Raw genomic sequence first — 57,671 nt, forward strand, 5'->3', positions numbered from 1 at the left:
GGATTCATCCCGATCTATTTTGCGTTTAAATTTCTTTTCCAAATCAACTCTTATACGGTCAACTTCAATATGATTCTCATGGTTCTGTCTACCGTAGCAACTTGTGGTATCTATTACCTCTTGACCCTCTTTATCACCAAAGACAAAACACTCCACTATGCACTGAACCTTGTACTTGCTAAATTAAAACGAAATTAAAAAATCCCCTACTGATAAATTAGTTGCCAGTAGGGGATTTCTTCTTTATTCTTTTTCTTTCTTATCAAAAGCGTTGGCTTCTAGATTTGAATCTTGTTTAGGTTGTTCAACAATAGAGGAATTAGCTTCTTGTTTCTGTTCTGGCTTGACTGCATCGCTATTTACAGCAGCAACAGCCTGTTTCCAGATACCTTCTTCGTTTACTTTGTAACCATCAGGTGTTGTTGCGTTCTTCAACAAAGAACCATCAGCTTGGAAATAGTACCAATTACCATCAAGCTGTTTCCAACCCGTTTGCATTACTCCTGATTCATCAAAGTAATAATGATCACCATTTACTTTATGAAGGCCAACCAACATGATGCCATCTTCAGGATTTAGATAATACCAGACACCTTTGTCTTTTATCCAACCAGTTTTCATAGCTCCATTTGATTCAAAGTAACGGTAATGATTATCAAACCATTTCCAGCCAGTTTGCATGACTCCAGATTTGCTAAAGTAATATTGCTTACCATCTACTTGATGGGAGCCAACTAACATAACGCCTTCCTTACCTTCAAGATAATACCAGGCATCACCATCTTTCAACCAACCAGTTTGGAGTGCGCCCGACGTAGCGTAGTAATGCCAAGAATCATTTGACCACTGCCATCCAACTTGCATAGTACCTGCAGAGCTGAAGAAATAGTTCTTACCGTCAATTTCTTTAGATCCTACAGCCATGATACCTGTTTCTGGATCCAAATAATACCATGATTCTTTATCTTTCAACCAACCAGTTTTCATAGTACCTGAGTTCGTATAGAAGTACCAGCTATTGTCTTGCCACTTCCAGCCAGTCTGCATGGCACCACTAGCATTCAAATAGTAACGAATACCATTTATATCTTGTCTGCCAGTTAACATGATGCCATCTTTATCCAGATAATACCATGTTTCCCGATCCTTAACCCAGCCGGTTTTCATAGCTCCAGAACTTGCAAAATAGTTCCAGTGACCATCAACAAAGACCCAGCCAGTTTGCATGATACCTTCTTTGTCAAAGTAATAAGTTGTGCCCTTGATGTCTTTTTTACCAACAGTTAGAATACCATCCTCATCATAATAGTACCAATTTGAAGCAATTTTTTGCCAAGACGATGCTTTTCCTTCCGACTGCAGGGCACCACTACTAGCAAAGACCATCTTCTTACCATTATAAACCTGAAGACCTGTCAGCATCTTACCTTCTTTGTCAAATAGATATTTCTGACCATCAATTTCAACTAACTGACTGTAACTTCTTGCTCCACTTGATGTGATATAATACCAAGTACCATCTTGCTTAAACCAACCAGTATCTTGCATTTGTCCATTGTTGTTCAAATAATACCAGTTACCATCTGTTTTTTCACGAGAGTCGTTCAAATGAAGCCATCTACCTGCCTGCATTTGTCCTTGACCATTAAAGAAATAGTAAATACCATTTATTTTGCGCCAACCGATTGCCATCTGATCATCAGACAAGCGATACTTCCAGTTACCATCTTCTTTATACCATGTTTCACTAACAGTGGGGATATTAGGTAGAGAATCGGACACGTTTGTAAAACCATTTTTACTAATTGTAAAGACTGTTGCATCCTTGGTCTGGCTAGAAGCATGAACTACTTCAATACCATGCTTCTTAAGATATTCTCTGGTTGTGGCAAGATTGGCTTCTGCTGCGGATGTATGAACCACCATACTAGGGGATAGGGAGTCTAAGAAAGGAATCGTGTTTGAAATTTTGGCATCATAATGATGGTTCCATTTCATCATATCAACTTTTCCAATCTCAGGACCTAATTTATCCTCTGCCCCCTCAGCATTATCCAAGTCACCACCCAGATAAATCTTTTTCCCCGCCACAGTTACTACCGCCACAAGGGAATTGGAATTATCATCATAGACTCTCTTGAGTTTACCGTCACTGTCATATTCGTTTTTATAGTTATAAAGCTGAATATCCATATCACCTAGAGTGAAATGACTTTCCTTCTCAGTAATGTCTTGCACAAGAGTTACACCGCGCTCTAGAGCCGTCTTGACAGCATTGTCATAATTAAAAAGATTGTCCCACAATCGCCATTTTGATGTGATGCGCTCATCGGAGTATCTCTTCAGATAAAATCTGTCTACAGGATAACGTTTTAGAACTTCATCCGCCGATCCAATATGGTCACTATGGACATGGGTTCCTAGAATAAAATCTAACTTTTGTATCCCAAGGTGTTTCATGTGACGGAAGAGACGATCTTCTAATACATACTCATTGTTTATACTAATTCCTACACGACTTGGATAGCGAGGGTCTTCCCCATCTGGAAAATCATAGTCTTCGCCCATGTCAATCAAGGCATAATGACCATTACTTTCTAGAATAATAGCATCACTTCCTGATACTCCTTTGGTATTGATAAAATGGATTCGGTTGCTTGAAGCATCTGCCTGAACTGCTGGTGTAAATAGTCCAGAGACAAGCAACAAGACTAGGGAAGTAAATACAAGGGTTTCTTTTATCTGTTTCTTTTTCATATAAACCACTTCTTTCTTTGATAGCGGAAGCTAGGATGAGAATTCATCCTGGTAGTAACTTTTCTAGCTCCTTTCCGTCAATATAAGACAAAAAGAGGGAAAGAGAAGCCTGATTGTCACACTAGAGTAGGGACTAGAGTTAACAAGGAAGAACTTCAACATCCCCTCTTTTCTATATTACTAAAGAGATTTCCCTAAAAGGACCTTAGCCAAGCTAGCATCTCTTTGTTTGTAAATTGGATTTTCTTTCCAGTTGTAATGAGTATTAGGGATTTCAAAATCCTCCCCATACAAGTGACTGATGTATTCTCTTGTATTTTCTGGAACTTTTACTAGAATCTCTTTAAAACTACATTCAGTAAGTGCTGCGAACGGCAATTCATAGTGGTAGGCTTCATATCTTGTAGGATTTCCCAAGGCGTTTGTCATGTAGAAAATAGTGTCTGAGGAAATGCTCCCCTCTTTTTTATCATAGACAATAAAATCAACATTGAGGCCCTTGTAACTATAGGATAATTCTACAAGTTTATCATTGTAATAGAACTCTTTTGTTCTGACAAAGCCTTTCTCAAAAAGAACTTTCTCATCCTTTAAAAAGGCTTCGTAGTCTGGGATAATAATCCCAAAGTCCATATCTAAATCATGCGGAATCAGATCATTTTCTCTGTAGAAGCCAAGTAAAGTTCCAAAATCTAACCAGATATCATAGGATTTCAGATTCGATTGATAGATGGCCTTTAGAATATCTTCAAAGTTTTCTTTGAGCAAATTGCTTCTCTTTGAATCTAAGTCGATATTGGCTTTTTGATTTAAATTTTTGATAATTGGTAGGTTTTTAACCAGGTCTTTCTTATCTCCTAAGAGACTGGCTAAACTTCTTTTTAACCATTGTAACACGTTCTATCCCTCCTTTATATAAGCGAGGAAGTCATCATGTTTCACTCGTTTTTCTAGAGGAGGAATTTCCATAAAGTCATCTCCGTAGATGGCAGAAAGGATCGGCTGATAGGCCTCAGGAATTTTGTAAACTCTATCTTCAAATGGACTATCAATCGTCGTATCCAAGAAGGACTTGTCAAATTTCGTAGAAACTCTTTTGTTCTCCATGAGGTAATCAATAAAGTCTCCATCTTTTTCTCGCATAGATAGGATGTTCATCTTACGGTTCCAAGTTTTGACACGAGTCAAACGGAATACAAGTACAAGTAGATATCTGATGATATTCTTGAGTTTCGCATTCTTATTATGGATGCCATAAAGGGTATAGACTGATAAACGACGGTAAGTATCCAGTTTTACCATGTCCTTGTTAACATCAGCATAATAGTCAAATGGGAAAACGTCCACACAAATTCCTAAATCAATATCATTGTCGATATAGTTGTTATCATAGACTGTTCGCGCATCATAGACTCGATAAAATGGGTAAGGGTAGCGAGCGTCATTTTCCCAGGAAACCACTTTGTAGACAGGGTCATTATCTTGCAAAATAGCTTGATACAATTTATCGTATTCATCGCGTTTCAAAGAGATATCAATATCGTCATCCCAAGGAATGTAACCCTTGTGTCTCACGGCTCCCAGCAAGGTTCCATAAGCCAGTGAATAGTTGATATTCTCTTTTTGACAGAGATTGTGGATATAATCCATGACACCTAGTTCAACTTCTTTAATCTCCGCTTCATCTAGTTTTCTATAGCCGTCTCTTTTTTTATAGAGAACAGAGAAATAGTAACCTGAAATCACAAACAAGATACAACCCTGTAGTGAAATTCCATAGAAGGTTGAACTCAAGAACAAGTTAGAGATGAGAATAACTACAGTCATCAAGAGAATGGTAATCAATTCATGATTGCGGCGACCTTCTTGAAGGTCTTTTTTATATTTCTTGAGACTTGAAACAATGAAGGAAAGTATAAAGATGGCCATAGGGATAAAACCTGTGATACCATCATAGAATAACAACTCAAGGTAGCCGTTGTGAGTAAGGTAATGTTGTTTGATGATGTAGGCTGAAGCATCATATTCTTTACCTAACTCATACCAGTTTCCTCCTGAATATCCAAACAGAGGACGTCTAGGGATAAAGGAAGCTGTTGACTGCCAAATGGCAAAACGGTTATTGGAGATATTCTCTTCACTTGTGTCAGTTCTCTCAAGAGAAAGATTATTGTCTCCATTTTGTCCATTTTCTTGGTTCTTTTGGATTTGAGCTGAGTGAGCTTTCAAATATATATCGCTACTATATTTGATACCATTATAACAGACAAATACTAAACCTACAGTTACTAGAACAGTAAGAAGTGACTTGATTTTTTTAGTCCAGTTAGCCGTCATCAAAGCGTATAAAAGGGCAACGACAACCAAACAGATATAGGTTGTTCTGGAACCAGACAGTACAATATAAGCAAAGTTAAGTAGAATTGATGTGATAGCCAGAGTTTTAAGAACTGGTTTGTAGATTGACAAGCGCATCCACAAGTAAATAACCACCATCAGAGAAATAATAGAGAGATAGTTGGGACTGGCTAGAATCCCAAATAGACGAGACTCTACAAATCCTTGGCGGATTAATAACCCCTTGTAATCAAATACGCGGTAACCCTGTAGCATGAAGAATTGCCAAATTGATACAAGCACACCTATAGTATTTGCAACAGTGATAACAGAGAAGAAGACATCAAAGAGGGCACGTGCTTTTTTTACAGTAAAAGATTGAAAGACTGGATAGATTGCAAAGAAATAGATGAAAAAGACAACTAAATTCTTTATGTTAGTTGAAAATCCATACTTGACAACTAAGGCAGCTGTCAGGATATTCATTAGAAAAAAGAGAATCAAATACTCAATTTTTCGGACATTCAGATAGACTTTTTTGATAAAGAAATTATAAAGTCCCAACAAAACACCCATGAGGGTCATTCCAAGAGTGACAAATTTATTGGCCGAGATTGGTTGAAGTGGGACAATCAAGCCTGCCATACAGTAAAAAGATATAACTGATAAAAATAGCAAATTGATTTTAAAATAGTTTTTTTCAATAAATGAAATCATTTTTTCTCCTAACGCTTAGTTTGTGTAAGCAAGATTTTCGTATACAATTTTCGACTCAAGCACAAAGCTAAGAAACTCACTTTTCTTGCTCTTGTAAAACGACTATCCGAAAGAATATTCTTTGTATTTTTCTTTAGATAGGCAATCAAACGGTCTTCTAAAACCTTATCCTTGAAATCTGCATCAACCAAGAGCCTATCCAATACATAGAAGTAAGCCCAATTTAAACGCATGGTTGCAACATCTGTTAGATCTGGATAATTCTCTCTGATAATATTTGCGTTTTGCTCATAAGCTTCAATAACGTTTAAGAATTTCAAGGAGAATTTTTGAGTCGTGATACTATTTTCCCGGTGAACATAGTAGTATTTCTTCTCATTTGTTGCAACAACCTTGCGACATTGATGAATCAAGGCGATCATAATAAAGGCATCCTCTGCTATTTTTCCAATTTCAAATCGTAGCTGTTCAAAGAGTTCTTTTTTATAAAGTTTGTTAACAGCCGTGACGGAGAGGATTTTAGCTTCCATGACCATCTTAATGGCTTCTTGGGGGGTTAATTCCCAAGTCTGAATCGTTGCAACTTGCTTTTCTGGAATTTGGTCATAGACATCATAATGTCCACACATAGAAAGATCAGCATTGGATTCAAGCATTTGACGGTAAAGAGTCTCATACATATCTTCGTCAATGTAGTCATCACTATCGATAAAACCGATCAAATCAGAACTTGCCTCTTCAATCCCTCTATTTCGAGCATCAGACAAGCCACCGTTTTCCTTGTGAATGACACGAATCCGTTGATCTCTTTGTGCTAGTTGATCACACAGTTCCCCGCTCTTATCCGTTGAGCCATCATTGACAAGGAGAATTTCCAAGTTGGTATAGGTCTGTTTTAAAATGGATTCTACACACTTCTCCAGATAGGCTTCTACATTATAGACTGGAACGATAACGCTTATTTTTTCTCCCATCATGCCCCGTATTCTCCCTTGTACTCTGTGTAGCTCTTGTCCATGTCCGCTATAATAGCATCATGATGCGGTACTTGCTTGTCCGCTGGCGGCGGTGTCATATAATCGCCAAAAGCAGTGCTGAGATAGGCATCATAGCCGACTGGGATGGGCATCTCAGTTCCTTCAAATGGCAAGAAAAGATTGTCTTCAAAGGTTGCGATTGGGTACTTGTTTCGCATGTAGCCGGGACCTGAGCATAATTCCGTGATTCCATCGCTCTCAGCCAGACCATACTTGGTCATTTCTTTTTCAGCTTTTTTCCAAATGCGATAACGTAGAGATTTTGGAGTCAGGCCGAGTAAGATACGACTTCCCCATTTCATGACTGCACCATGCTTTTCTGGGATAGTTTGGGCGCAAAAGAGTGAATAAATCAAGGCCCAACGAACCTGTTTCTTACGCTCAGCTGGATTTTTAGGATAATAATCCAATGGTAAAACATCCAAGGCCAAACCGTGTGGCAAATCCAAATCCTTTTGATAAGGCTTAATACAAGTGGTTTCCTTGTCACGAATAGTAATAAAAAGGTTACGGTCTACAAAATCTTTGTTACTCTTTGACAAGAAATAACGCTCGTCTGCATAACGTGGCCACAGCTCTGCTAATTTTTCATAATCCTTACGTGGCATGAAAAAGTCTAAATCATCATCCCAAGGAATGAAGCCTTTGTTACGTAGGGCACCAATGGCTCCTCCACCACAGAGATAGCACAACAAATCATGTTCTTTACAAAATGCGACGAAATATTCAGCCATTTCCAGACTACGAGCCTGAATCGCTTTCAAATCACTCATGTCTCTCCTCTTCTGTCCAATAACGAGTTATATCGTTTTATTATACCATAAAAAAGCCCTAAAAATCCATCAGATACTAAGAAAAATCAAAGCCTAAACCACTTTTTCACTGGTGATTCAAACTTTGATTTTTTTATAGTATTCTATCTCATTCCCATTTGGGCGAGTTTGGTCTGGTATTTATTTTGATCAACTAGAAGTCCTTGTCCACCATAGATATCATAAGCGTCTACCCAGTCACCAAGTTCTGGGACGGTGAGTCTTTCAATGCCATTTTGAGCGCCTTCTAGGACAGATAAACCATTGGTCAACAAGAAGCTATATGGTAGATTTGTTGATGTCATGCCAAAGACTTTTCCAAGTGCCTCTGATCCCGTAAAGAGCTTGGTTGGATCTTTGATTTGCTCAAGAACAGCTGACATCACTTGTTGCTGACGTTTGGTACGGCCATAGTCTCCCTCATCATCATCACGGAAGCGGGCATAGTTCAGTAAGGTAGAACCATTCATCTGCTGTTTTCCAACTTTGATAGTTTGAGTTGGGGACTCTGTCTCTGTTGCATGAAGGTCATCTCCAACTGTCGCTTCTGTTAAAGGTTGACCATTCAATGTTGAGAATTGGGCATCAATCGTTACTCCATCAGGGAATAGGGTATCAATAGCTGTTGCAAAGGCCTGGAAGTCAACTAGGGCATAGTACTTAATATCCAAATCAAAGTTGTCTTTTAGAACCTTGCGGACCATTTCAGCCCCCTTTTGCCCTTCTTGTTCCCCAAGTTCATAAGCAACATTTAGTTTGTTATCCGTTTGTTTCTGACCATTTACAATCTTACTATACCCGTCGATATAAACTAAATTGTCACGCATAAAGCTGACTAGCTTGATCTTTTTATCCGATCCGCTGACATTTAACACCATGATCGTATCGGTACGGGTTTCTGCACTATTTTGACCGATACGGCCATCTGTCCCCATGACTAGGATATTCACACCGTCTTTGGTATCCTGACCGTTAAAGACCTCTACTTGAGCCGCCTTGGCGTCAGCTGGCTTATTTGTTGGATTGGCCGCTGACTGGAACCCTCGAAGAAACATAAAAATCATACCTGCAACTACACATGTAATCAACAGCAAGAACCAAGTCAGTATTCGTTTGAAGCGAATTCTTCTTTTTTTCTTTTTGACTTTAGGCAGAGGAGCTACCTTTTCACGTCTCTTAGATCGACTTCTACTGCCATAAGTCGGAAGATCAATATCTCTACCCCAAGTTTCTTCTTTTTCCTCTTGGTAGAAATGGTGAACTTCAGACTTGGGACCTGTCATTTTTTGTTGCAGATAATCAAACTCCCTCCGTTCACGGTCGTTGAGGTAATGAATATTTTTGAAGAGATAGTCATAACGTAACTGCTCGTGATGACTTAAAGGATTTTCTTTGCTCATTGACTCTCCTTTTCTATATCAGTTATGGTAAAAATCGGGTAGATTCCCAGTATCTTGTGCTGGATTCCAATGGCCTCTAGTTCTTGTCTTGCAAAATGAACCAGCTCTTTGTCACTATAGTCTACATCGATAATGAAAAAGTATTCTCCCAAGGCTGTTTTAAGGGGGCGACTTTCAATCTTTGTTAAGTCAATCCCTCTCCAAGCAAAAGTCGAAAGTGCCTTGTAAAGAGCACCAGGTAGGTTGTCTGGTAAGGTCAAGGCCAAACTCATTTTTTCAGCTTGTGAGTTCAAAGGAATCTTCGGTATCTCTGCCCCTAACACCCAAAAACGTGTGAAATTGGCTTCCATTTCCTGAATATCCTCTGCAATCAATTCCAAGCCATATTCTTCAGCTGAACTTTTAGGAGCAATAGCTGCATAAGGCTGATCTGGATGTTCTGAAATAAAGCGAGCTGCATAGGCGGTACTGGCGGTTACCTCGATTTGAGCCTCTGGATAGTGTTCATCGATGAATTTTTTTCCCTGAGCCAAAGCCTGAGGATGGGAAAAAATCTTCTCAATCTTAGTATGACCAGGAACTGCCATCAACTGCTGGTGAATGGGTTGAACGATTTCTGCCACTGCTTGGATGCGAGCCTGGTGAAAAAGGTAATCCAAACTTTCATGGACACTACCTTCAATGGAGTTTTCAACTGGTACCACAGAATAGTCCACCAAGCCCTGTTCATAGGCCTTGATAACATCTGTGATATTGGCAAAGGCATGCAATTCCTCTTTGGGAAAGGCTGTCTGCACAACATGATGCGAAAAAGATCCCTTGGGACCTAGATAGGCAATTTTCATCTCAGTTCCTCTATAATTTCCTCTGGGCTTAACTTGGTCACATCTAGAATCCGACTGGCTACTTCCTCATACCAAGCTTGTCTTTCATGGAAAATAGCTGCCAGTTCTTCCTTGCTTTTGTTAAGAAAAAGTGGACGCTGATTGTCCTTATCAGCTGCGATACGTTGGTAGAGGGTTTCAAAATCTGCTTTTAGGTAGATGTTATCAGGATTGGTTTTGAGCAAGTCACGATTTCTCTGAGAAATGACAACTCCTCCGCCAGTTGACACAACTCGGTCCGTTTTTAGTAAGTCAGCTAGGACTTCTGACTCTACTTGACGAAAGGCCACTTCTCCTTTTTCAGCGAAGAAATCCGCAATGGACATGCCCAAATGTTCCTCGATTAAGGCATCCATATCGATATAGTCTGGGTCCAAGCCTCTAGCGATTGTCGACTTGCCTGCCCCCATAAATCCAAGTAATACCTTAGCCATGAGTCATGCTCTCCAAATCATCAAAGAAGCTAGGATAGCTAGTGTTGATGGCTTCAGCACGGTCAAGTTCCACTTCTCCATCCGCAACCAAGAGGGCTGCAATGGCTGTCATCATTCCAATTCGATGGTCACCAAACGTATTGACTCTAGCGCCATGAAGGGCTGATTTCCCTTTGATAATCATCCCATCTGCTGTGGGGGTGATGTCCGCTCCCATGCTATTTAAGGCATCAGCCACCACCTGAATGCGGTCAGTTTCCTTGACCTTGAGTTCCTCAGCATCCTTAATGACTGTTACACCTTGCGCTTGTGTCGCTAAAAGGGCAATAATAGGTAATTCATCAATCAAGCGTGGAATCAAAGCTCCACCAATCTCTGTTCCTTTCAGGTCTGAAGATTCGACAGTCAGGGTTGCTGATTTAGCGACTGGATCGATTTCAGTTATTTCTAGTTTTCCACCCATGGCGCGAATGACATCAATAATACCAGTACGAGTTTCATTGATGCCCACATTCTGCAGCACTACACGAGAGTTTGGAACAATCAAACCTGCGACCAACCAAAAGGCTGCACTGGAAATATCTCCTGGAACAACTACCTTTTGTCCGGTCAGTCTTTGTGGTCCTTGGACTGTGATTTTCTTACCTTCCACACTTAAATGGCCACCAAATTGTTTTAGCATATCTTCGGTGTGGTTACGAGTACATTCTTTCTCGATAATAACGGACTCCCCCTGAGCCTGCAAGGCTGCAAATATCAAGGCGGACTTGACTTGAGCAGAGGCAATTGGCAACTCATAGTGAATAGGTGTTAGGTTTTTCATCCCTTTTAAGTGAAGAGGGGGCAGGTCTCGCTCTGTTTGCCCTGAAATGCTAACGCCCATTTTTTTCAGTGGAATCGTCACACGATCCATAGGACGTTTAGAAAGACTATCATCTCCAAACATCTCTACTTCAAAATCCGCACCAGCAAGGACACCTGAAATCAGGCGAATCGAGGTGCCAGAATTACCCATATCCAAGGCATTTTGCGGAGCTTTTAAGCCATCCATTCCAACACCTTTAATGGTAATAACCCCATCTTTGTCCTCAATTTCAACACCAAGGTCACGAAAAACCTGCATGGTTGAAAGTACATCCTCTCCACGCAAAATATCATAAACCTTAGTCTCGCCCTCAGCCAAACTTCCAAAAATAATCGAACGATGGCTAATAGACTTGTCACCTGGAACCCGGATACTGCCATGTAAGTGGCGAATGTTTGTTTTTAGTTTCATAGTTGACCTCATACTTGCAATACTTTTTCTTATTTTATCACAAAAAAGCCAGAAATTCCTGGAATTTCTGGCTTTTATACAGATAAAATACTATTTCAATAATTCTGAAACAGGTTCAAAGACAATTTTTTCAATGTCTGAAAGGTAAATGGACAATTGTTGCTGTTTGGCAAAGAAATCTGACAAAAGAGCGTTCTCTTGGATTTGCTTACTGAAAGACTGCATCTTTTCTTGGAAAGAGGCGTCTGGCATTTGTCCCGTTTGCGCCATGACTTGGATTTCTTGCTGGAAAGCGAGGTAGTCTGCAAAAATCTTGCTAGCTTGTTCATCAGCTTGGATAGCATCTTTGGCTGCCTTGACCGCCTTGTATTCTGGTAATTCGCGTAACCCGCGACTAAGTTCATTTGCACTATCGTAAATATTTGACATGATTTTCTCCTTATTTGATGACGACTGTGTAGTCCGTATTTTCTGTAATTAAGCGCTCAGCTCGTTCTAAATCTTGAGCATTTTTAAATGAAATTTGGAGAATCCCGTGAACATCCTCACGGTTTTCCTCGTTGATGTGGATATTAACCAAAGAAGTCCCACGAAGTAATTCCAAAATTCGCAAGATGACATCTTCTTCATCGGGAACATCGACATAGAGGTCGTAAGAGCTATCCACACCACCACGCTTATGTATTTCCATGGCCTGACGTTGCGCACGCGCTTGGTTGAAAAAGTTCCAGATTTGCTCTTCATCTCCCCTGCTGATGGCCTGACCAATCGCTTCCAAGCGTTCCTTGAAATCCGCAATTCGCTCTAGAATAGTCTCACGGTTAGACAAGAGAATAGAAGTCCACATACCTGGCTCGCTTTCCGCAATGCGAGTCATATCTCGAAATCCACCCGCCGCAAAGCGTCTTGCCATCTCATGTTCTTGAGCATAAACTGCTGTTTGTTCCATGAGACCTGATGCCAAGATATGGGGAAAATGGCTAATCTGTGAAGTTACTTGATCGTGCTCCTTGGCATCAATTTCAATGAAACGAGCATGGAGGCCTGAAAGTAGGTCCTTCATTTCTGAAAGGGTTTCTGGAGTGGTCAAGCTAGATGGAGTAAAGATATAGTAGGCATTTTCAAAGAGATTAACATCGGCAGAGGCAGCTCCTGTCTTGTGGCTACCAGCCATGGGATGAGCCCCGACAAAACGAATTGACTTGCCAGCCAAATATTCCTCCGCCACTTCCACAATGGCAGCCTTGGTTGAGCCTGCATCTGAGATAATGATGCCTTCCTTCAAGTCTAAGTTTGCCAGCTCCTTAATAAAAGCAATGGTCTGTTTGATTGGCAAGGTCAGAATGATAACATCTGCTAGAGGAGCGAAACTAGCAAAATCATCCGTCGCACGGTCTATCATCCCCCGCTCCAAGGCAATGTCTCTCGAAGCCTGACTGCGATTATAACCTAGAATTTCATAATCAGGATGATCACGCTTGATACCGAGCGCCATCGAAGCACCAATCAAACCGAGACCTACGATATAGATGGTTTTTGCCATAAGGACTCCTTAATAGTTCTTTGTATAGTCTCGGTGCTTGGCAACTGCCTCTTTTAATTCTTCAAGATTATCTGATGAGAATTTTTCAAGGATTTCTTGCGCCAGAACCGTTGCCACAACAGCTTCCATGACCACACCTGCTGCTGGAAGAGCGGTCGGATCACTTCTTTCAACAGTTGCCTTGTAAGGTTCGTGGGTTTCGATATCCACACTCATAAGTGGTTTGTAGAGAGTAGGAATAGGTTTCATGACGCCACGAACAACAATGGGTTGCCCATTGGTCATGCCACCTTCGAAACCACCTAGATTATTGGTACGGCGAGTATAGCCGTCTTCTTTAGACCAGAGAATTTCATCCATAACTTGGCTGCCTTTGCGGTAACCAGCTTCAAATCCGAGACCAAATTCCACCCCTTTAAAGGCATTGATAGAGACAACTGCTTGGGCCAATCGCGCATCTAATTTTCTGTCCCATTGGACATAAGAGCCAAGACCAACTGGAACGCCTCCGACGACTGTCTCCACAACCCCACCGATGGTATCACCGTCACGTTTGATTTGGTCAATATAGTCCTTGATTTCCTGTTCCCGCTCTTGGTTGACAATAGAAACTTCTGACTGGGCAGCTCGTTCCTTAATCTCAGCGACTGTTAGATTTTCAGGTACATCGATTTCCTTGCCACCAAAAACCACGACATGGTTAGCAATCTCCATATCTAGCTCAGCTAAGAGACGTTTGGCTACTGCCCCAACAGCAACTCGCATGGTGGTTTCACGAGCTGATGAACGTTCCAAAGAATTTCGCAAATCATCAAAACGGTATTTGATGCCCCCTACCAAATCGGCATGACCTGGGCGAGGATGGGTGATTTTCCGCTTGCTTTTCAGGCGGTCTTCAATGTCCTCAGCAGACATGATATCCAGCCATTTCTGGTGGTCTTTATTGATGACATCCATGGTAATGGGAGCCCCTGTCGTCTTCCCGTGACGAACGCCCGATGTAAAGACAACCTGATCACTCTCAATCTTCATACGACCACCACGACCGTAGCCACCCTGACGGCGTTTCAGATCCTCATTGATATCCTCAGCTGTCAAAGGAAGTCCAGCTGGAATTCCTTCAAGGATAGCCGTCAGACGGGGGCCGTGTGATTCTCCTGCAGTTAAATATCTCATACGTTCTCCTTATTTTACCAAGTAGTCTTTCATCTCTTCCAGAGAAACTGGGTGAATGCTCGCTGAACCAAGCTCTGGTACCAAGACCAATTTCAAGGTGTTGCCACGCGCTTTCTTGTCATGAGTAAGAGCCTGATAAAGCTTGTCAACATCCCAGTTTTCATAGTCAACAGGCAAGCCAAATTTCTGGCACATCTCTCTAATGGACTGGGTTATTCCTTCTGGCATAAGACCTTTTCCCTCAGCAACCTTGGAAATCTGAACCATGCCCATAGCCACAGCCTCACCATGCATGACCTTGCCGTAACCAGCTGTTGCTTCAAGGGCGTGGCCAATAGTGTGTCCAAAGTTGAGGTAAAGCCGAACACCGTTATCCAACTCATCCTCGACCACCATCTTGCGCTTCACCTGACAAGAATGTTCAATCAAAGTCTCCGCATGTTCCAGTATACTCTCAACAGAACCATCCAGGTCCGTTAAGAGAGCCCACAGTTCTGGATCCTCAATCAAGCCGTACTTGATAACCTCACCCATTCCTTCAATCAACTCTCTTTTTCCAAGCGTTTCAAGGACAAGCGGATCAATCAGAACCCCATCTGGTTGAGCAAAGGTACCCACCATATTTTTAGCAAAAGGAGTATTGACACCCGTCTTTCCACCGATAGAAGAATCAACCTGGGCAGTCAAACTAGTCGGAATCTGAACAAAGTGAATGCCCCGCATATAGGTAGAGGCTACAAAACCAGCCAGATCCCCAACAACACCTCCACCAAGAGCCACAATCCCATCGCTACGAGTCAACCCCTGCTTGACTAGAAATTCATAGACTTTCTGAACAGTTGTTAAATTTTTTCGTTCTTCGCCTTCTAAAAAGTCAAAAACAGCTACCTGAAAACCAGCATCTTCTAGGCTGAGTTTAACCTTCTCTGCATAGAGAGAAGCTACATGGTTGTCGGTTACAATAACCACTTTTTGAGGTTGCCAGAGTTCTCGCAACCATTGACCAGCCTGAGCTAGACAACCTTTTTCAATCTGAATATCATAAGGATGATGCGGAATATCGATTCTGATTTTCATAGTAGGGTCTCCTTTTCACTATTTATATTTTTCTGTTAAGGACTGCCAAATCTCGTCTGTCGGCATTTCTTTACCTGTCCACAGTTGAAAAGCTTCAGCAGCTTGATAGAGCAACATTCCCAGACCATTGACAGCTGGATTGCCCTGGCTTCTAGCCCATTTCAAAAATGGTGTCTCAAAAGGTTGGTAAATGATGTCTGCGACCAAGAGAGCCTCTGGCAAATTGATACTTTCTGGAACTGGCGACGACTGGCCATCCATCCCTACACTGGTCGCATTGACCAGTAAATCCGACTCAGCAATCCTTGATTGCAGTTCAGAAGTATCTTCTAAAGCGTACAAATTCACTTTAAAGCCCGTTCGCTCCTGCAACTTGTCTAGATAAGGTCTTGTTTTTTCCGTAGAAACTGAACGAACAAAGACCGAAATCTGACTGACGCCATCCAAAATAGCTTGCGCCAAAATTGATTTGGCCGCGCCCCCTGCTCCCAGAATGGTCATTTTCTTATCCGAGATTGTAAAAGAAGGCAAGCTCTTAAAGAATCCCTTGCCATCTGTATTATATCCAATTAAAGTGCCATTATGATTGACAACAGTATTGACCGCCCCAATCAAACGAACCTCATCACTCAACTCATCCAGATAAGGAATCACTTGCTCCTTGTAAGGCATAGACAGGTTGATCCCAAACATCTGGTAACGGCGAATATTGGCGACTGTTTCTGCCAAGTCACCCGCTTCAATCTCCCAAGCTACATAGGCACCATTAATAGCTGTCGCCTCAAAGGCCCTATTGTGAATGAAGGGTGAAATAGAGTGTTTGATGGGATTGGCAACAACTGCAGCTAAACGTGTATAGCCATCAAGCTTCATCCAAAATCTCCCTGATTTTCTTCATGTTTGATAGCGAAATCTGACCTGGGGCACTCGCTTCATCCAGACTAGCAAATGACCAACTTGAACCCGTCACATCTGAAGTGATACGGGATACCTTGCCCATTTTCCCCATGGAAATGGTCACGTACTCTTGCTCAGGATTGAGTGTCTTAAATCCTCGTGTGTAGTTCATCAGATCTAAAACATCCTGCTCCGTATGGGCCATAACTGATACCTTGACCACTTTGGGAGAGAGACTGGTTAACTCAGACAAAATTTCCATCATATTTTCAGGTGTCTCCTGGAAATTATGATAGCTCAAAACCAGATTTGGAAAATCCAACATTTCCTCAAAAACGTCCTTGTAGCTGAAATACTCAAAATCTACATAATCCGGCTGATAAAGCTGAGTAACTTCCTTGATGATTTGAACATACTCTTCTGAGGAAAGTTCGATTTCTCCTCCCTCAGCGCGAGTCCGAAGGGTAAAGACCAGTTCGCGTCCTGCAAATTTCTCAAAGATAGCGGGTGCTACCTGTAAAATAGCGTCCTTTGTAAGAAAGTCCGCACGCCACTCAATGATATCGGCATCTTCATACCTAGTAGCATCCAGTTCTTGCGCTTCTTCTAAACTTCTTGGCATCACTGAAACGATTAATTTCATCTACTAACCTTCATACTAATCACCTTGAGGTAATTACTGCTTTCATCTTTTTTATTATAGGCAAAGTCTGCTGGAAGACCATATTGGTTCAAGACCTGATACCTTCTTCCTGCAAAACCTTTATCAATTTGTTCTGTAAATTTCTGGCGGGAAACATTGGCAGCATTGGTACTGGCAATGATAATGCCTCCCGGATTTAAAATCTCTAGACTCTGGGAAATCAACTTGTGATAGTCCTTAGCTACAGAGAATGTTTGTTTTTTATTGCGGGCAAAGCTAGGCGGATCAAGAACAATCACATCATAGGATAAGCCTTTTCGCTTGGCATACTTGAAGTACTCAAAAACGTCCATGACAATAAAACGATGATTGTCCGTGCTAAGTCCATTTGCATGAAAATGGGCTTCTGACAGCTCTCTAGACCGTTTGGCCAAGTCGACAGAAGTCGTCTCACTCGCACCTCCCATAGCTGCAGCAACAGAAAAGGCAGCCGTATAGGAAAACATATTGAGCAAGGATTTGCCCATGGCTAGACCGTCAACCAGACTCCCACGAACCTCATGTTGGTCCAGGAAAATCCCTGTCATCAAACCATCATTCATAAAAACTTGATAGAGCACGCCATTCTCAAGAACAGTAAAATCATCTGGCGCTTCCTCACCATAAACATAGGCAGACTCGTAGTCTAGACCTTTAAAACGAATCTTTTCATAAGCACCCAAGACCTCAGGAAAAACTTCCTTAAAAGCCTTTACTATGAGCTCACGAATCTGGTAAACAAAGGAGTTGTACCAAGAAAAAACAGCATAATCTCCATAGAGATCAATAGTCAGACCCCCAAAACCATCCCCCTCTTGGTTAAAAAGGCGAAAAGCAGTGGTCAAGTCATCCTGATAATAAGGCTTTCTAGCTTCCTTGGCCTTACGAAACAGGATTTCAAAAAAGGCTTGATTGAAACCAACCTTTTCCTTGCTGACCAACCAGCCAATGCCCTTGTTCTGCTGAGAAAGATAGGCACTCCCTAAAAACTTCCCGTCTTGACTAAGAACTTCTACTGCCTGATCCGTCAGTTCAATATCTGTTAAATCACTTGCCTCCAAAAGAACTAGACCCTTAGCTAGCTTTTTTTCAACACGTCTGCTGACCCTAATTCTATTCATAGCTACTATTATAGCAAATTTTGTGACAATTCTCAAAAAAGAAACCGTTTAACCATTTGTACTTTAGTTTACTGAGTGTCATTTTTGTTCAAATAAGTATATGCCATTTACTTTCCCACCAAAACATCCTTTCCCTTATAATGGAAAGAGAGATTCTATTCGCTAAAAATAGACAAAAACAGAAATGAGTATAGAATCTTGCGCAAACGTTTGCCTAGTTCTAAACTTTATGGTAGAATAAAACACAACATTGATAAGCAAGAGGAAAAACAATGCAAAATCAGACACTTATGCAATACTTTGAATGGTATCTGCCTCACGACGGCCAACACTGGGCTCGACTGACAAATGACGCAGAGCACCTAGCAAACCTTGGTATCAGCCATGTCTGGATGCCACCTGCCTTCAAGGCAACCAACGAAAAAGATGTCGGCTATGGTGTTTACGATCTTTTTGACCTAGGCGAATTTCACCAAAAAGGGACTGTCCGTACCAAGTATGGGTTTAAAGAAGACTATCTTCAAGCCATTCAAACTCTAAAGGCACAGGGAATTCAACCTATGGCCGATGTGGTGCTCAATCACAAGGCTGCTGCCGATCACATGGAAGCCTTTCAGGTTATTGAAGTGGACCCTGAGGACCGTACCGTTCAACTAAGCGAGCCCTTTACTATCAATGGCTGGACTCACTTTACTTTCGATGGTCGCCAAGATACCTACAATAACTTCCACTGGCACTGGTACCACTTCACAGGTACAGACTACGATGCCAAGCGCCGTAAGTCTGGCATTTATCTGATCCAGGGAGACAATAAAGGTTGGGCCAACGAGGAATTGGTCGATAACGAAAACGGTAACTACGACTACCTCATGTATGCTGACCTAGACTTTAAGCATCCTGAAGTCATCCAAAACATCTATGACTGGGCTGACTGGTTCATGGAAACGACTGGTGTAGCTGGTTTCCGCTTGGATGCCGTTAAGCACATCGACTCCTTCTTTATGGGCAATTTCATCCGTGATATGAAGGAAAAATACGGTCAAGATTTCTATGTTTTTGGTGAATTTTGGAATCCAGACAAGGAAGCCAATCTAGACTATCTCGAGAAAACAGAAGAACGCTTTGATCTTGTCGATGTTCGTCTCCACCAGAACCTCTTTGAAGCCAGTCAAGCTGGAGCAAGTTACGACCTTCGTAACATTTTCACAGATAGCTTGGTTGAACTCAAGCCTGACAAAGCAGTCACTTTCGTTGACAACCATGATACCCAACGAGGACAAGCCCTTGAGTCTACTGTTGAAGAATGGTTCAAGCCAGCAGCCTATGCCCTCATTCTATTACGCCAAGATGGTCTTCCATGTGTCTTTTACGGAGACTATTACGGCATTTCAGGGCAATTTGCTCAACAAGATTTCAGAGAAGTTCTTGATCGTCTCCTAGCCATCCGAAAAGACAGGGCATATGGGGAGCAAACAGACTACTTTGACGATGCCAACTGTATCGGTTGGGTTCGTTCAGGTGCTGAACATCAATCTCCAATCGCTGTCCTCATCTCAAATGACCAAGAAAACAGCAAATCTATGTTTGTCGGGCAAGAATGGGCTGACCAAACCTTTGTTGACCTCCTTGAAAATCATCCAGCACAAGTTACAATCAACGCTGAAGGTTATGGAGAATTTCCAGTAGCAGCGGGTTCAGTCAGTGTTTGGGCAACAAAATAAACCTATCAGTTACAAGTCAAATCCAAGCGGATTTGGCTTTTTAAGTAGGCAAAAAGACCTACCCAAATGGATAGATCTTTATTGTCTTACAATTTACCTGCTACTGCATCCAAGAGTTCTTGAATTTTCGCTTGGTTGCTTCCTCCTGCCATAGCCATGTCTGGTTTACCACCACCACGTCCATCGACGATTGGAGCCAATTCTTTAACCAAGTTTCCTGCGTGTACATCTTTAGTCTTGCTTGCTACGAGGACATTGACCTTGTAACCAATAGCGGCAACTAGGACAAGCACATCAGAGTAGTCTTTTTGTTTCCAGTTATCCGCAAAGGTACGAAGGGCACTTGCATCTGATACAGAAACTTGGCTTGCAATGTAACGGTGTCCGTTGACTTCCTTCACATCCTTAAAGACATCACCTGCCGCTGCAGCTGCTGCTTTTTCCTTCAATTCTGCATTTTCTTTTTGCAATTGACGGAGTTGCTCTTGAAGGCCTTCAACCTTGTGAGGTACTTCCTTGAGTTGAGGTGCTTTAAGAGTTGATGCAACAGCTTTAAGAGCGTCTTCTTGTTCACGGTAGGCTTCAAAGGCTTCTTTACCAGTCACTGCCAAGATACGACGAGTTCCTGAACCAATCCCTTCTTCTTTGACAATCTTGAAGAGGCCAATTTCAGAAGTGTTGCCAACGTGGGTACCACCACAAAGCTCAATAGAGTAGTCACCGATGGTCACAACGCGGACTTCTTTACCATATTTCTCACCAAAGAGGGCCATAGCTCCCATTTCTTTAGCCGTGTCAATATCTGTCTCAACAGTTTCCACTGCGATGGCTTCCCAAATCTTCTCATTGACTTGCTGTTCAATGGCGCGCAACTCTTCAGGAGTCACAGCTTGGAAGTGAGTAAAGTCAAAGCGAAGAAATTCTACTTCGTTCAGAGATCCTGCTTGTGTCGCATGGTGGCCAAGGATATTGTGAAGAGCCGCATGGAGCAAGTGAGTCGCAGTGTGGTTTTTCATAACACGATGACGACGGTTGGTATCGATAGCCAAGGTGTATTCTTGGTTCAAAGCAAGTGGTGCAAGAACTTCAACAGTATGAAGAGCTTGTCCGTTTGGTGCTTTTTGCACATCCGTCACATTCGCTACGACATTTCCTTTAGCATCCAAGATTTGACCGTGGTCAGCTACTTGTCCACCCATTTCAGCGTAGAATGGTGTTTCCGCAAAGATGAGAGAGGCAGTTCCTTCAGAAACAGCTTCTACTTCTGCATTATCCGCTACGATAGCTACCAATTTAGAAGGCAATTGGCTGGCATTGTAGTTAAAGACACTTTCCACTGTGATGTTTTGAAGGGTCTCATTTTGCATGCCCATAGAGCCACCTTTGACAGCTGACGCACGCGCACGCTCTTGCTGTTCTTTCATGGCTGCTTCAAAACCTTCACGGTCTACCGTCATGCCAGCTTCTTCAGCGATTTCTGCTGTCAATTCAACTGGGAATCCATATGTATCGTAGAGTTTGAAGACATCTGAACCAGCGATAACGCTTTGTCCTTTCGCTTTCAAGTCAGATACAATGGTTTCTGCAAAGTGTTGACCTGAGTGAAGGGTACGAGCAAATGACTCTTCTTCGCTCTTAACGATTTTTTCGATAAAGTCCCGCTTTTCAAGCACTTCTGGGTAGTAGCTTTCCATGATTTTTCCAACAGTTGGAACGAGTTTGTAAAGGAAAGGCTCGTTGATGCCCAATTTTTGACCGTGCATAGAAGCACGACGGAGTAGACGACGAAGGACATAACCACGACCTTCATTTCCTGGAAGAGCACCATCACCGATGGCAAATGAAAGGGAACGGATGTGGTCAGCGATGACCTTGAAGCTCATGTTGTCGCCATCTTGGTCGTAGACCTTACCAGACAATTTCTCAACTTCACGAATGATTGGCATGAAGAGGTCAGTTTCAAAGTTTGTCTTAGCCCCTTGGATAACTGCCACCAAACGCTCCAAACCAGCGCCCGTATCAATATTCTTGTGTGGCAATTCCTTGTACTCACTACGAGGTACAGCAGGGTCTGCGTTAAATTGTGACAAAACGATGTTCCAGATTTCGATGTAACGGTCGTTTTCGATATCTTCTGCAAGAAGGCGAATACCTATATTTTCTGGGTCAAATGCTTCTCCACGGTCAAAGAAGATCTCAGTATCAGGTCCAGAAGGTCCCGCACCGATTTCCCAGAAGTTGTCCTCAATTGGAATCAAGTGGCTTGGATCCACTCCTACTTCAATCCAGCGGTTGTAAGAATCCTTATCTTCAGGATAGTAGGTCATATAAAGTTTTTCAGCTGGGAAATCAAACCATTCTGGGCTTGTCAAAAGCTCGTAAGCCCAAGTGATGGCTTCGTCACGGAAGTAATCCCCGATAGAGAAGTTCCCCAACATTTCAAACATAGTATGGTGGCGCGCAGTCTTCCCTACGTTTTCAATATCGTTAGTACGGATAGCTTTTTGCGCATTGGTAATACGTGGGTTTTCAGGAATGATGGTTCCGTCAAAATATTTCTTAAGGGTTGCTACCCCAGAGTTGATCCACAAAAGAGTTGGATCGTTTACTGGAACCAAGCTCACTGATGGTTCTACAGAGTGACCTTTGCTTGCCCAGAAATCTAGCCACATTTGGCGAACTTGAGCACTAGATAGTTGTTTCATAATATCTCCTTATTTACTTGTTTAATTTGATTGGCTTTCCAGCATCTCCACATAGTCAATCGCGACACAAAGGGAAATGACCAAATCTGCATACGAGTCTTCATAGACGGTTACGGTGTAGGTTGAGGTCAAATGGAAAATTTCTTTCCGAATCTCGGCAATCACTTGGTCGCGGTCATCCAGCAATTTGAAATTCAAATCCCAGATATTGCCCTCGATACGAAGCCCTAGATTGTCAAACTCATACTTATCTCGCCAGAAGGTCAACTTCTTGCGAATGACGAAATTGGAACCGTTTCGTAACTGGATAGTAAAGCGAGGAAGCAAAGTGAAAAATTCTTTACTAATCTCACTGACTTGCTCACCATAGGCGTCATAGATGGTAAAGGTCTTAGGAATTTGGAAAAATGATCCCTCCACCTGATAGTTCACTACTCCTCTATCATCCTTGATATCGAAGCGTTCGCCTCCAAGACGAAACTTTTGTTTGACAAGAAATGTCTTCATAAACACCTCCAAAAATCAAAAGACAAGTCCATATCACGAAGGGCGAAAAACCGCGGTACCACCTTCATTCAATGAACTTGTCATTCTCTTATTCTTATGCAATTGTCTGATTGAGTAGCATGATTTCCTAGCTTAGATGGCTCGCAGCACCGCCATTTCTCTGGACTAAGACAACTGAAAATCAATTCTCAACTTTCTTATTATATCGTTTTTTAAAGCTTGCGTCAACTGGAAAAGCCGACAATAAACCAAATCTCCTACTTCCGATACATTTTAAACTGTAAGAAGAGGTCGCTATATTTTCCTGTCCATTTATGGTCAAATTTCTCATAAACTTCTAGGTGTTTCATGGTATCAGCGTCTGGATAGAAGGATTTGTCCTCACGAGTCTCCTCTGGGAGCATTTCCTTGGCTGGTAGGTTTGGTGTTGAGTAGCCTACATACTCGGCATTTTTCAGAGCATTTTCGGGTTTCAACATAAAGTTGATAAAGGCATAGGCTGCATCTTGGTTTTTCACGGTTTTTGGAATGACCATGTTATCAAACCAGAGATTGCTAGCCTCAGTCGGAACGACATACTTGAGATTAGGATTTTTCTCCAACATCTGGCTGGCTTCTCCTGAGAAGGTCACACCAATAGCAGCATTGTTCTGGATCATGTAACCCTTCATCTCGTCCGCCACAATGGCCTTGATATTTGGAGTCAGTTTATAGAGCTTATCCACTGTTTCTTCCAACTGCTGAGGATCCTTAGAGTTGAGGCTGTAACCGAGTGAGTTAAGCCCGAGTCCCAGCACCTCGCGCGCCCCATCAAAGAGCATGATGGAATCCTTGTATTCTGGTTTCCAGAGGTCATCCCAATGCTCAGGCGCCTCATCTATCATGGTTTCATTGTAGACAATTCCCAAGGTTCCCCAGAAGTACGGGATGGAGAATTTATTACCCGGGTCAAAAGACTGGTTGAGGAACTCTGGACCGATATTTTCGATTCCTTCAATTTTTGAATAATCAAGCGGAACTAAGAGGTCTTCGTCCTTCATCTTGTTAATCATGTATTCACTAGGGATGGCAATATCGTAGGTCGTTCCACCCTGCTTGATCTTGGTATACATGGCTTCGTTGGAGTCAAAGGTCTCGTACTGGACTTGGATTCCAGTTTCTTCTGTGAATTTCTCCAAGAGTTCTGGATCAATGTAGTCTCCCCAGTTGTAGATAACCAATTTTTGACTATCTCGACTGTTGATTTTACTATCTAGATGCGTCGCAATTCCCCACAAGACAAGGATAATCGCTACAATTCCTACTAAAAATGAATAGAGTTTTTTCATGCTCGCTCCTCCTTCTCATGTGAGATAAAGTAATAGCCAACAACTAGGATAATACTAAAGAGAAAGACAAGGGCAGAGAGTGCATTGATCTCTAACGAAATCCCCTTCCGAGCACGAGAGTAGATCTCGACTGACAGGGTTGAAAAGCCATTTCCCGTTACAAAGAAGGTCACGGCAAAGTCATCCAGCGAGTAGGTAAAGGCCATGAAATAACCTGCAATGATAGACGGTGTCAGGTACGGAAGCATGATTTCTTTGAACATTTGAAATTGGCTGGCACCCAAGTCATAGGCCGCATGAATCATGTCATCATTCATCTCCTTGAGACGAGGCAAGACCATCAAGACCACGATAGGGATGGAAAAGGCCACGTGGCTAAATAGAACCGTCAAAAATCCAAGTGAAAACTTAAGCTGGGTAAAAAGAATCAAGAAGCTGGCACCAATCATAACGTCTGGCGCAACCATCAAAATATTATTAAAAGATAGAAAGGCTTCTTGATATTTCTTACGAGACTGATAGATATAGATGGCACCGAAAGTCCCGATAACTGTCGCAATCAAGGCTGATAGAAAGGCCAAGAAAAAGGTTTGAGTGAGGATCAACATGAGACGACCATCACCAAACATGGTTTTAAAATGGCTCAAGCTAAAACCAGTAAAGCTGTTCATATCATCGCCAGCATTAAAGGCATAGCCAATCAAGTAAAAAATCGGCAAATAAAGGATGATAAAGACAAAGGCTAGGTAGAGATTGGCAAATTTTTTCATCGTTCTCTCCTTTCCTTGGTCACCCACATGGTGAGAAACATGGTCAGGATGAGAATCACACCGATGGTTGAACCCATACCGTAGTTGTCATTTGTTAGAAAGTTCTGCTCAATGGCCGTCCCCAAGGTGATAACGCGGTTCCCACCAATCAAACGTGTCAGCATGAAGAGACTCAAACTAGGGATAAAGACAGACTGAACACCACTTCTCACACCGTTCATCGATAAAGGGAAGATGACATGGCGGAAGGTTTCCCACTTGGTCGCACCGAGGTCATAGCTGGCATTGATCAGATTATTATCCATATCATCCAAGACATTGAAAATCGGTAAAATCATAAAGGGAAGCTCGATGTAGCTTGCAACAAAGATGAAGGAGAAATCCGTAAAGAGCAACTGCTGCGAACCGATTCCGATGAATTCCAAAAATTGGTTAATAGAGCCATTTTGACCAAAAATCCCGATAAAGGCATAAGCCTTGAGGAGCAGATTGATCCATGTAGGCAGGATTATCAGCATGAGCCAGAGTTGACGGTGCTTGAGACGAGTCAAAAAGAGGGCTGTTGGATAGCTGATAAGAAGTGTCACTAGAGTTACAATCCCAGCATAGAGCACTGAATTGAAGCTCATTTTGAGATAGGTCAAATTTTGTGACGCAAAGTAGGATTTGTAGTTTTCTAAACTAAATTGTCCTTCGATGTTGAAAAAGGATTGACCGAAAATCAAGACCAAGGGTGCGAGGACAAAGAGGGCAATCCAAAGCATGTAGGGCACTACAAAGAGTTTAGAGGTTGTTTTCTTCATCTCTTTCCTCCTCAATCGCATTAATCAGACCTGCTTCTTGCTCTTCGATTTCTACGTATTCTTCGATACGAGCATCGAACTCTTCTTCGGTTTCGTTGAGACGCATAATGTGGATATCTTCTGGTTCAAAGTCCAGACCGATTTCCTCACCAACGATGGCCTTACGAGTTGAGTGGATCATCCATTCATTACCGAGTTCGTCATAGGCAATAATCTCGTAGTGAACCCCGCGGAAAAGCTGGGTATCAACTTTAACTTGGAGCTTGCCTTCTTCAGGAAGGGTAATGCGCAAATCCTCTGGACGAATAACAACCTCAACAGGCTCATTTGGCTTCATCCCACCATCGACCGCTTCAAAGCGTTTGCCATTGAACTCGACCAAGTAGTCTTCAATCATGGTTCCTGGCAAGATATTGGACTCGCCGATAAAGGTGGCAACAAAGTGGTTGATCGGCTCATCATAGATATCAACTGGTGTACCAGACTGAACGATTTCACCGTCATTCATAACAAAAATCCAGTCACTCATAGCCAGGGCTTCCTCCTGATCATGAGTGACAAAGACAAAGGTAATCCCCAATCGTTGCTGCAGTTCACGCAGTTCATACTGCATGTCTGTTCGCAATTTCAAGTCCAGCGCTGACAAGGGCTCATCCAACAAGACCACACGGGGTTGGTTGATGATGGCACGGGCAATAGCCACACGCTGGCGTTGTCCTCCAGAAAGTTTACGGATAGAACGTTTCTCATAACCTTCCAACTGAACCATCTTGAGAACTTCCGCAACTCGCTGCTCGATTTCTTTCTTGTCGACTTTACGCAAGCGGAGTGGAAAGGCAACATTTTCAAACACATTCATATGTGGAAATAAGGCATAGGATTGGAAGACCGTATGGACATCTCGCTTGTTGGTTGGGATGTCGTTAATCCGTACCCCATCCAGTAAAATATCCCCTGTCGTCGCATCCAGTAAACCTGCAATGATGTTTAGAATGGTTGATTTTCCTGAACCAGATGCGCCTAAAAGAGTGTAGAATTTCCCTTCTTCCAACTCAAAGTTAATGTCTTTGAGAACCTTGGTGTTGCTGTCTTCAAAAACTTTAGAGACGTTTTTGAATTCAATAATTGGTTTTTTCAATTGTCATAAATTCCTTCTTTTTCATAAATTAACAGATCAGGGCTCTGTCAGGCCGCTACCACCTCGTGTAGGAGATTGAACTGCCTACATACATCTTCACTCACGATAGGCTTTCACCCCCTTTACAATGGTTATAGCAGCAATTTTTCAACCCCCAACCTTATTCCTTCTCGCCCAAGATTCGGACTTCTCTTTCAAGAGTGACACCTGAGTGTTCCTTGACTTTTTCAATAACAGATTGGATCAAGTCTTCATAGTCTTTGGCCGTTCCGTCAGCAACATTGATCATAAAACCGGCATGCTTTTCAGATACTTCCACACCACCGATTCGATAGCCCTTCAGGCCAGCTTCTGAAATCAGCTGTCCTGCAAAATGCCCAACTGGACGCTTAAAGACTGACCCACATGATGGGTATTCTAGAGGTTGTTTGAGTTCACGTAGGTGCGTCAAGCGGTCCATTTCTTGCTTGATAACCTGATGATTCCCTGGAGCTAGGGCAAATTTAGCTGACAAAACAACAGCCCCAGAATCCTGAATAGCTGAATGGCGGTAACCAAAAGCCAAGTCCTTGGCAGATAAGGTCTCGATTTCCCCTTCCTTGGTCAAAATTTGACAAGACTGCAAGATATGAGCAATCTCTCCTCCATAGGCACCCGCATTCATAAAGACAGCTCCACCGATGCTTCCAGGAATCCCACAAGCAAACTCAAAACCAGTCAAACTATGACGGAGAGCAATACGTGTCGTTTCGATCAAGTTGGCTCCTGCTTCTGCTTCGATGGTATAGCCATCAACCGAAACGTTATTGAGCTTATCGCACAAGATGACAAAACCACGGATTCCACCTTCACGAACAATGATATTGCTGGCATTTCCTAGCACCATCCAAGGAATATTCTCTTGATTGGCAAATTGAACAACACGCGCCATCTCATAGCGATTGCGCGGTAAAACTAGGTAATCTGCTCGACCTCCAACCTTGGTATAGGTATAGGTCTTCAAAGGTTCCTTAAAACGAATATCGATTCCTTCTAGGATTTCAAGCATTTTTTCTTTTACTGACATGTCACTCTTCCTTTTTCAAAATTCATTCCATTATACCATTTTTAGAGACATTTGACGACCATAAAAAGAGCTTGTTTTATCATTACATAAAAAAAGAGGTCACCCCTCTTTTTATGATTTTTTCCAAAATGTAAATTTTGTCAGCCAGATAAAGGCTAGAAGTTCTGCGAGAAGAATAAACTCAACTAAAAGCGGATTTGCAATCCATCCTACCTGAGATAAGGCTGGAGCCAAGTCAAACAAGGCATGCAAACCATAGGCAGCAAGGAGGTAGATCCATTTCTTTTGACGGACACTTTGATAGACCCAGATGGAAAGACCAATTTGTAGAATCAGAGCAAGCACACGTTCAACTCCTAGTAAATAAACCTGCCATACAGAAAGAGACTGAACCGTTTCGAGCGTAGATTTTGGAAGAAGATTGGCTACATCAGTATTTGAAGACTGGATGAGTGAAAAGAGAATCAAAAGACTGATCAAGCTTCCCATTCCGAGATAGAGCATCTCCAAGCCCCCATGTCCCAAACCATAGGCCAAAGCATCTCGATCTTCTAGCTTTCTCTTTTTCTCCAACCATTTAAAAAAGATAAGACGAGCCGTCTCTTCAAAGAGGGCTGCCATAGCGATCCCATAAAGGACGTATAAGAAAGGCTGCTCCTGCATAAGCGGAATGGTTCCATCTTTTTGCGGATGGAGTATCAGAAGGTGAACCATCTTCTCTAACACTTGAGAAGAAACAAAAAATGCGATTGCCCCCAAGCCCATCACTGCAAGAGAGATTTTAAACCGTTTTTTGGCATACCAAGTCCCACTTACTAGAATGAGAACCAAAGCGATCATGGTAAGGATAATATGTACTGTCATCTTTTTCTCCTATTCTGACTTATCAATATCTTTCTTCATCTCGTCAACGTTAAATTTGGCAAATAAATACTGGCGATCTTGGACTGGAAAACGTTGGTCCAACTGGTCGACTGCCCCAACCTCAATCATTCCTTCTTTGATAACAAAGTCCATCACATGCCCACCAAAGGTCAAATCATCTGAGATAAAATGCAAATGGTAGCCTGCAACACTCACCCCATGGAAAATCTCCGGTGTCCAAAATCCAACAATGGTTCCCGATACATTTTCACGGCTATATTCAGGTTGGTGTGTCGCGACATCAGCAAACTTGGTATCAGGTGTGGATTTAGGAATCATACGTACGTGCATTTGTGAAAATTCGCCATGAATCTTGATGGAACGAAAAAGATTTTCCCCATCATAGTAGGACTCAATCCGCTTTTCTAATTCCTTATCAGTCATCTCAAAGCGCTGACGGAAAATCACTTCTGCCTGATGAGGAACCACTGCTGCATAGGGAATAAGGGCATCCGCTGCCACTTCAACGATTTCAGGCGTTTGACCAGACCCCTTGGCTTGATAAGCCTTGCCATCAAGGACGATCAATTCCCCGTCAATCGAATCCAAAGTCCCCAAACCAAGGTCACCATGTTCCAGCAATTCTCCTACTGTCATGGTTCCACCATAGAGACCTGCCATTAGGGCACCTAGAGTATTGTATTGAAATAATTTTACCGGTTCCTGCACTTTTCTATCCATTCTCTTTCTTATCTTCTTTTCAATGAATCATCATACTTTCTAAGTATACCACATTTGCTCCTAGTTGTGAAAGGGAGAAATGCTTTTCCCATTGCAAAGGAGTCAAAAAAAAGGTACAATGTAACAAAATCAACGGAGGTCTGGAATGAAGAAAGAAAGTAAATACCAAGCAGTCGTTTCCTTTCTCAAAAAAGGTATCGAATCAGGAAAATTTCCAACAGGTAGCCGGCTTCCCTCTATCCGTCAACTGAGCCAAGACTTCCACTGTAGCAAGGACACTATCCAACGAGCCCTGCTGGAATTACGCCATGAACAATACCTCTATGCCAAACCCCAAAGTGGCTATTATGTTCTAGAACAGGGGCGGCATCAGGACTTGGAAATCGAAGTCACTGACGAACATGCCAGTGCCTATGACGACTTTCGGCTCTGTGTCAATGAAACACTGATTGGAAGAGAAAACTACCTCTTCAACTACTATGACAACCAAGAAGGACTTGAGGACCTCAGACAATCTGTCCATCAACTTCTTTTCAACCAAGCCCTCTACTGCAAACCCGACCAACTGGTTCTAACATCTGGTACCCAGCAAGCTCTCTTTATCCTTTCTCAGATTAACTTTCCGAGCGAGGGAGCTGAGATTTTGGTCGAACAGCCGACCTATCACCGAATGAACCGCCTCTTGGTCGCTCAGGGATTAACCTACCAGACCATTGAACGCCGTATTGATGGCATTGACCTTGAAGAACTGGAAAAACAGTTCAAATCTGGGAAAATCAAGTTTTTCTATACCATTCCTCGCTTCCACTATCCCCTAGGTCATTCCTACTCTGATCAGGAAAAAAGAGCTATTCTGAATCTAGCAAACCAGTATGGTGTTTACATCGTAGAGGATGACTATCTAGGGGACCTAGATCCTAGAAAGGGCCAAACCTTCCACTATCTGGATACTGAGGAGCGGGTCATTTATATCAAGTCCTTCTCAACAAGTCTCTTCCCAGCCCTTCGTATTACCGCTCTCATTCTCCCAAATGCTCTAAAAGAGGCCTTTGTTTCCTACAAAAATATCCTGGACTATGACAGCAATCTTATCATGCAAAAGGCTCTTTCTCTTTACATCGATAGCCAGTTATTTGAAAAAAATCGATTGGCCAGACTGACCCTTCAAGAGAACTATCAAGCTCAGATTAAGGAAGTACTTGAAAAAAATACCTGTCCCTTGCCCCACTATCCTCTACACGATGGCCTTCTGCTTGATTTGAGACACTATCCTAAGATTGCCAGTTTGAAACACAGCTCACTCAAACTAGACTTTTTTGAGAAGGCTTATTTGGACGCCTGTCCTTATCAGTTCGCCAAAGTCACTCTTGAAAATCTAGAAGAGCTATTAGAATACATAAAAGCAGAGTTAGATTAAAGTCCAACTCTGCTTTTTCTTATTGTTCAACTTCTGTTAGTTTCGCTGCCTTTTCAAGATAAGTTTGATAGGTTCCGTCATCTTTTAGTTTTTGGATAACCTTATCTACTACTGCTTTCAAGTCTGATTGATCCTTCTTGATAGCAACGGCATTGGCTTCGCCATCTTTCATCGTCAAGTTAACAGATGCAACGACAAGGTCTGAGTTTTTACCTGCGTAACTAAGAGCCACTGGTTCATCCATATGAACAGCATCCACTTTTCCAGCCTGCAATTCATTGACTGCTTCCCCCATATTAGTCAAGGATATCAACTGGGCATTTGGCAATTGTTCCTTGACCATGGTTTCTGGAACAGTTCCCTTTTGAGCTGCAATATTGGCACTTGCGAGGCTTGAAAGATCCTTGTATTTGTCTAAATCGGCTTTTCTAACCAAGAAACTCATCTTGTTTTCATAGTAAGGGATTGAAAAGTCAAAGACTTCCTTTCTTTCATCTGTGGCACTAATTCCTGCAATAGCCAAGTCAGCCTTTCCAGTTTGAAGGCTGGTCAAGACATTGTCAAAACTCATACTTGAGATTTCAAGTTTAACCCCAAGCTCGTCCGCAATCGCTTGAGCCATATCAATATCTGCACCAACCACTTGGTTTTTACCATCTACCAAGGATTGGAATTCAAACGGCGCATAGTCTGGGCTGGTCGCAACGACTAGCTTTCCTTTTTGTTTGATAGCGTCCACAGCAGACTGGGAACTATCCGTACCTGACTGGCAAGCTACTAGAACCACACTGGCAAGCATGCTACACACAACTAATATCCATTTCTTAAATTTCATAAATAAACGACCTTTCTGTTAATTCTGAATAATTATAACTCTTTTAAAAATAGTTGTCAACCCTTTTAGAGATTTTGATTGTAAAACAATTCTTTTCATAAAAAAAAGACTGATTTATTTTAATCAGCCTTTTCTTCTGTATATTTAAACCGTTTCTTATAGTTCGACAATCTTACCTGTTTCAAAGTAAACAACCCATTCACAGATATTTTTTGCGTAGTCTCCAATACGTTCCAAGAAAGAAATGACCTGGAAGTAATCACGGCCTGTAACAATAGCTTCAGGATTTTTCTTAATTTCTTCTGTAGCCAAATCACGGATGCTATCAAAGTAATGGTTGATTTTTTCATCCATCGCCGCTACTTCGTAGGCTTGATCCACAGAACCGTTGAGATAGAGATCTAGAGCTGCTTCAACGAAGTTTTTCACGTCGCGTCCCATCTTTTTGATTTCTTCTTCAACAGAAGGGATACGTTGCTCCCCCTTCATACGAATAGTCGCTTCAGCGATAGACACTGCATGATCTCCCATGCGTTCCACGTCTGAAACTGCCTTTAGAACGGTCAAGACGGTACGAAGGTCTTGCGAAACAGGTTGTTGGAGGGCGATCATTTCAAATGATTTCTTTTCCAACTTCACTTCATATTCATTTACTTCTGCATCGTCTTCGATGACTTCTTTTGCCAAATCACGGTCATGCGTGACAAAGGCACGCACTGTACGATTGATCTGCGAGAGCACTTCTTGTCCCATGGCATAGAACTGGTTATGCAATTTCTCCAAATCTTCTTCAAATTGAGATCGTAACATCATTCAACTCCTTATCCAAATTTTCCTGTAATATAATCTTCTGTTTCCTTGTTTTGTGGCTCTAGGAACATCTTCTTCGTATCGTTAAACTCGATCAAATCCCCATCTAGGAAAAATCCTGTTTTATCAGAGATACGTGAGGCTTGTTGCATCGAACGCGTTACCAAGAGCATGGTGTATTTATCTTTCAGACCATACAAGGTTTCCTCAATCTTACCTGCAGAAATAGGATCCAAAGCTGAAGTTGGTTCATCTAAGAGGATGATTTTCGGACTGGTTGCTAAGACACGAGCAACACAAACACGTTGTTGTTGTCCACCTGAGAGACCAATGGCCGAATCATGCAAACGATCCTTTACTTCATCCCAGATAGAAGCACGTTGCAAGGCCTTTTCTACTGCTTCATCCAAAACATGTTTATCCTTAACCCCATTGATACGCAGCCCATAGACAACATTTTCGTAGATAGACATAGGGAAGGGATTGGGCTGTTGAAAGACCATACCGATTTCCTTACGCAATTCAACCGTATCGGTGCGGGGACTGTAGATATTGTGACCATTATAGACTACTGATCCTGTTGTTGTCACTTCAGGATTTAGATCGCCCATGCGGTTGATAGCTTTGAGCAGGGTAGACTTTCCTGATCCAGAAGGACCAATCAAGGCTGTTATTTCCTTAGGTTGGAAAGAAAGGGAAACACTATTCAAGGCCTTCTTTTTATTGTAATAAACGGACAGGTCTGACACCTGTAAAATCGCTTCTGACATACCGTTTCCTTTCTAACCAAAGTGTCCTGTTACATAGTCATTGGTTGACTGTAACTTAGCATTTTGGAAAATATTGGATGTCTTATCATACTCAATCAAATCACCCAAGTAGAAAAATCCTGTGTAGTCACTTGCACGCGCAGCCTGCTGCATACTGTGGGTAACGATGATGATGGTAAAGTCCTTCTTCAATTCCAACATGGTTTCTTCCAGCTGGGCTGTCGCAATCGGATCCAAGGCTGAAGCAGGCTCATCCATCAATAGGATATCTGGCTTGACAGAGATAGCGCGAGCGATACAGAGACGTTGTTGCTGACCTCCAGAAAGCATCAAGGCTGATTTGTGGAGGTCGTCTTTGACCTGATCCCATAGAGCTGCCTGTCTTAGAGAGGTTTCTACAATTTCATCAAGTACTTTCTTGTCCTTAACTCCTGCACGTTCATGAGCAAAAGTGATGTTGCGGTAAATAGACTTGGCAAATGGATTTGGACGTTGGAAGACCATTCCGATATGCTTGCGCATCTCATAGACATTGATTTCTGGACGGTTGACGTCAATCCCTCGGTAGAGGATTTGACCTGTGACCTTGGCAATATCAATGGTATCATTCATCCGATTGAGACTGCGAAGATAGGTAGATTTCCCTGATCCAGAAGGGCCAATCAAGGCTGTAATTTTATTTTTTTCAAATTGCATATCGATGCCCTTGATGGATTCATTTTTACCGTAGTAAACATGTAAATCCTTGGTAGAGAGGGCCACTTTTTCTTCAGGGAAGGTGATGATATGCTTTTCGTCCCAGTTATATTTTGACATGGCTTCTCCTTTAGGCAGCGGTTAATTTCTTGTGTAAATAGCTTCCGAGTTTGCGTGCTCCAAAGTTAAAAATTAAGATAAAGATGAGGAGCACGGCGGCAGAACCTGCTGATACGATAGTAGCATCAGGAATGGTTCCTTCACTGTTGACCTTCCAAATGTGGACTGCCAAGGTTTCTGCTTGACGGAAGATTGAGATAGGACTGGTAACACTGAGGATATTCCAGTTAGACCAGTCAAGGGCTGGAGCGGATTGTCCTGCCGTATAGATAAGAGCAGCTGCTTCACCAAAGATACGACCAGATGCCAAGACAACACCCGTTACGATACCTGGAAGGGCTTCTGGAATGACAACATGAACTACAGTCTCCCAACGAGAAATTCCAAGAGCCAAACCAGCCTCACGTTGCGTATGGTGAACGTGTTTTAAACTGTCCTCAACATTTCGAGTCATCTGAGGGAGGTTAAAGACTGTCAAGGCCAATGCACCTGAAATGATTGAAAATCCATACTCAAACTGGACTACAAAGATCAAGTAACCAAAGAGACCCACTACGACTGATGGTAGAGAAGACAAAATCTCAATACAGGTACGAATAAAATTGGTCACAGGTCCTTTTTTGGCATACTCAGCGAGGAAAACGCCAGCTCCCATAGACAGGGGAACAGAAATGATCAAGGTAATGACCAAAAGGAAGAAGGAATTGTAGAGCTGAATCCCGATACCCCCACCTGCTTGATAAGAGGAGGATTTCCCTGTCAAGAAGGACCAAGAGATATGCGGTAACCCTCTCACCAAGATATAGAGAATCAAGGATGCCAAGATGGCAACGATGATACCCGCGATGGTATAGAGGACAGCTGTTGCAAGTTTATCTAATTTCTTAGCGTGCATAGTTTTTCTTTCCTCTTTCTTTCGTAATCAATTTAATCACACTGTTAAAGGCCAAACTCATCAAGAGCAAGACTAAGGCCAGTGACCAGAGAACGTTATTATCAACCGTTCCCATGACGGTATTTCCGATACCCATAGTCAAAACAGAAGTCAAAGTCGCAGCTGGTGTTGTTAGCGAGGTTGGGATAACTGCTGAGTTTCCGACCACCATCTGAATAGCAAGGGCTTCACCGAAGGCACGCGCCATCCCAAAGACCACTGCAGTAAAAATACCTGAACGTGCTGCTTTCAAGGTCACACGCCAGATGGTTTGCCAACGAGTGGCTCCCATAGCCAAACTGGCTTCACGGTAATGACGAGGAACAGCACGCAAGCTGTCTGTTGTCATAAAGGTTACAGTTGGTAGGATCATGACAAAAAGAACGAAAATCCCTGACAATATCCCAAAACCAGTTCCACCAAAGACGCTACGAACAAAAGGCACCACAACTTGCAAACCGATAAATCCATAGACGACTGAAGGAATACCGACGAGGAGTTCAATGGCTGGTTGCAAAATCTTTGCACCCTTTGGTGAGACTTCTGTCATAAAGACTGCAGCACCAATAGCGAAAGGAGTTGCGATGAGGGCTGATAAAATCGTCACAATAAAGGAGCCCAAAATCATCGGAAGGGCACCAAATTGTTTCCCTGAAGGATTCCAAGTTTGTCCAAAGAGGAAATCAAAGATGTTCACCCCATTGACAAAGAAGGTCGACAAGCCTTTCTGCGCTACAAAAATCAAAATCATCGCCACAATGATGACAATTAAAGAAAGACAGGCGAAGGTCAAACCTTTACCAAACTTCTCAAGGCGAGAGTTCTTTGAAGGAGAGAGTAATTTTTTAGATAATTCTTCTTGATTCATTATTGACCTCCTTCTACTGCTGTAACGGTACCTGAAGCATCCTTTTGGACTTTCATTTCATTGATAGAGATATAGCCCATGCCCTTAACAATTCCATTTTGGGCTTCATCTGAGAGGACGAAATTCAGGAATTCAGCAGCTAACTCATTTGGCTGACCAAGTGTGTACATATGTTCATAAGACCACAAAGGCCAGTTGTTGGTCGTTACATTTTCAGACGTAGGTTCATACCCATTCAGTTTCATGCTTTTCACGGAGTCATCTACATAGGCAAAAGCCAAGTAAGAAATGGCTCCAGGGGTTTGGGATACAATAGACTTGACCATCCCGTTAGAATCCTGTTCTTGGCTCTGCATTGCCGCTTGGCCATTCATAACGACCGTATCAAACGTCGCTCTTGAACCAGAACTTGCTGCTCGGTTGATGATTGAAATTGCCAGGTCTTTGCCCCCAACTTCTTTCCAGTTGGTCACTTCACCTGTAAAGATTTTGCGAAGTTGCTCGGTTGTGAGATTTTCAACATCCACTTCCTTGTTTACAATCACTGCAAGACCAGCCACTGCAACCTTATGGTCTACCAGAGCTGAAGAATCGATTCCTTCTTTTTCCTCTGCAAAGACGTCAGAGTTCCCGATGTCAACTGCTCCAGACTGGACTTGGGATAGGCCTGTACCCGATCCTCCACCTTGAACATTGACTGTTTTTCCGATGTTTCTAGAACCAAATTCATCTGCTGCCGCTTCGACAAGAGGCTGAAGAGCAGTTGAACCAACGGCTGTCATGGATTCTCCACGATCAATCCAGCTAGCGCATCCTGCTAGAGAACCTGCCATCAAAAGAGCTGCAAGAGACATGACGAGCTTTTTTCTTTTTTTCACTGTTATTCTCCTTGAACATAATGATAAATGTTCTGATTTCTTCCGTTTGTCCTGATCATCTAATTATCATCAATGATTGTCCCTCTTCATTTTATCTAGTCATTCTTAGGAGCGGACAATTCCATCGTATAATATAAGTAATAATGAAAGACTATCAGAAAAAACTCATACTTCCACTATAACATAGAATAGGCTCTTTGACTAGCTTTTTCACCTGAATCTGAGTCCTTTTGGATAATAATTTTTCAAAACATTTCCCGTTACCTTGGCAAAGCCTAATCCGTTTCCTTGAACCAGAACTTGGTACCAACCATTTGGTCGAGCTTCAGACAATTGAACAGTCTCACCAGCCACATATTTTACAAAATCCTCATCATTGATTTCGACACTTTGTTTTACTTGACTTGGTTTCAAGGCTAATCCGAGAGCAAAGCTTGGTTCAAAACGTTTCTTCTTAAAAGTACCCAGATGGAGCCCATTTCGGGCAATTTTGAGTTTCCCTAGATCAGGTAGCATCTCTGGTAAGAGATAGAGTTGGTCTCCAAAAGTCTGCAAGATACCAGTTAGATTGACTCGCAAGTGTTTTTGGGCAAATTCTTGCCACAAAGCCAGTTGCTCACGACTGAGATTGCTCTTGCTAGCTTTGAATTTAGGTGCGGGATTTTGTCCCTTAAACTGCAGGTGGGCAACAAACTGACCTTCTCCCTTGAAATGATGAGGATACATCCGCGCCGTTTCAGGAAGGTCCATTCCTTCTACCATACCGTTCACATGCTCGACTGGAAGCAGTTCAAAATCATAAGTATCCAGCAACCAGTGGACGATTTCTTCATTTTCCTCTGGTGCCCAAGTACAGGTCGAGTAGACCAGACGGCCACCCTCAGCAAGCATGGTGACTGCATCTTCTAAAATCTTTCTTTGGAGACTGGCACATTGATTCGGATAGTCGATGTTCCAATAATCCATGGCATCTGGTTGTTTACGGAACATCCCTTCACCCGAGCAAGGAGCATCAAGGACAATCACATCAAAGTATCCTTTAAAGACCTTGGCTAAGCGATCCGCAGACTCATTGGTCACGACTACGTTTGTAGCTCCAAACCGTTCCATATTTTCCACTAAAATCTTAGCTCGCTTGCTTGAAATTTCGTTGGAGACAAGGACTCCTTGATTAGCCAGATAAGCTGCTAGTTGAGTGGATTTTCCACCTGGTGCTGCCGCCAAGTCCAAAACCTTCATACCGGGAAGGGGTTGAGCTACCTGGGCCACCATTTGGGCTGCAGGCTCTTGCGAATAAACGAAACCTGTCACGTGCTCTGGTGACTTCCCAGAAACCTTACCATAATACCCCCAAGGTGTATTGGGAATAGCATCAGCAAACGATAACTGACTTTCTTTTAAGGGATTGACCCGAAAAGCCGAAACCGCTTCTTGTTTAAAAGAGGCAAGAAAGTCTCTTGCCTCATCTTCTAGTATCGCTTCATATTTTTCAACAAATCCTTCTGGAAATTGCATTTAGTTTTCTTTCCTTTCGTAGATATAAGACTGAATCTCTTCTTGCATCTCGATTGGCACCATCATGACAGGCTGACGCGTTTTAAAATCAGCGGGCTCACCTGATACCGTAAGAAGACGATAACCCAGACTTTCCCCTAAGATACTGGCCGCAGCGTAATCCCATGGTTGCAGGTAGGTAATATAAGTCAGAAGACGACCACATAAAACCTTGGCAAAACTAATAGCCGCACTGCCATAGACACGGACTCCCAACGCTGCTCGACCCAAATCCGCCAAGCCCCACTCATTGCTTTCAAACATACCTGAGTTACCGGCAACTAAAAATTCTTGAAGAGGTTTCTTTTTAAAAGGCGGTAAGGGCTCATTATTGCGAAAAGGAGGAAAGGCACCACCACCATGGTAACAATCCCCTTTCATGACATCATAAATGATACCGAATTTCCCAACCCCATTCTCAAAGTAGGCCAACATCACGGCAAAATCTTCCTTCTGGGAGACAAAGTTATTGGTACCATCAATGGGATCAATCACCCAAACATTCCCCTGGCCGACTGCCGTACGCAAACAGCCCTCTTCCGCGCAAATCAAGTCTTCTGGATAAGATGCTAAAATTCTACCAACCAAGAGATCCTGAACTTCCTTATCCAAACGCGTCACCAAGTCGGTAGGTGAAGATTTTCGCTCGACCTGCAAATCTTCTTGCATGTGGGCCAAAATGTAATCTGCAGCTTCCTGCACAATCTGTTTGGCAAATTCAAATTTAGTTTCCAAGAGAAATCTTCCCTTCTCTTTTTTCTTTTGCTAATTGAACTGCATGATAGAAGGAATAACCGCTCGCTGTCTCAAATTCGCGACCTAAGCGTTTTTCTTCGCTTTTGCTCGGAACCACAGACTTAAATTTCTTGTAGGAATCTAGCAGTTTTTTAGCTTCTACCTTGTCTTCATAGGCAGCTTCAACATCATTAAAAAAAGAAAGCACTGAAGCAAGTTCTTCAGTGCTCCACGACAAATCTAGTGGGTAACTATACTGTTTGTTCATCTATCCTATACCAGCTCTCAATGTTGCTTCTTTCAATTCTTGTTTACGGTAACTACGAGGGAGAAAAGCACGAATCTCATCTTCATTAAAACCGATCTGCATGCGTTTTGTATCTATAATAATTGGGCGACGCAAAAGACTAGGATATTGCTCAATCAACTGAAGCAACTCCGATACTGAGATACTCTCTACATCAATATCCAATTTTTGAAAAATTTTTGAACGAGTTGAAATGATGTCATCAGTACCATTTTCGGTCAAGGAAAGAATATGTTGTAATTCTTTTCTTGTTAAAGGACTAGTCATAATATTATGCTCTTGAAAGGGCACTTTATGCGTCTCTAACCAAGCCTTTGCCTTACGACATGATGTACAACTCGGTGATAAAAATAGTGTAATCATGCTTTTCTCTTCTTTTATCTATACTTGCTATTTCTATTATACAAAAAAATAAAGCGCTTGACTAGGTATTTTTAGAAAAAAAGCCTATTTTTTCATAGAAAATAGACTGTTTTCTGCAAAAATCTCCTGCTTTGCAAGTTTATCTTTAGGATAACCTAACAATAAATAGGGAGTCGAGCAACTTCTCTCGTTTTTTATTAAAAATACAGAATTTTTTCCACTATTTCCTTGAAGCTTTAGCAAGAAGGAAACCAAACATTCCTTCATACAAAGCAAAGAAAAGTAAAAAGGCATGGAGAAAGAAAGTCTCTGGCAAAATCCAAATAACGGGATCCTTTGCTGGATCAAAAAGCCAGGTATCATCTCCCACAAAGAGAATCTGATGGAAAAGAGTAAAGAATTGCTCAAACCCAATCAACACTCCTACAAAGCCAATGACGAGAGGCAATAGCACTAAAGTCAAGATACTTTTACGATATAGGGGCAAAAAGCCTTTTTTCACAATCTTTCCAACAAAGAAATAGAAACTTGGAAGTGTCACTAGGGCAACTAGCTGAACTAGGTGAAAGAGATTCTTCACCACCGCAAAATGGTGTAGCCCTGCCGCTGATGAACGAAAATCCGGCATCTCTAAGACCTGACTAAAGGGATTGGTCAGGTAATTCATCAAGATGTGAAAGTTGTACTGAATGGTTTCTGGCTTTAGATAGACTCGATTCGCTAAGTTCAGCCACTGAATTTCCAAAGGATAGAAAATCCATGCCAGATAAATAGTTAAGAGAATAGACAGGGAGAGGAGAAAGAGCATACTTCCCCAAAAGGTCAGTTTAGTTTTCATCAAAATTCCACTCCGCAAGGCTAGAAACTACATGAGTTGGTGCAATTGGCAGGTCCGCCACTTCTTCTGCTTTGGTAAAACCTGTCGTCACCAAGAGCGTTGGAATGCCATTGTCAATCCCTGCTCGGATATCTGTCAGGTAGTTGTCCCCAACCATGAGCAATTCTTCTCTTTTCAAGCCTAAGTGCTCAACCGCCTTGTCCATGATGATAGCATTTGGTTTCCCGATATAAACTGGTTTTACCCGTGTTGCTACTTCAAGAAGTGTAATTAGTGAACCAGCACCAGGCAAGAGACCACGTTCCGTCGGGATATTGAGGTCAGGATTGGTTCCGATAAAGTGAGCACCTTTTTGAATGGCTAGAGTTGCTGTGGCAAATTTTTCATAGTCAACTTGCCAGTCCAGTCCAACGACCACATAGGCTGGATTTTCCTTGTCTTCGACATAACCTGCCGCCTGGATAGCACCCTTGAGCCCTGCTTCACCAATGACATAGACTGTCTTTTCCAGTCCCAAGTCGTTCATATAGTCGATGGTTGCCAGAGTTGCTGTATAGACAGTTGATAGAGGGGTATTAATGTTAAAATTCTGAGCCAACATCTCTTGAACGCTCTCAGGAGTACGGGTTGTATTATTGGTCACAAAGAGGTAGGGAATTTCTCTTTTTTGTAACTCATGGACAAAAGCCTCTCCTGCCGGGATTCTGTCTTTCCCCTTGTAAATGGTTCCGTCTAAATCAATTAAATAACCTTTATAAGCCATATCGTCCTTTCTAATTGCCTTCAATTTCTTGCCACGTAATCATAGCTTGGGCATTGATCTCGCCATCACTGATAATCTCATGCTTGCTTTCTAGTCCCTTGAGTTCATAAGCTGAGGCAATCATGCCACCTGGTCGCACTTCTTTGACATACTTGAGATTGATTTTCTTTGGAATATACTTGGTCAAAAAATCTGCTCCCATGACTTCAAAAATCCAATCCAGGTATTTGCTGTTATTAACATGACCATTCATATCCAAGTCGTAAAAACGAACATGGTAGTCTTTACTGATCGGGTCTTCTAGGTTAGCATACTTTGGCCCACGGATGAGTTTTTTATCAAACTCAGACTGATAAGGAGCAACAATCTCCGGTTCGACAGCATGAACTTTACGACTGTCCCTGTCCATGAGAACAAAGGTTGCTACCATGCGAATGATTTCTTGACCTGCTTCATCATAGAGAGTGAAACGACGGTAGCAAAAAAGACGATTGTAAGTCAATGCTTCTGTTTCAATCGTAATCTCTTCAGCAAAGCGAGGCAAGCGAACCACGTCAATCGCATAGTCTGTAATAATCCAGACCAGATTGTAACGTTCTAACATATCCTTGTCACTAACTCCCAGTTCGATCGACTGCATACCTGATACTTGCAAGGACAGCAAAATCACATCTGGAAGTTTGATATGACCGTTCATGTCCGCCATATCAAAAGGAATTTTCATTTTCATTTGATAAGTTAAGCCCATTGTTCTACTCCAAAATAAATCGTTCTGCTACAGTGTCTCCCAAGAAGAGACCCCTCTTTGTCATTCGGACACGATCACCGTCGATCTGCATAAGTCCTTGTTGAACCAAATCTCTGATGATTTCGCCATAAAGTCCATCAAAGGATCGTCCAAATTTTTCCTCAAATCGCGCCATAGAAACCCCGGATTTTTTCCGGAGGCCTAGGAACATTTCTTCTTCCATCTGCTCCTTTTGAGTCAGGTTTTCTTCTGTTATCCGTGCATCTCCTGCCTCTACTGCATTGAGATAGTGGCGGATAGGACCGTGGTTTTTATAGCGCACCCCGTTCACATAACCTGAAGCACCCGCACCGATACCATAATATTCAGCATTGTCCCAGTACATGAGATTATGGCGACTTTCAAAGCCTGGTTTGGAGAAATTCGAAATCTCATAATGCTCAAAACCAGCTCGCTCAAGCTCTGAAATGATGTACTCAAACATCTCCGCTTCTAACTCTTCCTTGGGTAGGGGCAACTTCCCTCGTCGCATGCGGTTCATAAAGACCGTATGATTTTCCAAAATCAAGCTATAAAGGCTCATATGAGGAATATCAAGCGAGATAGCCTTAGCCACATTGTCCTTGACCTGAGCCATAGTTTGACCTGGAAGAGCATAGATTAGATCAATGGAGATATTGTCAAAACCAGCCAGTTTGAGACGGTCGATATTCTCATAAATATCCTTCTCCAAGTGACTACGCCCGATCTTTTTCAGCATTTTGTTATCAAAAGTCTGCACACCTAAGGAAACACGATTGACTGGCGACTGTTTCAAAACCGCAATCTTATCCGCGTCCAAATCGCCTGGATTGGCCTCAATGGTCAATTCTTCCAAGACAGATGAGTCTAGATTTTTAGTCAAGCCATCTAAGAGCAACTCTAATTGCGGAGCGGACAGAGCTGTTGGCGTCCCACCTCCAATATAGAGAGTTCGCAACTTTTGGATATCATAAGAATGGAACTCCTCTAGCAGATGCTCCAGGTAACTATCTACTGGTTGATTCTTGATAAATACTTTTGAAAAGTCACAATAATAACAAATCTGTGTACAAAAGGGAATATGCACATAGGCGGACGTTGGTTTTTTCTGCATAGTATTTATTATACCACAAAGACAGACTTGCAGATAAAAATCACCATCTCCAAAAACCAGAGATGGTGATACCTTATACTTCAGTAATATCGATGATGATTTCTTCTTGGTCTTCAGCGACGTCTGGAGTTGCTGACTGTTCTTGCCATTGCTCCTTGAGATTGTTAAAGGTTTCCTTGGATGCTTCCGTCGCTTGTCGAGCACAGTTTTTAGCTTGGTCAAGGACACTATCAAAAGTGATTTCACCAGATTCTACTTGTTCCTTTGTTTTCAGAACAAAGTCCGTTGCCTGTTCCTTCACTTCAGTTAGTTTCTCACAAACCTGCTCTCTAGCATACTCTGGATCTTCTCTCAAATCATCTAGAAAATCCTGAGCTTGACTACAAACTTGCTTACCCTTGTCACTCGTCAAAAACAAAGCAAGAGCAGCACCTGAAACTGTTCCTAAAAGGATAGAGGATAGTTTTCCCATAAGATTTCTCCTTTTTTATTTTTTGAAAAATTTACTTGCGACACGAAGAGCGGACAAGCTTGCACCTGTTTTAATGGTCTTTGAACCAGCAGATGAAGCCTTTTTACCTAAAACACGTGCATGTTGGTTGAGATCAGATACTGACTCAGATAAGTCAGCCACAGCCGTAAAAAGTGGATCAATCGTCGCAACTTTTATATTGATATCGTCTGCTAACACATTGACCTTAGCCAACAATTCATTGGTCTGATGCAAGGTAACGTTCACATCTGAGCTCAACGTTTTGATGGTTTTCTCTGTCTCATCAATCATACGACCTGCTTTTTGAATCGTGATTGTCAAATAGACTAAACAGACAATCAAAGCAATCGCAACAAGAATATATGCAACTTCTAACATTTATTTTTCCTCCTCTGTATGATAGAAAGGGGCTTTCTTTCGATTTTGATAAAGTATGATAAAAATACCGAGTCCAATAAGGACAACTGATAACCATTGGGAAACTCGCAGACCAAAGAACATGAGACTATCCGTCCGCATCCCTTCGATAATCATACGACCAAAGCCATACCAAATCAAGTAGAATGCCGTAATATGACCACGTCTGATTCCCTTTAATTTTCGTCTAAAAATCAGAATCAAAGCAAATCCAATCAGATTCCAAACCGACTCATATAAGAAGGTCGGCTGACGGTAGCTACCGTCAATATACATCTGGTCACGGATAAAGCCTGGCAAATAATCCAAACTATCTACTGCTGCACCGTAGGCTTCTTGGTTAAAGAAGTTTCCCCAGCGCCCTAAACTCTGGGCAACCATGACGCTCGGTGCTGCAATATCTAAGAAATCCCAAGTATTGATCAGCTTTCTATCCGCAAAGATATAAAGGACAATAGCCCCTGCTATCAAACCCCCATAAATGGCCAAACCACCATTCCAGATGGCGATGATTTCACCTGGATTTTGCAGATAATAATCTAAGCGAAAGAGTACGTAGTATAGCCTAGCACCTAAAATAGCTACTGGAAAAGCAATCAGAATAAAATCCAAAATATCATCTGATAGAATTTTCTTTTTAGGAGCTTCTTTCATGGCAAGATAAACTGCTAAAACCAAACCAGCTACAATACACAAAGCATACCAACGAATAGCAAAGGGGCCAATTTCAAATGCGACTGGATTAATCATGTTTCACCTCATTTTGAGCGATTAGATTTGTCAAGCGTTCTTCAAATAAACGCGTCGCATCAAAGCCCATTTCTTTAGCACGATAGTTCATGGCAGCTGCCTCAATAACAACGGAGATATTGCGTCCTGTTTTTACTGGGATGCGGATACGCGGAATCGTTACACCAGAAACTTCGAGTTCTTCGGCATTGTTTCCTAGACGGTCAAAGGTCTTATGCGTATCATAATTTTCCAAATAAACTGCTAGCTGAACTTGTGAAGAATCTTTTACAGCACTTGCACCATAGAGACTCATGATATCGATAATCCCAACTCCACGAATCTCAAGTAAATGCTTCAAGATTTCAGCAGGTTCGCCCCAAAGAGTCATCTCATCCTTAGAATAAATATCTACACGATCGTCTGCTACTAGACGGTGTCCACGTTTCACAAGCTCAAGACCTGTCTCGCTCTTACCGATACCACTATCCCCTTGGATCAAGACACCCATGCCATAGATATCCATCAAGACACCATGCACGCTAGTACGTTTAGCCAAACGGGAATCAAGGTAGCTAGAAAGTTCTCCAGATAAACGACTGGTTGCAGTTCGACTGGTTAAAATCGCAATCTTGCATTCCCTAGCAGCCCTCAACATTTCCTCTGGCACTACCAGACCACGAGCCACGATAACCGCAGGTGTTTCAGGTAGAAACATTTTCTTCAAAACTTGATAACGGTTCTGGGCAGGCATGGCAACTAAATAGGACCACTCCTTCATCCCTAACAGCTGAATCCGTTCTGGTGTATAGTAATCAAAATAGCCCGTCATTTCAAGACCAGGTCTCATAATGTCCGCAGTATTGATTTCTTTTTCAAGTAATTCGCCTTCACCATAGACAATATCTAGTCTGAGTTTTTCAATGACATCTCTTACTAAAACCGACATAATTTCCTCCTTCAATCGAGTTCTCCCTACTATTATATCAGATTGTAGGTGGAAGTTTCCTTTTTTTGCAGGATTTACAGTATTTATTTGATGTTGCTTGGAAAAAGATTTGACTAGGAAGTCTTTTCCTACTCTTTTAAATCAACCGAGACAAATCTACTGCAAATCGGTCAACGTCTATCACCAAGTCCCTTCCAGATTTTTCTAAGTAAATCCTTGGAAGACCTTTTGTTAACATTCTGTTTGCATCAGCCATATCTTGAGGATAGGTATAGAACTGTTGACCTTTTGGAAACTGATTTTGGACTTGCCATTCTTCAAACTCCTTCAAAAAAGTCTTATGAGATGGCATGCTGACTTCTTCAAACAAAGAATAGTCAAAAAATCGTACCAAACGATATAGACCATGGATCTCATCCGCAAAGCACTTATCAATCTTTTCATAGGGGTAACCTCGTCTCTGATAAGCTTGGCATAAGTTTTGTAAGGACTCGCTTAATGCAACTGCATCTTTTTTTGCCAAACTTATAAAATACCGAACAGAAAATTCTTCCATACCAGTTCGTTTTTTCTTCCCTAAAAACTGTTGTGCACGCAAGAGCGACTCGGATAATCTTTCTTCATCTTGATAATAAAGAGCGTATAAAAGATTCATCACATTTTCTGGATAATAGGTTCCTTTCAACAAGGGTAAATCTTTGGGGACGAATGATGGAATGGCTGAAAAATCGTTACAAGCAAAAGAGGTAAACAAGCCTTTCAAAATTCCATCTGTGTAAATAGTTCCACTTGCCAACAAACCGCCTCTCATCAACTCAGTTCTTCCTGTTTGCCATAGCGCGTTGTTTAACTGTGTATAATCCCCATCTAAAAACGCAGCATAATAGGCAAAATATTTAGTATCATCTAGTAATAAGCTACTGTATAATTTTACCCTTAAAACCTTGTCAGACAATACTTTTGAATCGGTCAAATACTTTTCAAAAATTCTTTTGTTTGACTCTTCAAATTCCTTCCAATCGATCGGATCAGCACAATAACCCCAATCTTCCAAGTGATTTTCACGCATCTTTTGATATTCTTTTATATACTCTCTCATAACAATTTCTTCCTCTAAACATTGTGCAAAAAAAGACTAGACAAATCTAGCCTTTCATTTCAAATTAGAATTTTTTACGTTTACGAGCTGCTTCTGATTTACGTTTACGTTTTACAGAAGGTTTTTCATAGAATTCACGTTTGCGTGTTTCTTGAAGAGTACCAGCTTTAGTAACCGCACGTTTAAAACGACGAAGTGCATCGTCAAGAGATTCATTCTTACGTACTACTGTTTTAGACATTTTTTTCACTCCCTTCAAGTTCAAGATCTATTCTATTTTACACGCAAAATGAATAAATGTCAAGAGAAAACTAAGTTTTTTATTTTTCATAATGACTAATAATATAGTCCACCATCTCCTCCATCTCTGCTTCAGATAAAGGTAGTTCCCAGTTTGTTGTTTCCATTTTAAGAAAGGCATCACTGACCTCAGATTTATTATCTGGCAACAAAATGTTGCCGTCTTTTTCAAACATAATACCTATCCGATCATATAAGACATGAAGATTATTAGTTTTATTTTTATTTTTATTTGGATCAATATCAAAAGACTGTAAAGAGATTAATATATCATTTCCTTTATAAGACAAATCAATCCACATATGATTTGATAAATCATATGGTCTAGATAATCTACTACCCGAGGTGTACTTTTTATTCCCCATACCTCCTGAATATTGATTTCTTGTGTTATATGGTTTATCTTTTGACTTAGTAAAAAGAGAATTCCCTTCCTTATCTTTCTTCTTTGTAATGAATTTTATTATTTTTTTTCTCTCTTCCGTTCTAGCGCTCTTATATGCTTCTTTTACTTTTAGAAATTCTTCTTTATTCATGTTATCCTCCTAACGTCATGTTGCAGTTTTATATGTCTAAAAACACTCACTCCAATGAGCAAGTGATTCTGAATTTATTTTTCAAGTAAGCTTAGCGCTTCTGCATCTGCGATAATCGTCACGTCAGGGTGGTTTTGTAGACTACTTGCTGGTAAACTTTCAGTTACTGAACCTGATACTGTCCCAGCAATAGCTTCTGCTTTCGACTCACCGTAAGCAAAGAGAATAATTGACTTAGCATCCAAGATGTTTTTAATCCCCATCGAAATGGCTTGGGTTGGAACGTCTTCAATCTTGTCAAAGAAGCGAGCGTTAGCTTCGATGGTAGACTGGTCAAGTTCGACTAGATGCGTTTGACTGTCAAATGGAGTACCAGGTTCATTAAAGCCGATATGTCCATTGCGACCGATTCCCAAAATTTGCAAATCAACAGGATGGTCAGCCAAAATTTGATTATAGCGTTCTACTTCTTCTTCAGCATTGTCCTTAACCCCACGAGGCAAGAAGCTTTCTTTAAATGGTTTTTGGTTGAACAAGTTTTCCTGCATGAAGTAACGATAAGATTGTGGATTGTCCCCATCAAGCCCTACATACTCATCAAGGTTCACACTGGTTAGATTTGAAAAATCAAGGTCACTCTCAACGATTTCCTTGTAAAATTCAAGTGGACTGCTTCCTGTCGCAAGTCCTAATGTTTGAGCACCATTGGCCAATTTTTCCTTCAAAATCTCAAAAGCTACTTTTCCACCCTCGACTTGATTCTCAACTTTTATAACTTTCATTTTATATCCTCCATGTTTCTATATTCATTATATGGTATAGACCAATTTTTGTCAAGTGAAAACGATTTATTTTCCAAAAAAAGAGCGTCCAAACTTGAAACATGTTATAATGGATAAGATTAGAAGTTAGAAAGAATGATGAAAAAATGAATACAGCTGATTTTGATTTCCACTTGCCTGAGGAATTGATTGCCCAAACGCCCCTTGAAAAACGAGATTCCTCCAAACTCCTCATCGTCAATCGTGAGACGGGTGAATTTCAGGATAAACACTTCCACTCTATTATTGATATGTTGGAACCAGGTGATGCTCTTGTTATGAATGACACCCGTGTTCTCCCTGCTCGTCTCTATGGTCAAAAAGAGGAGACAGGAGGCCATGTGGAACTTCTCCTCCTAAAAAACACTGCTGGAGATGAGTGGGAAGTGCTGGCTAAACCTGCCAAACGCCTCAAGGTCGGTACTCGCGTCAGCTTTGGTGATGGTCGTCTCAGCGCTGTCGTTACAGAAGAACTAACTCACGGGGGCCGTATTGTCCGCTTTGAATACCAAGGAATTTTCCTAGAAGTCTTGGAAAGTCTGGGAGAAATGCCGCTGCCACCGTATATCCACGAAAAATTGGATGACCGTGAACGTTATCAAACCGTCTACGCCAAGGAAAGTGGCTCTGCTGCAGCACCGACTGCTGGATTGCACTTCACCAAAGAACTGCTAGCAGAAATCCAAGCCAAGGGTGTCCATTTGGTTTATTTGACCCTCCACGTTGGTTTAGGAACCTTTAGACCTGTTTCTGTTGACAATCTGGACGAACATGAAATGCACTCGGAGTTCTACCAACTTTCTGATGAAGCAGCTGCCACCCTTCGAACTGTCAAGGAAAATGGAGGTCGCGTCATCGCTGTTGGAACCACTTCGATCCGCACACTGGAAACCATCGGTTCCAAGTTTAATGGGCAAATCCAAGCAGATTCTGGCTGGACCAATATCTTTATCAAACCAGGCTACGACTGGAAGGTTGTAGACGCCTTCTCAACCAACTTCCACCTACCCAAGTCAACTCTTGTTATGCTAGTTTCTGCCTTTGCTGGTCGTGACTTAGTCCTAGATGCTTATCACCATGCCATCCAAGAACACTACCGCTTCTTCAGTTTTGGAGATGCCATGTTTATCTATTAAGAAAATCCCTATTAGGAAACCTAATAGGGATTTTTCTAATTATTCCATACTAAACTTTGGATCTTTCAAGCTCTGAACACTGGCATTGATAACTGCTCCGATAATCAAAATCTTTGCAATGAGAATAAACCAGAACATCATGACTACCACGATAATGGAACTGAAAAATCGGACATCAACCAGATGATTGACATAACTATTGACGTAGACAGAAAAGATATTCAATAAAAAGATAAGAGTTAGCAAGACAAAGACACTTCCTGGTAAAACATAGCGGATTCGTGGTGCTTTTACTTTTGGAAGGAAGTAATAAATCATGACTAGAATGGCAAAGATCAAGGCATAGACCAGAGGGCCTGTAAAATCTTGCAGGTAGGAAAATAGCGGACTGTCTGATTGCCAGTAAGTTTTGAGGAGGTTGAGCAACATACGACCAAACATACTCAAAAACAAGGCCAAGGCAAAAAGAATCTGCAGGCCAAAACTAACAAGTAGACTCATCAACTGATGGGAGATAATTCCTCGACTCTTGGTCACCCCATAGGCTTTGTTAAAGGCTTTTTGGAGGAAATCCATTGATTTCGAAAAGGTCCAGAGTGCAGATAAAACGGCAAAACTCAGCAAACCAGTTGATGGTTGAGTCAGAACTTCTCGGACAATCTTGGCAACCACATCATACACCGTATCAGGCAAGAATTCCTTGATCGTCAGTAAGAAATTTGAGACTGGAATCTGAAAATAAGGCAAAATATTGACCATTATCATTAGCAAAGGAAAGATTGAAATCAACCAATAGTAGGCAACCGCAACACTGGTCAACTCGCTATCAGATGCTTGATAATAATGCAAAAAAGCTTTCAATAAGGGCCTGTCCATCAGCTCTTTCCACCACTTTTTCATGTTCCATCCTCCGTCATTTTCTTCATCATCTAAGTTCTTCTGATTAAATCTAGCATATCATAAGGTAAAGTATTTGCGGCTTCTTTCAGAGAATAATTCTCTAAATTATTCACATTTTGTCGTAGTTTTTTGGCATACTTGGCTGTTATCAGTTTAGCTTCTTCGTATTCAAAGATTGCCTTACGTTCGAGATAGTAGCCTCGTAGCATTTCATCGATATTGTTTGGCTTGATGCGATTGATAACCCGCTCAACAAAGGCACCACTTCCAATAATGGCCGTCTCGCGTAGACGAGACTCTTGCATAAAGCTAATCAGAGAACTCTTGTAAACCCCTTTGAGGTTTTCCAAACTCTCGATAATCAGCTCTGTATTTTCCAAATACAACTCTGAAATCTGATCATAGTCAACTGCTAGTAGTTTACGAGATTCTTCATTCATCCAACTACGGAAAGTTTTGCCAAAGGTAAACATTTCATGGAGTAGAAAGCGCAGTATCCGTAAGGAAACTAGGAAGTAATAAGTCACTCTAGAAGCGAAATTCCGATTGATACTCTGCTCCATGTTTTTTAGGTAACGTTGGTAAACTCGATAGCCACGTTCGCTGATTCTATTTTCTTCGTAGGCTTGCTCCAAACCATCACTCTCAATACTCAAGATAAGAAGCTTGAGGGACTCCCAGTCCTCTTGGACTCTCTTATTTTCCAGACTAAGGATGAGGTTTTCAATTCGACCATGATAATTATCAATAGCTGCATAAAGAGGAAGTTTGTTCTTGTGATGGTCTAGCTCTTTTTCTAATTCTGCAGCCACATCATTCAAAATCGCAATATGCATCAAATGGTCCTTGCTTTCCTCTTGTTCCTCAGATAAGTGAGGGAGGACCAGTAAACCCGTTAAAAAGCTCAACAGTGTAACACCTGCTACTAGGAAGAGCAACAGAGGATACTCCTGCTCCAAATGACTTGGTATGAGGAGAATAGTCGCGATAGATACTGTCCCTTTGACACCAGAGAAGGTCAAAAGAAGCATATCTTTCGTGTACTTATGAATTTTTTTCTTAAGTCGACGCGTCCTCACAAAGTAAAAACCAGCAATCATGACAAAGCGGATCGCAAAGAGTAAGAAGGTCAGAACGACAACTGAAAGCAGTAAAAGAAGGGGATTGTAGAGAGAATTAGACAAGATCGGCTCTGCTATCAACTCTAATTCCATTCCCAAGAGAACAAAGACTGATCCATTTAGCATAAAGGTCACGGTGTGCCAAACGGTCTCCGTCACGGTGTCTACCTGAGCCTCAAGGAGCGTAATTTTCTTAAAGCGACTGGCCTTCAAAATACCTGCAACCACTACTGCGATAATCCCTGAAACATGAAACTCTTCTGCGATGAAAAAGGTCATGAGCGGCAAACTTAGCTCTAGCAATAGTTCACTGGCTATATCTATCGCTCGTACACTCAGTAAAAAGCTATGCAAAAAACGATTGACCATAGCCGTCACAAAACCGACTACAAAACCACCAAGTATAGAAAGTGCTAGGGAAGTTCCAGCTTTGCTGAAAGAAAAAGTTCCTGTTGTCCAAGCAGCAAGAGCCATCTGAAAGGCAACTAAACCAGAAGCGTCATTTAAGAGTCCTTCCCCTTTTAGGATATTAGAAACACGTTTTGGAAAACGAAAACGTTCAGAAAGAGATGCGAAGGCAACCAAATCTGTTGGCCCAAGTGCCGCTCCAACTGCTAAACAGGCAGCCAAAGGAAGAGTCATCCAAAGGAAGTGAGCCATGCCCCCCAAGCTTAAGGTCGAGATAAAAATCACAGGAAAAATCAGAAAGACAACAATCCGCCAGTGCTTCAAAATGGACGTAATATCCGCTTCTTCTGCCTCCCGGAAAAGTAAGGGACCAATAACCATGGCCAGAAACAGCTCTGTATTGAGATGAAAGTCCGCATCGGGAACAAATAATCCAATCCCAATCCCCAAAAGAATTTGTACAAGAGGAAGGGGCAAAAAAGGGAGAAGTTTATTGGTCGTAGTTGAAATGATTAAGACAAATAAAAATAGAATCAAGTAAATGAGTAATTCCACACAATTCCTCCTTAATCTTTTTTACAACAAGATTCAAAAATCTCCTTTTGTTCTTGAATTTTCTGATCAATCTTAGAACAGTCTTTGTGCTCAATTTTTTTCTGGCATCGTTCCATTTCAAGAGCCACTAATTTTTTCTTGATTTTAAGCATCTTTTTGCTCATATGTGCTTCGTCGAGCACCCCGACTGCTCGCTCGTGATGCGTTGACTCGACAAAATTTTGGCGCATTGCCTCAAGCTTCTCACGAAGGTATTGTTTATCCATGTCTATACCTTTCTAATTTTTCAATCATAACTAAAAACGGTGGATTATTAACTTGGTTAAGAGTCCGATAAATGGCAGCTGTATACTCTTGTTGGTTCAACTGGCTAACAAACTCCAATACAGCATCCCTCTCAGTATCTCCTCCTTCATGACCATAGTAGATCATAATGGCAATCCGTCCTCCTTTGACAAGCAAGTGACATAGCTTTTCTAAGGCTTTGATAGTAGTCTGAGGTTGGGTGATGACGGACTTGTCAGCAGAAGGTAAATAACCCAGATTAAAAATCCCTGCCTTAGCTTCTGTCACAAATTGGTCCAGTTTCTCATGACCTTGCAAGATTAACTGGGCATTTGTCATTCCAGCCTGATCCAAACGCTCTTGCGTCTTCTCCAAAGCCTTCTCCTGGATATCAAAGGCATAGACTTTCTTAGCTAGCTTGGCTAGGAAAAGGGTATCGTGGCCATTGCCCATGGTCGCATCCACTACAATATCCTCTTTTGTCACAACCTCAGCCAAAAAATCATGTGCCATCTCAAGTGGTCTTTTCATTTTTAAACTCCTGTTTTACAGCCTTGCATCCTTGCACACTTCCACGACGGCGCATCTCAGTTTCAATAGCATTCAGCACTTCCCATTTATTGAGGCTCCACATAGGACCAATCAGCATATCTCTCGGTGCATCTCCTGTAATTCGATGGATGACGATATGCTTGGGAATGATTTCCAGTTGATCACAGATAACTTTGACATACTCATCCTGACTCATCAGTTGCAAGCGTCCTTCGTGGTAATCTCGCTGCATCCGTGTATTGGTCATGAGGTGAAGCAAGTGCAACTTAATTCCTTGAATATCATTATCCGTAACACAACGGCGTACATTTTCAATCATCATCTCATGAGTCTCACCGGGCAGACCATTAATCAAATGGGAAACAATCTCAATCTTGGGATATTTCCTCAAGCGTTTTACTGTTTCAACATACAATTCATAAGAATGGGCACGGTTAATCAGGTCAGAGGTTGCTTCAAAGGTTGTCTGTAATCCCAATTCAACCGTCACATGCATGCGTTCCGATAACTCAGCCAAATATTCGATTGTTTCATCAGGTAAGCAATCCGGACGTGTTCCGATATTGATTCCCACTACACCTGGCTCGTTGATAGCCTGCTCATATCGCTCCCGAATCACTTCCACCTTTTCATGGGTGTTGGTAAAGTTTTGGAAATAAACCAAGTACTTCTGAACATCTGGCCACTTGCGGTGCATAAAGTCAATTTCCTTATAAAATTGCTCACGAATAGGAGCATCCGGTGCCACGATGGCATCTCCAGAACCTGAAACCGTACAAAAAGTACAACCACCATGAGCTACAGTTCCATCACGATTTGGACAGTCAAATCCCGCATCAATAGGAACTTTGAAAGTCTTTTCTCCAAAAAGTTTTCGATAATAATCATTCAAGGTATTATAAGATTTCATAACTTTCATTATAACAAAAAACACCTACAATCTCAAAAGCCTGACTTTCCAACAAATTCCCTTGTTTCTCATTTCCTTTAGCGTTTTTTTATGATACAATATGGGTATGATTTTAATGAAAATAGCATCTATTTTATTATTGATATTAACCTTGGTGGTTTGCTTTATTGTCACCAAGCTTTTCGGACTTAGGAAAATAGGATTTAATTTCGCGGATCTAGCTTTTCCACTTTTGGTATTCGAGTACTATCTGATCACTGCTAAAGCCTTTACCCACAACTTTCTACCGCGACTTGGAGTCGCACTTTCTCTCCTAGCAATCCTCCTTGTAGTCTTTTTCCTTGTCAAAAAACGAAGTTTTTATTACCCTAAATTCATCAAATTCTTCTGGAGAGCCGGTTTTCTCCTTACCTTAATCATCTACATTGCTATGATTGTCGAATTGATGATGCTCCCATAAAAAACATTCCCTCAGACAGCAGTCTAAGGGAATGTTTTTATCTTCATACTTACTTTCTAAGCTCTACCAAAATACTTTATCTTATTTCCTAAATGTCAAGGAGTAGAATTTGCCATCCCAAAGAAGTTTCATTTCCTTTTCCTTAACTTCGCTTGGAACAACATTCTCAATTTCACTCAAATCAACAGTAGCATCTTTAAAATAATCCTTACTAAAATGATTTTTCTTATATTGCTGATCCACATAGTCAGCCGTCTCATCTGCAATTAAAATCTTAGTCCCTGGCTTCGCCACTCGTAGCATTTCCTGCATAGCCTTGGCCTTATCATTGAAAAAATTGATTCCGCCAATATGGTAGACAATGTCAAAACTATTATCCGCAAAGGGTAGATCCTCCGCGCAAGCATGGAAAAGTTGCAAATTAGTCTTTTTAGCGCAAGATTTCTGGCATTTTTCTAGCATACTGATAGAAATATCTACCCCTACAAAGTCTAAACTTTTCAGGTCAATTGTCTCAGGGATATAACGGAGGTCTTGACCAGTCCCGATAGAGACATAAAGAACAGATAAATTATCCTTCCATTCGATTTCTCCCATCAGATCCCTTCTCAACTTATCAATTGCCTTGCCGTGGAGAAGTGGTCCTATCCATTTCTCACTCATATCGTACCAGCGAGCCATACGGTTATACATGGTCATGTATTTAGCATTATCTCCAGATAGATAATCTGGATTAAGAGACAGATAGATATCGCCATCTTTTTGAAAATTTTCTACCTCTAAACCTGACTTCAATTTATCTTGTAATCTTGTTTCAATCATATACAACATCTCCTTTTCTATTTGTCACCTATTATAGTGGAATTCATCGCAAAAACAATAGCTTTTCAGTAAGTGGCAACTATCCACTTGTATCCGGTAGTAGAACCAGGGTCAGTTACAAAAAAACAAGTGCCAATTTCCATTGACACTTGTTTCCACTTTTAAACTGTCTTGCAAAATTTCGTGAAAGATACCGTTTAAAAAACTTAATCTTCTTTTTTGCGTCTTGCCAAGAATCCTGTTCCCAATCCAAGAAGGGCGATTCCAGCTACTAGAGTCGCTTGGTTAGACTCGCTTCCTGTATTAGGTAATTCCCCACCCTTTTTAGGCTTACCTGGTTCATTTGGTTTGCCAGGTGTTGGTTTTTCAGGAGTGTGCGTATTTGTAATGTTGTAACCTTCTACTGAAGCTGTATAACCATCTGGAACATTCACTTCTTCAACAGTGTAGGCAATCTCCTTACCTTCTTGATAACGATCAAGACCTGTAAACTCATAAGTCCAGCCACTTGTTTCTGACACTATAGCTGTCTGACCAGTTTCCTTACCATCTGCAAGAAGTTTTACGGTGATAGATGCTGGACGGATGCCATCTTTGTTATCTTCATCTTTCCAGATCTTCTTACCTTTTACAGATGTTTTCTCTGGTGTGTGGGTGTTGGTAATGGTGTACTTGCCATCCTTATCTGTAGTGATGGTTGCTTTGTATTCTGTCATAGCAGTTTCTTTGACAGTATACTTGATTTCTTTACCATTTTCATACTTAGGAAGTGCTTTTGATTCGAACTTCCAGCCAGTTGCTTCTGAAACTTCAATTTCTTGAACAACCTTGTCGCCGTTAAGAATTTGAACTTTCACAGATCTTGTTCGTTTGCCGTCTTGGTTGTTGTTATCTTTCCAAATCTTAGTTCCTGAAAGAACAACTGTTTCTGGGTTATAGGTGTTTGTCACTACTTGACCAGTCACAGAGGCTTCGTAACCAGCTGGTACATCCACTTCCTTGATAGAATAGGTGATTTCTTTTCCAGCTTCGTATTGTGGAAGATTGGTGAAGGATGCTACCCAAGTGTTATCATCAGTCTTCTCCTTAGCTGTTAAGGTCAATTTCTTACCTTCAACGGCTACTGGATCTGCATTTCCTACTTTTTTATAAAGTTGAACCGTTACGGACTCAGGACGTTTACCGTCTTGGTTGTTCGCATCATTCCATACTTTTGTTACCTTGTAGTCAATTTCTTTAGGAGCATATTTGTTTGTGATGGTAAAGTCTGTAATAGTCGCTTCGTATTCTGCTACGGCTTCTTCTGTTACAGTGTATTTGATTTCTTTACCAGCTTTATATTTTGCTAATTTCGTGAATTCGACAGTCCAAGTTCCATCTGCGGCTGCTTGAACTTCTTTCGAATCAACTTTCTTACCGTCTGCTAAAAGATTGATTGTAATCTTAGTTGGACGTTTGCCGTCTTGGTTATTAGCGTCATCCCAGTTCTTAGTTGCTTTTACATCAACTGTTTCTGGTGAATAGCTATTTGTGATGGTGAATCCAGATGCAGCATCACCAGTAATTTCAGAAGTGTAACCAGGAACAGTTACTTCTACTACTGTGTACTTAATA

The 57,671-nt window shown here is 41.7% G+C and carries 60 protein-coding genes (2 of these 60 running past the window's edge); 5 read left to right on the plus strand and 55 right to left on the minus strand.

Features of this window, described 5'->3' with window-relative positions; translation table 11 throughout:
- Window positions 1-198 carry the final stretch of an oligosaccharide flippase family protein gene (locus EL140_RS05965; protein WP_000789703.1) on the plus strand. It extends 1,281 nt beyond the left edge of the window, so only the last 198 of its 1,479 coding nucleotides appear in the window; its start codon lies beyond the left edge, outside the window; its stop codon occupies window positions 196-198.
- A gap of 45 nt (window positions 199-243) precedes the next feature.
- On the opposite strand, the gene EL140_RS05970 is transcribed toward EL140_RS05965, so the two are convergent.
- From EL140_RS05970 to EL140_RS06045, 16 genes are all read right to left on the minus strand, one after another.
- Complete coding sequence (locus EL140_RS05970) at window positions 244-2,757, minus strand: MBL fold metallo-hydrolase (protein WP_000730139.1); 2,514 nt, start codon at window positions 2,755-2,757, stop codon at window positions 244-246.
- Between the two features lie 180 nt (window positions 2,758-2,937).
- A complete protein-coding gene (locus EL140_RS05975; protein ID WP_000942446.1) occupies window positions 2,938-3,654 on the minus strand; it encodes a LicD family protein in 717 nt (238 codons plus the stop codon).
- 3 nt (window positions 3,655-3,657) lie between these two features.
- Complete coding sequence (locus EL140_RS05980; protein WP_000622809.1) at window positions 3,658-5,811, minus strand: LicD family protein; 2,154 nt, start codon at window positions 5,809-5,811, stop codon at window positions 3,658-3,660.
- A gap of 8 nt (window positions 5,812-5,819) precedes the next feature.
- Complete coding sequence (locus tag EL140_RS05985; protein WP_000971787.1) at window positions 5,820-6,788, minus strand: glycosyltransferase family 2 protein; 969 nt, start codon at window positions 6,786-6,788, stop codon at window positions 5,820-5,822.
- Entirely contained in the window at window positions 6,785-7,621 is an 837-nt protein-coding gene (locus EL140_RS05990; RefSeq protein WP_001281445.1) for a LicD family protein, read from the minus strand. The genes EL140_RS05985 and EL140_RS05990 overlap by 4 nt, the downstream gene beginning before the upstream one ends.
- Window positions 7,622-7,764: 143 nt before the next feature.
- Entirely contained in the window at window positions 7,765-9,060 is a 1,296-nt protein-coding gene (locus EL140_RS05995) for an LCP family protein (protein WP_000032329.1), read from the minus strand.
- Window positions 9,057-9,905, minus strand: coding sequence for a prephenate dehydratase (pheA, locus tag EL140_RS06000; RefSeq protein WP_000686425.1), 849 nt, complete (start codon window positions 9,903-9,905; stop codon window positions 9,057-9,059). Before pheA ends, EL140_RS05995 begins: the two co-directional genes overlap by 4 nt.
- The gene (locus EL140_RS06005) at window positions 9,902-10,378 is read right to left on the minus strand and encodes a shikimate kinase (protein WP_001151352.1); all 477 of its coding nucleotides are present in this window, start codon (window positions 10,376-10,378) and stop codon (window positions 9,902-9,904) included. Before EL140_RS06005 ends, pheA begins: the two co-directional genes overlap by 4 nt.
- Window positions 10,371-11,654, minus strand: coding sequence for a 3-phosphoshikimate 1-carboxyvinyltransferase (aroA, locus tag EL140_RS06010; RefSeq protein WP_002874701.1), 1,284 nt, complete (start codon window positions 11,652-11,654; stop codon window positions 10,371-10,373). Before aroA ends, EL140_RS06005 begins: the two co-directional genes overlap by 8 nt.
- Window positions 11,655-11,744: 90 nt before the next feature.
- The gene (locus EL140_RS06015) at window positions 11,745-12,083 is read right to left on the minus strand and encodes a YlbF/YmcA family competence regulator (protein WP_000065973.1); all 339 of its coding nucleotides are present in this window, start codon (window positions 12,081-12,083) and stop codon (window positions 11,745-11,747) included.
- A gap of 10 nt (window positions 12,084-12,093) precedes the next feature.
- Complete coding sequence (locus tag EL140_RS06020; RefSeq protein WP_001140500.1) at window positions 12,094-13,197, minus strand: prephenate dehydrogenase; 1,104 nt, start codon at window positions 13,195-13,197, stop codon at window positions 12,094-12,096.
- 9 nt (window positions 13,198-13,206) lie between these two features.
- Window positions 13,207-14,373, minus strand: coding sequence for a chorismate synthase (gene aroC, locus EL140_RS06025; RefSeq protein WP_001269896.1), 1,167 nt, complete (start codon window positions 14,371-14,373; stop codon window positions 13,207-13,209).
- A 9-nt stretch (window positions 14,374-14,382) separates the two neighbouring features.
- Complete coding sequence (gene aroB, locus EL140_RS06030; protein ID WP_000702131.1) at window positions 14,383-15,450, minus strand: 3-dehydroquinate synthase; 1,068 nt, start codon at window positions 15,448-15,450, stop codon at window positions 14,383-14,385.
- 18 nt (window positions 15,451-15,468) lie between these two features.
- A complete protein-coding gene (locus EL140_RS06035) occupies window positions 15,469-16,323 on the minus strand; it encodes a shikimate dehydrogenase (protein WP_000762464.1) in 855 nt (284 codons plus the stop codon).
- Entirely contained in the window at window positions 16,313-16,990 is a 678-nt protein-coding gene (aroD, locus tag EL140_RS06040) for a type I 3-dehydroquinate dehydratase (RefSeq protein WP_000767778.1), read from the minus strand. The genes EL140_RS06035 and aroD overlap by 11 nt, the downstream gene beginning before the upstream one ends.
- Complete coding sequence (locus EL140_RS06045; RefSeq protein ID WP_001079990.1) at window positions 16,987-18,150, minus strand: class I SAM-dependent rRNA methyltransferase; 1,164 nt, start codon at window positions 18,148-18,150, stop codon at window positions 16,987-16,989. The genes aroD and EL140_RS06045 overlap by 4 nt, the downstream gene beginning before the upstream one ends.
- 272 nt (window positions 18,151-18,422) lie before the next feature.
- On the opposite strand from EL140_RS06045, the gene EL140_RS06050 reads away from it, so the two are divergent.
- Entirely contained in the window at window positions 18,423-19,871 is a 1,449-nt protein-coding gene (locus tag EL140_RS06050) for an alpha-amylase (protein WP_001181030.1), read from the plus strand.
- Between the two features lie 86 nt (window positions 19,872-19,957).
- Here the strand turns inward: EL140_RS06050 and alaS are convergent, their stop codons facing one another.
- The 9 genes from alaS to budA form a co-directional block, all read right to left on the minus strand.
- Window positions 19,958-22,576, minus strand: coding sequence for an alanine--tRNA ligase (alaS, locus tag EL140_RS06055; RefSeq protein ID WP_000811715.1), 2,619 nt, complete (start codon window positions 22,574-22,576; stop codon window positions 19,958-19,960).
- 21 nt (window positions 22,577-22,597) lie between these two features.
- On the minus strand, window positions 22,598-23,083 hold the full coding sequence (locus tag EL140_RS06060; protein WP_000847087.1) for an LURP-one-related/scramblase family protein: 486 nt from the start codon (window positions 23,081-23,083) through the stop codon (window positions 22,598-22,600).
- A 257-nt stretch (window positions 23,084-23,340) separates the two neighbouring features.
- Window positions 23,341-24,411 (minus strand): ABC transporter substrate-binding protein, encoded by a 1,071-nt coding sequence (locus EL140_RS06065; protein ID WP_000737970.1) that lies wholly within the window; start codon window positions 24,409-24,411, stop codon window positions 23,341-23,343.
- On the minus strand, window positions 24,408-25,181 hold the full coding sequence (locus EL140_RS06070; RefSeq protein ID WP_000712717.1) for an ABC transporter permease: 774 nt from the start codon (window positions 25,179-25,181) through the stop codon (window positions 24,408-24,410). Before EL140_RS06070 ends, EL140_RS06065 begins: the two co-directional genes overlap by 4 nt.
- A complete protein-coding gene (locus EL140_RS06075) occupies window positions 25,178-25,984 on the minus strand; it encodes an ABC transporter permease (protein ID WP_000754115.1) in 807 nt (268 codons plus the stop codon). Before EL140_RS06075 ends, EL140_RS06070 begins: the two co-directional genes overlap by 4 nt.
- On the minus strand, window positions 25,965-27,122 hold the full coding sequence (locus EL140_RS06080; RefSeq protein WP_000742905.1) for an ABC transporter ATP-binding protein: 1,158 nt from the start codon (window positions 27,120-27,122) through the stop codon (window positions 25,965-25,967). The genes EL140_RS06075 and EL140_RS06080 overlap by 20 nt, the downstream gene beginning before the upstream one ends.
- A 160-nt stretch (window positions 27,123-27,282) precedes the next feature.
- Window positions 27,283-28,188, minus strand: coding sequence for a UDP-N-acetylmuramate dehydrogenase (gene murB, locus EL140_RS06085; RefSeq protein WP_000111590.1), 906 nt, complete (start codon window positions 28,186-28,188; stop codon window positions 27,283-27,285).
- A 111-nt stretch (window positions 28,189-28,299) separates the two neighbouring features.
- On the minus strand, window positions 28,300-29,052 hold the full coding sequence (locus EL140_RS06090; protein WP_000215875.1) for a YhfC family intramembrane metalloprotease: 753 nt from the start codon (window positions 29,050-29,052) through the stop codon (window positions 28,300-28,302).
- Between the two features lie 9 nt (window positions 29,053-29,061).
- Window positions 29,062-29,793: an acetolactate decarboxylase gene (gene budA, locus EL140_RS06095; protein ID WP_000375405.1), complete on the minus strand. Its 732-nt coding sequence runs from the start codon at window positions 29,791-29,793 to the stop codon at window positions 29,062-29,064.
- 145 nt (window positions 29,794-29,938) lie between these two features.
- On the opposite strand from budA, the gene EL140_RS06100 reads away from it, so the two are divergent.
- On the plus strand, window positions 29,939-31,210 hold the full coding sequence (locus EL140_RS06100) for an aminotransferase-like domain-containing protein (RefSeq protein ID WP_000712273.1): 1,272 nt from the start codon (window positions 29,939-29,941) through the stop codon (window positions 31,208-31,210).
- Window positions 31,211-31,229: 19 nt separating this feature from the next.
- On the opposite strand, the gene EL140_RS06105 is transcribed toward EL140_RS06100, so the two are convergent.
- The 23 genes from EL140_RS06105 to EL140_RS06220 form a co-directional block, all read right to left on the minus strand.
- The gene (locus EL140_RS06105; RefSeq protein WP_002874704.1) at window positions 31,230-32,045 is read right to left on the minus strand and encodes an ABC transporter substrate-binding protein; all 816 of its coding nucleotides are present in this window, start codon (window positions 32,043-32,045) and stop codon (window positions 31,230-31,232) included.
- Between the two features lie 156 nt (window positions 32,046-32,201).
- Window positions 32,202-32,855 carry a phosphate signaling complex protein PhoU gene (gene phoU, locus EL140_RS06110; protein WP_000946468.1) on the minus strand — a complete coding sequence of 218 codons (654 nt, stop codon included), beginning with the start codon at window positions 32,853-32,855 and terminating at the stop codon, window positions 32,202-32,204.
- Window positions 32,856-32,866: 11 nt separating this feature from the next.
- Window positions 32,867-33,625: a phosphate ABC transporter ATP-binding protein PstB gene (pstB, locus tag EL140_RS06115; protein WP_001287328.1), complete on the minus strand. Its 759-nt coding sequence runs from the start codon at window positions 33,623-33,625 to the stop codon at window positions 32,867-32,869.
- A 12-nt stretch (window positions 33,626-33,637) separates the two neighbouring features.
- Window positions 33,638-34,441 (minus strand): phosphate ABC transporter ATP-binding protein PstB, encoded by an 804-nt coding sequence (gene pstB, locus EL140_RS06120; protein WP_000049851.1) that lies wholly within the window; start codon window positions 34,439-34,441, stop codon window positions 33,638-33,640.
- Window positions 34,442-34,451: 10 nt separating this feature from the next.
- Window positions 34,452-35,336 carry a phosphate ABC transporter permease PstA gene (pstA, locus tag EL140_RS06125; protein WP_000543050.1) on the minus strand — a complete coding sequence of 295 codons (885 nt, stop codon included), beginning with the start codon at window positions 35,334-35,336 and terminating at the stop codon, window positions 34,452-34,454.
- On the minus strand, window positions 35,326-36,243 hold the full coding sequence (gene pstC, locus EL140_RS06130; RefSeq protein WP_001070944.1) for a phosphate ABC transporter permease subunit PstC: 918 nt from the start codon (window positions 36,241-36,243) through the stop codon (window positions 35,326-35,328). Before pstC ends, pstA begins: the two co-directional genes overlap by 11 nt.
- Window positions 36,243-37,121 (minus strand): phosphate ABC transporter substrate-binding protein PstS, encoded by an 879-nt coding sequence (locus EL140_RS06135; protein WP_000746362.1) that lies wholly within the window; start codon window positions 37,119-37,121, stop codon window positions 36,243-36,245. Before EL140_RS06135 ends, pstC begins: the two co-directional genes overlap by 1 nt.
- A 210-nt stretch (window positions 37,122-37,331) precedes the next feature.
- A complete protein-coding gene (locus tag EL140_RS06140; RefSeq protein WP_001160239.1) occupies window positions 37,332-38,636 on the minus strand; it encodes an RsmF rRNA methyltransferase first C-terminal domain-containing protein in 1,305 nt (434 codons plus the stop codon).
- Window positions 38,637-39,410 (minus strand): inositol monophosphatase family protein, encoded by a 774-nt coding sequence (locus EL140_RS06145; protein WP_000448245.1) that lies wholly within the window; start codon window positions 39,408-39,410, stop codon window positions 38,637-38,639.
- Window positions 39,400-39,678 (minus strand): UPF0223 family protein, encoded by a 279-nt coding sequence (locus EL140_RS06150; protein WP_001041963.1) that lies wholly within the window; start codon window positions 39,676-39,678, stop codon window positions 39,400-39,402. Before EL140_RS06150 ends, EL140_RS06145 begins: the two co-directional genes overlap by 11 nt.
- Complete coding sequence (locus tag EL140_RS06155; protein ID WP_000631261.1) at window positions 39,679-40,080, minus strand: Spx/MgsR family RNA polymerase-binding regulatory protein; 402 nt, start codon at window positions 40,078-40,080, stop codon at window positions 39,679-39,681.
- Window positions 40,081-40,300: 220 nt separating this feature from the next.
- The gene (locus EL140_RS06165; protein WP_000850617.1) at window positions 40,301-40,918 is read right to left on the minus strand and encodes a TIGR01906 family membrane protein; all 618 of its coding nucleotides are present in this window, start codon (window positions 40,916-40,918) and stop codon (window positions 40,301-40,303) included.
- Complete coding sequence (locus tag EL140_RS06170; RefSeq protein ID WP_000323539.1) at window positions 40,908-41,681, minus strand: TIGR01457 family HAD-type hydrolase; 774 nt, start codon at window positions 41,679-41,681, stop codon at window positions 40,908-40,910. Before EL140_RS06170 ends, EL140_RS06165 begins: the two co-directional genes overlap by 11 nt.
- Before the next feature lie 10 nt (window positions 41,682-41,691).
- Window positions 41,692-42,429 carry an acyl-[acyl-carrier-protein] thioesterase gene (locus EL140_RS06175; RefSeq protein ID WP_000524791.1) on the minus strand — a complete coding sequence of 246 codons (738 nt, stop codon included), beginning with the start codon at window positions 42,427-42,429 and terminating at the stop codon, window positions 41,692-41,694.
- Window positions 42,430-42,433: 4 nt separating this feature from the next.
- Window positions 42,434-43,564 carry a radical SAM family heme chaperone HemW gene (gene hemW, locus EL140_RS06180; RefSeq protein ID WP_001170059.1) on the minus strand — a complete coding sequence of 377 codons (1,131 nt, stop codon included), beginning with the start codon at window positions 43,562-43,564 and terminating at the stop codon, window positions 42,434-42,436.
- Between the two features lie 73 nt (window positions 43,565-43,637).
- Window positions 43,638-44,036 carry a YtxH domain-containing protein gene (locus tag EL140_RS06185; protein WP_000517390.1) on the minus strand — a complete coding sequence of 133 codons (399 nt, stop codon included), beginning with the start codon at window positions 44,034-44,036 and terminating at the stop codon, window positions 43,638-43,640.
- Between the two features lie 15 nt (window positions 44,037-44,051).
- Complete coding sequence (locus EL140_RS06190; protein WP_000895028.1) at window positions 44,052-44,435, minus strand: DUF948 domain-containing protein; 384 nt, start codon at window positions 44,433-44,435, stop codon at window positions 44,052-44,054.
- Window positions 44,436-45,224, minus strand: coding sequence for a prolipoprotein diacylglyceryl transferase (lgt, locus tag EL140_RS06195; RefSeq protein ID WP_000609710.1), 789 nt, complete (start codon window positions 45,222-45,224; stop codon window positions 44,436-44,438).
- Window positions 45,217-46,152, minus strand: a complete 936-nt coding sequence (gene hprK, locus EL140_RS06200) for an HPr(Ser) kinase/phosphatase (RefSeq protein ID WP_000115190.1) — start codon at window positions 46,150-46,152, stop codon at window positions 45,217-45,219. Before hprK ends, lgt begins: the two co-directional genes overlap by 8 nt.
- A gap of 136 nt (window positions 46,153-46,288) precedes the next feature.
- Window positions 46,289-47,251: a hypothetical protein gene (locus EL140_RS06205; protein ID WP_002874716.1), complete on the minus strand. Its 963-nt coding sequence runs from the start codon at window positions 47,249-47,251 to the stop codon at window positions 46,289-46,291.
- A 64-nt stretch (window positions 47,252-47,315) separates the two neighbouring features.
- Window positions 47,316-47,492 carry a 30S ribosomal protein S21 gene (rpsU, locus tag EL140_RS06210; RefSeq protein WP_000048054.1) on the minus strand — a complete coding sequence of 59 codons (177 nt, stop codon included), beginning with the start codon at window positions 47,490-47,492 and terminating at the stop codon, window positions 47,316-47,318.
- Between the two features lie 79 nt (window positions 47,493-47,571).
- Window positions 47,572-48,087, minus strand: a complete 516-nt coding sequence (locus EL140_RS06215; protein WP_001030875.1) for a hypothetical protein — start codon at window positions 48,085-48,087, stop codon at window positions 47,572-47,574.
- A gap of 74 nt (window positions 48,088-48,161) precedes the next feature.
- Window positions 48,162-48,869, minus strand: a complete 708-nt coding sequence (locus EL140_RS06220) for a glucosamine-6-phosphate deaminase (RefSeq protein WP_000864610.1) — start codon at window positions 48,867-48,869, stop codon at window positions 48,162-48,164.
- Between the two features lie 146 nt (window positions 48,870-49,015).
- Here EL140_RS06220 and queA point away from each other — a divergent pair, with 146 nt between their 5' ends.
- Window positions 49,016-50,044 carry a tRNA preQ1(34) S-adenosylmethionine ribosyltransferase-isomerase QueA gene (queA, locus tag EL140_RS06225; protein WP_001090171.1) on the plus strand — a complete coding sequence of 343 codons (1,029 nt, stop codon included), beginning with the start codon at window positions 49,016-49,018 and terminating at the stop codon, window positions 50,042-50,044.
- Between the two features lie 39 nt (window positions 50,045-50,083).
- Here the strand turns inward: queA and EL140_RS06230 are convergent, their stop codons facing one another.
- The 5 genes from EL140_RS06230 to mnmL are packed head-to-tail and all read right to left on the minus strand — an operon-like array spanning window position 50,084 to window position 54,784.
- The gene (locus EL140_RS06230; RefSeq protein WP_000759520.1) at window positions 50,084-50,944 is read right to left on the minus strand and encodes a YihY/virulence factor BrkB family protein; all 861 of its coding nucleotides are present in this window, start codon (window positions 50,942-50,944) and stop codon (window positions 50,084-50,086) included.
- Between the two features lie 29 nt (window positions 50,945-50,973).
- Window positions 50,974-53,028 carry a cation:proton antiporter gene (locus EL140_RS06235; RefSeq protein WP_000421610.1) on the minus strand — a complete coding sequence of 685 codons (2,055 nt, stop codon included), beginning with the start codon at window positions 53,026-53,028 and terminating at the stop codon, window positions 50,974-50,976.
- 11 nt (window positions 53,029-53,039) lie between these two features.
- Window positions 53,040-53,294, minus strand: coding sequence for a hypothetical protein (locus EL140_RS06240; protein ID WP_000361094.1), 255 nt, complete (start codon window positions 53,292-53,294; stop codon window positions 53,040-53,042).
- Window positions 53,287-53,844, minus strand: coding sequence for a tRNA 5-(aminomethyl)-2-thiouridylate-methyltransferase MnmM (mnmM, locus tag EL140_RS06245; RefSeq protein WP_000828411.1), 558 nt, complete (start codon window positions 53,842-53,844; stop codon window positions 53,287-53,289). The genes EL140_RS06240 and mnmM overlap by 8 nt, the downstream gene beginning before the upstream one ends.
- Window positions 53,828-54,784, minus strand: a complete 957-nt coding sequence (mnmL, locus tag EL140_RS06250) for a tRNA modification radical SAM protein MnmL/YtqA (RefSeq protein WP_000867026.1) — start codon at window positions 54,782-54,784, stop codon at window positions 53,828-53,830. The genes mnmM and mnmL overlap by 17 nt, the downstream gene beginning before the upstream one ends.
- Window positions 54,785-54,875: 91 nt before the next feature.
- Here mnmL and EL140_RS06255 point away from each other — a divergent pair, with 91 nt between their 5' ends.
- Window positions 54,876-55,235, plus strand: a complete 360-nt coding sequence (locus tag EL140_RS06255) for a DUF3397 domain-containing protein (protein WP_000525394.1) — start codon at window positions 54,876-54,878, stop codon at window positions 55,233-55,235.
- Between the two features lie 81 nt (window positions 55,236-55,316).
- On the opposite strand, the gene EL140_RS06260 is transcribed toward EL140_RS06255, so the two are convergent.
- Complete coding sequence (locus EL140_RS06260; RefSeq protein WP_000573479.1) at window positions 55,317-56,057, minus strand: class I SAM-dependent methyltransferase; 741 nt, start codon at window positions 56,055-56,057, stop codon at window positions 55,317-55,319.
- A gap of 206 nt (window positions 56,058-56,263) precedes the next feature.
- Window positions 56,264-57,671, minus strand: partial view of a Cna B-type domain-containing protein gene (locus tag EL140_RS06265; protein WP_000791203.1) — the end only. 1,955 nt of this gene lie beyond the right edge of the window; 1,408 of the gene's 3,363 nt are visible here — the last part of the coding sequence; its start codon lies off the right edge, out of view; the stop codon is at window positions 56,264-56,266.

It is taken from the genome of Streptococcus oralis ATCC 35037 (genome assembly GCF_900637025.1).
In the GTDB taxonomy this organism is placed as follows: Bacteria; Bacillota; Bacilli; order Lactobacillales; family Streptococcaceae; genus Streptococcus; species Streptococcus oralis.

What these genes read in the sequence shown, in the direction of transcription:
- EL140_RS05970 (WP_000730139.1), bottom strand. Translation starts at nt 2,757, where the DNA reads ATGAAAAAGAAACAGATAAAAGAAACCCTTGTATTTACTTCCCTAGTC.
- EL140_RS05980 (WP_000622809.1), bottom strand. Translation starts at nt 5,811, where the DNA reads ATGATTTCATTTATTGAAAAAAACTATTTTAAAATCAATTTGCTATTT.
- EL140_RS05985 (WP_000971787.1), bottom strand. Translation starts at nt 6,788, where the DNA reads ATGATGGGAGAAAAAATAAGCGTTATCGTTCCAGTCTATAATGTAGAA.
- EL140_RS05990 (WP_001281445.1), bottom strand. Translation starts at nt 7,621, where the DNA reads ATGAGTGATTTGAAAGCGATTCAGGCTCGTAGTCTGGAAATGGCTGAA.
- EL140_RS05995 (WP_000032329.1), bottom strand. Translation starts at nt 9,060, where the DNA reads ATGAGCAAAGAAAATCCTTTAAGTCATCACGAGCAGTTACGTTATGAC.
- pheA (WP_000686425.1), bottom strand. Translation starts at nt 9,905, where the DNA reads ATGAAAATTGCCTATCTAGGTCCCAAGGGATCTTTTTCGCATCATGTT.
- EL140_RS06005 (WP_001151352.1), bottom strand. Translation starts at nt 10,378, where the DNA reads ATGGCTAAGGTATTACTTGGATTTATGGGGGCAGGCAAGTCGACAATC.
- aroA (WP_002874701.1), bottom strand. Translation starts at nt 11,654, where the DNA reads ATGAAACTAAAAACAAACATTCGCCACTTACATGGCAGTATCCGGGTT.
- EL140_RS06015 (WP_000065973.1), bottom strand. Translation starts at nt 12,083, where the DNA reads ATGTCAAATATTTACGATAGTGCAAATGAACTTAGTCGCGGGTTACGC.
- EL140_RS06020 (WP_001140500.1), bottom strand. Translation starts at nt 13,197, where the DNA reads ATGGCAAAAACCATCTATATCGTAGGTCTCGGTTTGATTGGTGCTTCG.
- aroC (WP_001269896.1), bottom strand. Translation starts at nt 14,373, where the DNA reads ATGAGATATTTAACTGCAGGAGAATCACACGGCCCCCGTCTGACGGCT.
- aroB (WP_000702131.1), bottom strand. Translation starts at nt 15,450, where the DNA reads ATGAAAATCAGAATCGATATTCCGCATCATCCTTATGATATTCAGATT.
- EL140_RS06035 (WP_000762464.1), bottom strand. Translation starts at nt 16,323, where the DNA reads ATGAAGCTTGATGGCTATACACGTTTAGCTGCAGTTGTTGCCAATCCC.
- aroD (WP_000767778.1), bottom strand. Translation starts at nt 16,990, where the DNA reads ATGAAATTAATCGTTTCAGTGATGCCAAGAAGTTTAGAAGAAGCGCAA.
- EL140_RS06045 (WP_001079990.1), bottom strand. Translation starts at nt 18,150, where the DNA reads ATGAATAGAATTAGGGTCAGCAGACGTGTTGAAAAAAAGCTAGCTAAG.
- EL140_RS06050 (WP_001181030.1), top strand. Translation starts at nt 18,423, where the DNA reads ATGCAAAATCAGACACTTATGCAATACTTTGAATGGTATCTGCCTCAC.
- alaS (WP_000811715.1), bottom strand. Translation starts at nt 22,576, where the DNA reads ATGAAACAACTATCTAGTGCTCAAGTTCGCCAAATGTGGCTAGATTTC.
- EL140_RS06060 (WP_000847087.1), bottom strand. Translation starts at nt 23,083, where the DNA reads ATGAAGACATTTCTTGTCAAACAAAAGTTTCGTCTTGGAGGCGAACGC.
- EL140_RS06065 (WP_000737970.1), bottom strand. Translation starts at nt 24,411, where the DNA reads ATGAAAAAACTCTATTCATTTTTAGTAGGAATTGTAGCGATTATCCTT.
- EL140_RS06070 (WP_000712717.1), bottom strand. Translation starts at nt 25,181, where the DNA reads ATGAAAAAATTTGCCAATCTCTACCTAGCCTTTGTCTTTATCATCCTT.
- EL140_RS06075 (WP_000754115.1), bottom strand. Translation starts at nt 25,984, where the DNA reads ATGAAGAAAACAACCTCTAAACTCTTTGTAGTGCCCTACATGCTTTGG.
- murB (WP_000111590.1), bottom strand. Translation starts at nt 28,188, where the DNA reads ATGTCAGTAAAAGAAAAAATGCTTGAAATCCTAGAAGGAATCGATATT.
- EL140_RS06090 (WP_000215875.1), bottom strand. Translation starts at nt 29,052, where the DNA reads ATGACAGTACATATTATCCTTACCATGATCGCTTTGGTTCTCATTCTA.
- budA (WP_000375405.1), bottom strand. Translation starts at nt 29,793, where the DNA reads ATGGATAGAAAAGTGCAGGAACCGGTAAAATTATTTCAATACAATACT.
- EL140_RS06100 (WP_000712273.1), top strand. Translation starts at nt 29,939, where the DNA reads ATGAAGAAAGAAAGTAAATACCAAGCAGTCGTTTCCTTTCTCAAAAAA.
- EL140_RS06105 (WP_002874704.1), bottom strand. Translation starts at nt 32,045, where the DNA reads ATGAAATTTAAGAAATGGATATTAGTTGTGTGTAGCATGCTTGCCAGT.
- phoU (WP_000946468.1), bottom strand. Translation starts at nt 32,855, where the DNA reads ATGTTACGATCTCAATTTGAAGAAGATTTGGAGAAATTGCATAACCAG.
- pstB (WP_001287328.1), bottom strand. Translation starts at nt 33,625, where the DNA reads ATGTCAGAAGCGATTTTACAGGTGTCAGACCTGTCCGTTTATTACAAT.
- pstB (WP_000049851.1), bottom strand. Translation starts at nt 34,441, where the DNA reads ATGTCAAAATATAACTGGGACGAAAAGCATATCATCACCTTCCCTGAA.
- pstA (WP_000543050.1), bottom strand. Translation starts at nt 35,336, where the DNA reads ATGCACGCTAAGAAATTAGATAAACTTGCAACAGCTGTCCTCTATACC.
- pstC (WP_001070944.1), bottom strand. Translation starts at nt 36,243, where the DNA reads ATGAATCAAGAAGAATTATCTAAAAAATTACTCTCTCCTTCAAAGAAC.
- EL140_RS06140 (WP_001160239.1), bottom strand. Translation starts at nt 38,636, where the DNA reads ATGCAATTTCCAGAAGGATTTGTTGAAAAATATGAAGCGATACTAGAA.
- EL140_RS06150 (WP_001041963.1), bottom strand. Translation starts at nt 39,678, where the DNA reads ATGAACAAACAGTATAGTTACCCACTAGATTTGTCGTGGAGCACTGAA.
- EL140_RS06155 (WP_000631261.1), bottom strand. Translation starts at nt 40,080, where the DNA reads ATGATTACACTATTTTTATCACCGAGTTGTACATCATGTCGTAAGGCA.
- EL140_RS06165 (WP_000850617.1), bottom strand. Translation starts at nt 40,918, where the DNA reads ATGAAAACTAAACTGACCTTTTGGGGAAGTATGCTCTTTCTCCTCTCC.
- EL140_RS06170 (WP_000323539.1), bottom strand. Translation starts at nt 41,681, where the DNA reads ATGGCTTATAAAGGTTATTTAATTGATTTAGACGGAACCATTTACAAG.
- EL140_RS06175 (WP_000524791.1), bottom strand. Translation starts at nt 42,429, where the DNA reads ATGGGCTTAACTTATCAAATGAAAATGAAAATTCCTTTTGATATGGCG.
- hemW (WP_001170059.1), bottom strand. Translation starts at nt 43,564, where the DNA reads ATGCAGAAAAAACCAACGTCCGCCTATGTGCATATTCCCTTTTGTACA.
- EL140_RS06185 (WP_000517390.1), bottom strand. Translation starts at nt 44,036, where the DNA reads ATGGGAAAACTATCCTCTATCCTTTTAGGAACAGTTTCAGGTGCTGCT.
- EL140_RS06190 (WP_000895028.1), bottom strand. Translation starts at nt 44,435, where the DNA reads ATGTTAGAAGTTGCATATATTCTTGTTGCGATTGCTTTGATTGTCTGT.
- lgt (WP_000609710.1), bottom strand. Translation starts at nt 45,224, where the DNA reads ATGATTAATCCAGTCGCATTTGAAATTGGCCCCTTTGCTATTCGTTGG.
- hprK (WP_000115190.1), bottom strand. Translation starts at nt 46,152, where the DNA reads ATGTCGGTTTTAGTAAGAGATGTCATTGAAAAACTCAGACTAGATATT.
- EL140_RS06205 (WP_002874716.1), bottom strand. Translation starts at nt 47,251, where the DNA reads ATGAGAGAGTATATAAAAGAATATCAAAAGATGCGTGAAAATCACTTG.
- rpsU (WP_000048054.1), bottom strand. Translation starts at nt 47,492, where the DNA reads ATGTCTAAAACAGTAGTACGTAAGAATGAATCTCTTGACGATGCACTT.
- EL140_RS06215 (WP_001030875.1), bottom strand. Translation starts at nt 48,087, where the DNA reads ATGAATAAAGAAGAATTTCTAAAAGTAAAAGAAGCATATAAGAGCGCT.
- EL140_RS06220 (WP_000864610.1), bottom strand. Translation starts at nt 48,869, where the DNA reads ATGAAAGTTATAAAAGTTGAGAATCAAGTCGAGGGTGGAAAAGTAGCT.
- queA (WP_001090171.1), top strand. Translation starts at nt 49,016, where the DNA reads ATGAATACAGCTGATTTTGATTTCCACTTGCCTGAGGAATTGATTGCC.
- EL140_RS06230 (WP_000759520.1), bottom strand. Translation starts at nt 50,944, where the DNA reads ATGAAAAAGTGGTGGAAAGAGCTGATGGACAGGCCCTTATTGAAAGCT.
- EL140_RS06240 (WP_000361094.1), bottom strand. Translation starts at nt 53,294, where the DNA reads ATGGATAAACAATACCTTCGTGAGAAGCTTGAGGCAATGCGCCAAAAT.
- mnmM (WP_000828411.1), bottom strand. Translation starts at nt 53,844, where the DNA reads ATGAAAAGACCACTTGAGATGGCACATGATTTTTTGGCTGAGGTTGTG.
- mnmL (WP_000867026.1), bottom strand. Translation starts at nt 54,784, where the DNA reads ATGAAAGTTATGAAATCTTATAATACCTTGAATGATTATTATCGAAAA.
- EL140_RS06255 (WP_000525394.1), top strand. Translation starts at nt 54,876, where the DNA reads ATGGGTATGATTTTAATGAAAATAGCATCTATTTTATTATTGATATTA.
- EL140_RS06260 (WP_000573479.1), bottom strand. Translation starts at nt 56,057, where the DNA reads ATGATTGAAACAAGATTACAAGATAAATTGAAGTCAGGTTTAGAGGTA.